Genomic DNA, 54,429 nt, shown 5'->3' with positions numbered 1-54,429 from the left:
GGGCCGCCGCTGGCCGCGACGCTGCAACGGCGTGCCGACCTCACCCAGTTCCGCGAGTTCGTCGTCCACCGCTCCGTCTACCACCTGCGCGAGGCGGACCCGCACAGCTGGGCGCTGCCTCGCCTCGGTGGCCCGGCCAAGGCCGCGCTCGTGGAGATCCAGACCGACGAGTACGGCAACGGGCGGCTGGATCGGATGCACTCCGAGCTGTTCCGGCGCACCCTCGACCGGCTGGGGCTGGACACCACGTACGGCGCTCATGTCGACCTGGCGCCGGCGGTGACGCTGGCGACCAACAACCTGATGTCGCTGTTCGGGCTGCACCGGCGGCTGCGCGGCGCGCTGCTCGGGCACCTGGCCGCGTTCGAGATGACCTCCTCGCTGCCCAACCGTCGCTACGGCAACGGGCTGCGCCGGCTCGGCTTCGACGAGGTGGCCACCCGCTTCTACGACGAGCACGTCGAGGCCGACGCGGTGCACGAGCAGATCGCCGCCCACGACATGTGCGGTGGTCTGGTCCGCGTCGAGCCGGTCCTCGGGCCCGACGTGCTCTTCGGCGCGGCGGCCGGGCTCGCGGTGGACCGGCTGTTCGCCGCGCATCTGCTGGACAGCTGGGCCGCCGGCCGCAGCTCGCTGCGGTCACCCGCCCCGCCGACCCTGCCGCCAACGGTCTCGCTTGTCGCGTCGCCCGCGGTGGCCCCGCCGGCCCCGCCCGCGCTCGTCTGACCCCAGGGCTGTTGCATCGGGGGAGCCGACTGGTCACGCCCAAGCGTGTGGGTCCGGCGGGGCAGACCGCCGGCTGTGGGGTGGGGCGTACCGCGCGCAATCCGCCCTTTGCTCTGCACCCGCCGGCGCGCCAGCCACGGTCTGTAACTGGCGCGTCGGCGGGTGCAGAGCAAAGGGGGCGTGCCCTGGGTGCGGCCCGTCCCGTCGGCGTGCTCGCGCTGCGCTGCGCCGCGATGTCGGCTCAGCTCTCGCGGGTGGTGCCCGCGCGGAAGTTGACCGCCTTGTGGGTGCCGTCGCAGAACGGCTTGAGCGCCGACTTGCCGCACCGGCACAGCGCCACCGTGCCCCGGCGCGCGTCGATGCGCTCGCCGTCTGGCGTGACCAGCATGAAGTCGCCGCGGACCAGCAGCGGGCCGTCCTCGTACGGGGTGATCGTGGCGGCTGCTGGCTCGCTGGTGTCGTCGGTGCGCATGGCCCCGGAAGTGCCCGACCTGGCCCTGCCGAAACCCGAACGACCGAACGCCGGTGATGACCGGGGCACCCCCCCTGACCAGCGGAATGTGCCGCCGAGTGGGTGATGCCCCGTTTGAACCCCATCGGGACGGGAAGCCGGGCCGCGTGGTGAGCGAACGAGGCAAGGTGGGGCCGGTGCACAAGGTGCACAAGGGGCTCACGGCCGATGGCGCCGGTCTTGCCGGCGACCGGGTCGTGGCCGTGGGCAGCGCCGCCCGGGTGCTGGTCGCCGCCACCGCCCGGGCGCTGCGCGGGGAGGACTGCGCCGACCTCGGGCACACCGGGCCGACGTCGCGGTTCCCCGGCGCCCCCGAGCCGGTACGCCGCGCCGCGGTCACCCGCGCCGCCGGTCGGGTCGCGCTCACCGTGGCCCAGGTCGACGAGGTGGACGCCGCCCGGGTGGCCCGTTGGTTCGCCGACCAGTACCCCCGCCGGCGCTACCCCGGGGTGCTCATCGGCTCTCCGCACGGCGCGGCGGCACACCTCGCGGTGGCCCTCGGTGTGCCGTGGTTGCCGGCGGGCTTCGAGATGACCGTGCACTGGTCCGACGGCGGGGTGGATCGGCCGGCGGACGCTCTGGAGCACGGTGCGGCGCTCGCCACCCGGCTGCTCGTCGGCAACCCCGACCTGCACGTGCGCCAGGTGCACTGCCCGGCCAGCCGAGGCCCACTGACCGGGGCGACGGTGTCGCTGACCGGCTCGTGGCGGGCCCTACCGGTCGCGTACGCGCAGTTTCTCGCCGACCGACTGGTGCCGGGCGCTCCCGTGCTGCTGGTCCGCGACGTGCGCACCTGGCCGGTGCTGGAGCGCGGGCCGGGGCACAGCTTCCAGGTCGGCTGCCCGGCCAGCGGGCTGGACCCGGTCGACTTCCACCCAGACAGTCACGCGCTGCGGCAGGTGCTGCGCTCCGTCGGCGGCGACGCGACCCGGTGGGAGCCGCCGGAGGTGTCCGTGTCGTCGGCCGACGCCGAGCACGGCGTCGACCCGGGTTTCGAGCAGGCCGCGCGGGACTGGTCCGCCCGGCGCCAGCACCCGCTGCACCGGGTGCTGGTGCCCCGGCCGGCGGCCCTGAGTGCGGGCGTGGCCGACCTGTACCGCCGGTGGCTGCGACGCGCCGGCAAGACCGGTGACCGGTTGGTGGTGGAGTGCGGCCGGCTACTCGACCCGTGGCAGGTGATGCGGGCGGGGCTGGTGCCGTACTGGTGTGAGAACGCCACCCGCCGCAGCGTCGACGAGGCTGAGTGGTGGCTGGCCGGCAGCGAGGCGTTCAGCTCGGTGGACGTGCTGCCCGAGCCGCCCGGGCTGCGCTCGCCAGCGCTGGCCGGGCTGCCGCAGTGGCTGGCCGTCGCCGGGTTCGGCCGGCGGCGTCGGGCGTTGGACCGCACCACCGCGCGGGGCTACCCGGTCACCTCGGTGCCCACCCGCCGGGCCACCGAGGTCCTGCGCGCCCAGCCGTACGACCTGCCTGCGCCGCCCCCGCTGGGGGTCGCCGAGGCGCTGGCCGTGCTCCGCGACAGCGGCGGCCACCAGGGGTTGTTGGTCTCCTGAGACGGAGCACGCCGAAACTTCCTCGCGAACCCGGGGTCCCGTGATTGAGTACCTACGGAGCGGGAACATCGCTGGCTGCGACGGCCTAATTGCGCTGCGTGCAGGCGGTGTCGCCCGCTGGCATCCCAGTCACTGACCCACTTTCCGGCCCGGTGCGTGGCTCGACCACGCGCACGACCGGTTTCCCGATCCGGGCGGGGGACCTTCCTGAGGGAGGCGCGGATGTTCGGACAGACCAGCACGACCACGACCACACCACCACCACCCAACGACCGAGGTCTGGAAGATCTCGACGCGGCGGCGCTGGCGTACGCGGCCCGGATCGCCGGGCTGCCGCCGGAGCGGCGGGGAGAGGCCCGCGACGACCTGGTGCGCTTCGCGCTGCCGTTCGCCGGGCGGCTCGCCCGTCGGTACCGGGGGCGTGGGGAGCCACTGGAGGACCTGGAGCAGGTGGCCCGGCTGGGGCTGGTCAACGCCGTCGACCGCTATGACCCGGAACGGGGCTCGTTCACCGCCTACGCGGCGATCACCATCGTGGGCGAGATCAAACGGCACTTCCGGGACCGCACCTGGGGCGTACACGTGCCCCGCCGACTGCGGGACCTGATCCTGGAGGTGGGGCAGGCCACCGCCGCACTCACCAGCGAGCTGTCCCGGGCCCCGTCGGTCGCCGAGCTGTCGGCCCGACTGGAGACCCCGCAGGAGGAGATCCTCGCCGCCCTGGAATCGGCGGCCGGCTACAGCCCGGCCTCGCTCAACGCCCCGGTCGGTGGGGAAAGCTCCGCCGAGTTCGGGGATCTGGTCGGCGAGTCGGACAACGCGCTGGAATCGGTCGACGACCGGGTGACGGTGAGCGGTCTGCTGCACCGCCTGCCGTGGCGCGAACGGCGGATCCTCGCGATGCGCTTCTACGGCAACCAGACCCAGGCGGAGATCGCCGCCCGGTTCGGCATCTCGCAGATGCACGTGTCCCGGCTGCTGTCGCGGGCGCTTACCTGGCTGCGTCAGGCGATGCTCGCCGACGCGCCGCCGCCCTGGCAGAACGGCGCCGCCGAACCCGACCCGGGCAAGACCCGGATCTCGGTCAAGCAGAACGGCGACACGGTGGTGGTCGAGGTCGGCGGTGAGATCGACCGCGACGGCGCGGACCAACTGCGCCGGGCCATGCTGGAGGCGGTCACCGGCCAGCCCAGCGAGGTGGTCGTCGACCTGGTCGGCGCGGGCGGTTTCGACGCCGGTGGGATCGCCGCGCTGATGGCCGGGCGGGACGCGGCAGAGCGGACCGGGGTGCCGCTGCGGCTGACCCGGGTCCAGCCCGCGGTACGCCGCTCGCTCACCGCCGCCGGCCTGGCACCGGCCCGGGACTGAACACCCGGACGACAGACAGAAGGGCCGACACCCGTCGCGGGTGTCGGCCCTTCGGTGCGCGTACCGCTGGTCAGTGCTCTTCGGGGTTGCCGTCGCTGTGCGGGTGGCGCCAGCGCTCGTGCGGCTTCGGCGCGTCCTCGGCGTCCTTCGGCGGGTCGCTCTGCTCGAAGCTCGGCCGGCGGACGCCCTCGGGCTCCGGCACGTCCACCGGCCGGGCGCCGGAGCGCGGCGCCGGCTGGAAGTCGGTGGCGTCGCGGGCGCCGTGCGCGCCCTCGGCGGACGGCGACTCCGGGGCGTGGTGCTCCAACCGCAACTCCTCGGCGAACTCCTGCGGCGGTTTGGTGGTGCGCTGCGGCAGGTCGCGGCCCAGGTCGGCGACGAGCGGGCCGTACTTCAGGTCGAAGGCGGGGCGCTCGGATCGGATCCGGGGCATCCGGTCGAAGTTGCGCAACGGCGGTGGGCAACTGGTCGCCCATTCGAGCGAGTTGCCGAAGCCCCACGGGTCGTCCACGGTCACCATCGCCCCGTACCGCCAGGACTTCCACGCGTTGTAGATGAAGAACAACGTGGACAGGCCGAGGATGAACGCGAAGATGCTGGAGATCGTGTTCAACGTGGTGAAGCCGTCGGTGGGCAGGTAGTCGGCGTACCGGCGCGGCATGCCCTCGTTGCCCAGCCAGTGGTGCACCAGGAAGGTGCCGTGGAAGCCGATGAACATGGTCCAGAAGTGCGCCTTGCCGAGCCGTTCGTCGAGCAGTCGCCCGGTCATCTTGGGCCACCAGAAGTAGTAGCCGCCGAAGAGGGCGAAGACCACGGTGCCGAACACCACGTAGTGGAAGTGCGCCACCACGAAGTAGCTGTCGTGGGTGTGCCAGTCGACCGGCGGGCTGGCCAGCAGGACCCCGGTGAGACCGCCGAACAGGAAGGTGACCAGGAAGCCGATGGCGAACAGCATCGGCGTCTCGAAGGTGAGCTGGCCCTTCCACATGGTGCCGATCCAGTTGAAGAACTTCACGCCGGTGGGCACCGCGATCAGGTAGCTCAGGATGCTGAAGAACGGCAGCAGCACCTGACCGGTGGCGAACATGTGGTGCGCCCATACCGTCATGGACAGCACGGTGATGGCGATGGTGGCCAGCACGATCCCGGTGTAGCCGAACAGCGGCTTGCGGGAGAAGACCGGAATGATCTCGGTGATGATGCCGAAGAACGGCAACGCGATGATGTAGACCTCGGGGTGGCCGAAGAACCAGAACAGGTGCTGCCAGAGCATCGGCCCGCCGGTCGCCGCGTCGTACACGTGCGCGTTGAGCAGCCGGTCGGCGGAGAGCGCCAGCAGCGCGGCGGCCAGCAGCGGGAAGACGAGGATCACCAGCACGCTGGTGAACAGCATGTTCCAGGTGAAGATCGGCATCCGGAACATGGTCATGCCGGGCGCGCGCAGGGTGAGGATCGTGGTGATCAGGTTGACCGCGCCGAGGATGGTGCCGAGCCCGGATACGACCAGGCCGACCACCCACATGTTGGCACCCACGCCGGGGCTGTTCTCGACGCTGCTGAGTGGGCTGTACGCGGTCCACCCGAAGTCGGCCGAGCCGCCCGGGGCGAGGAACCCGCCGACCACCATGAGGCCGCCGAACAGGTACAGCCAGTAGGCGAGCGCGTTGAGGCGGGGGAACGACACATCCGGCGCGCCGATCTGGATCGGCACGATGTAGTTGGCGAACCCGAACGCCGCAGGCGTGGCGAACAGCAGCAGCATCACCGCGCCGTGCGAGGTGAAGAGCTGGTTGTACTGCTCGGAGGAGAGGAACTGCATCCCCGGGCGGGCCAGCTCGCCCCGGATCAGCATCGCCTCCAGACCGGCCAGCAGGAAGAACCCGAAGGAGGTCAGCAGATAGAGCAGGCCGATCTGCTTGTGGTCGGTCGTGGCGAGGAACTTGATCAACGAGTTGCCGGGGACCGGCGCCCGTACCGCTCCCGGGAACCCGCCGAAGCGGGCCGGTGCCAGGATCGCCGGGCCCCGATCGCGGCCAGGTTCCGTGGTTACCCGCTTGGGCATGGCTGCTCACCCCGTCGTGACGGCAGAAAGGACGGGCGTGCCTACCCGACCCTCGCACCATGTAACCAGGCCAGAGCGGTAAATTCGGTCAGATCGTCGGTACCGGGCGTAAGCGCCTCGAATGCTCAGGTTGCCGGCAGCATCGCCCAGACGGCCTTACCCGAACCGGCCGGCACGCTTCCCCACCGCTGGGCCAGCTCCCGAACCAGCATCAGCCCTCGCCCACCCTCGGCGTGCAGGTCCACCCCGGCCGGCCGGGCCTGGTCGCTGCTGCCGTCCACCACCGCCAGGTGCAGATACGGCCGGCGCAGGGTCACCGTCACCTGCATCGGCGTGCCGGCGTGGCGCACCACGTTGCCGACCAGCTCGCTGAGCACCAACGCGGCCGGGCCGGACGCGTCGGGCAGGTTCCACCGCGAGCACGCGTCGGTGACCAGCTCTCGGGCCCGCCGGCAGGCCCCGGCCACTGGCTCCAGCCGGGCCCGCATCCGCAACGTGGACGTCGCGTTCGCCAACCGGGTCGCCTCGGCGCAGTCCGTTGACACCGGGACCACCCGGCAGGTGGTCGACTCGGCCAGCCAGCGCGCGGCGACCGGCGACGGGGCGCAGAGCACCACTGGTACGGCCGGCCACTCCTCGGCCCGACGGGCGGTCGCGGCGAAGACGGACAGCGCCAGTCGATCCTGGACATCCACCTCGGCCATGTCGACCACCAGCGCCTCCGGCTGGTCGACGAGAGTGCTGTTGAGCGCCTGGTGCACCGAGCGCATGGTGGCCAGGTCCAGTGCGCCGGTGAGCCGGACGACCGCCACCGGTGCCGTGCTGCGCACCTCGCAGAAGATCCGGCTGGACATCGGCACCCTCACTTCGCTGCTGAGTCGGGATCTGCCAACTACCCGAGGCCGTTCCCGAGCAAACCGGACCACCGGCGGAGCGAGGCAGGTCACGGCCCGTAACGGCAGCTCACGGTCGGGGCCGTCCGGTCAGGATGCCCAACGCGATCATGCCGACGCCGAGGCCCAGGTGCAGCCAGCCGTCGGCGTCGTTGACCGGCAGCACGTTCGCCCCGGTGTCGTGCTCCACCGCCAGCCCGTAGAGCCAGAGCACCAGGTAGACCGCGCCACCGCCGATCAGGAACGTCCGAGCGCCGGTGACCGTCCGCGCCAGCAGCAGACCCGCCACTCCGAACGCCAGATGCACCAGGTTGTGCAGCACCGACACCTGGAAGACGCCGAACAGGTACGCGCCCGAGCCGTGGCCGGCGAAGCGCAGCGCGTCCATGCCGCTGGTGATCCCCGGCACAAAGCCGAGCGCGCCGACCAGCAGGAACAGCACCCCCACCGTCGCCGCCGCCCGGCGGACCGGCGGCTTACCGTCAGCCGGGTTGGGTCGGGCGCGGGAGTGCGCCATCGGTCCGACCATCACCGGCTCCTCGTCGCGCGGCGGGCATGAGCGTTGCCGGCTACCCGCTGTCGCGGCCGACAAACCGGCCGAGCGCGCTGCTGGTCAGGCCGGCAGCAGCCGCGGGACACCGGCCAGCTGCCGGACCCGCTCGTACAACTCGACGTAGCGCCGGGCCATCACCTCGGGCGTGAAGCGCCGCGCGGCCACCCGCCGGCACTCGTCGGGGTCGAGCAGCTCGGCGGCGAGGACCAGGTCGCCCAGCTCCTCCTCGTCGATGGTGAGCAGCCCGGTGCGACCGTGCTCGATCAGCTCCGGCAGGCACCCCCGGGCGGTGGCCACCACCGGCGTACCCAGGGCGAGCGACTCGACGACCGCGGTGCCGCCCGGCTCCTCCCAGCGCAGCGGGAACAGCGACGCGCGGGCGCTGGCGAGCAGGTCGTCGCGCTCCTGGCCGGCCACGGTGCCGACCCAGCGGACCCGGTCACCGTCGACGTGCGGCGCCACCTCGTCGAGGAAGAACCGCACGTCCGGGTTCTGCCGGGCCTCGTCACCGGCCGCGGCCAGGTCGGCCGGCCGATGGTACGGCCCGACCGGGCCGGCCAGCACCAGCGGGAAACCGACGCGGTGTGCCAGCCGGGCGCCCACGTCCTGCCCCTTGCCCGGGTTGATCCGACCCAGGATGAGCAGGTGCTCGCCCTTCTCCGGTCGGGGCCGCCGGTCGGCATCCACGGCGAGCGGCGTGGACAGGTGCACGTGCCCCACCGAGTGCTCTCGCAACGCCAGCGGCGCGCGAGCCAGCTGCGACGCGGAGACGCCGTTGACCCGGACCCGGTCGCCGCCGTCCAGGCTGCCGTAGAGCGCCGGGTGCTTGGCCAGGTCCCAGTGCAGGGTGTGCAGGGTCGGCGGTCCGGCCGGCCCCATCGCGGCGAGCGTGGCCAGCCCGACCGCCTCGACATGGTCGTGCACCAGGTCGATGTCGTCGCGGGAGTGCAGCTCACGGACCACCCCGGCCAGGTGCGCCTGGGCGATCCCGCAGACCTGGTTGTACGGCCGCTGCAACGCGGCGAACTGCCCGTCGCTGAAGACCGACACCTGCTCGTCCACCGGCAGGGTGCTGCTGCCCACCGAGGCGAGCACCACCCGTACGCCGAGTCGCCGCAGCTCCGGCACCAGCGTGGCGATCACGTTCTCGATGCCGCCGTAGCCGGGCGGTGGCACGGACAGCCACGGGCCGGCGTTCATCAGCACGGTGAGGCTCACGCGGCGGCCACCCTTCGGCGGGGCACCCGGTGGCGCAGCTCGGCCAGCGGCGGGCGTTCCTCGATGGACACGTCACTGACCACGATCTCGCGGTCCAGGTTCGGCAGGGTGTCCGAACCACCGCGGCGGAACTGGGTCAGCAACGCCTCCGGTGCCAGCCCGGGGGTCGCCCAGCCACGTCGCTGCAACCGGGACCAGGCGGTCAACATGATCTGCGCGGACATCCGGCCCAGCGCCGCCGTGTCCTGGTGGCGGTGCTTGCGCTCACCGAGGTCGACCTGCGCCATCGCGTCCAGGCCGACCAGGTCGAGCAGGTCGATCATCATGGCCGTCTCGACCCCGTACCCGGAGACGAACGGCACCTGAGCCAGCACGTCCCGGCGGCCCGCGTACTCGCCGGCGAGCGGCTGCACGAAGCCGGCCAGCTCGGGCCAGAAGAGGTTGAGCAGCGGTCGGGCCATCAGCTCGGTCACCCGGCCACCACCGTCGGGCTCGACGCTGGCGGTGCCCACCAGCGGCCGATGGTAGAAACCCTTCACGAACTCGACCGACGGGTCGGTCAGCAGCGGGCCGAGCAGCCCGCTCACGAAGTGCGGCCGAAACTCCCGCAGGTCGGCGTCGATGAACGCCACCACGTCCCCCTCGGCGGCGGCCAGCCCGGCCCAGAGCGCGTCGCCCTTGCCGGTGAGCTGGGGCAGCCCCCGGGTCATCGCGTCCTGGCTGACCACCTCCGCCCCGGCGGCGCGGGCCACCTGCGCGGTGCGGTCGGTCGAGCGCGAATCCACCACGATCAGCTCGTCGACGAGGGCGACCCGGTCCATCAGGTGCTCCCGGATGGTCGACACGATCGCGCCGACGGTGGCCTCCTCGTTGCGCGCCGGCAGCACCACGCTGACCCGGGTCCCACCCTTAGCTCGCATCAGCCGACGGGCCGGCCAGTCCGCCGCCGACGTCGTCCGGTACGTGGCCCACGCCTCCACCACCGGTGACACGCTCGGTGTCGTATCCCGCACGGGCACCCCTCCGTTCGTGCGTGGAAAAACCGAAATTGGTTGTTCCCATTCCTCATCACGCGCTAACCGCTTTTCTGGCAACAGCTTGATCACAGAGGTGACGCCCATGCGTTCCCGGGGGATGAACGTTTGATTGCGCACAGCCCAGGGGACTGCTCCCATCGCAGATGAAAAGTCTTCGAAGGAGTATCGGGATGCGGAAATGCCGGGTGGGCCTGATCGGCGCCGGCGGCGTCGCACAACGTCACGCGCGGGTACTGGCCGGGTTCGACGACGTCGAGCTGGTCGCGGTCACCGACGTCGCGCCGGAGGCGGCGGCCGCGCTCGTCGCACAGCACGGCGGGCGGGCCTGCGCCGACGTCGCCGAGCTGTTGGCCACCGATCCGGACGCCGTGTACGTCTGCGTGCCTCCGTTCGCGCACGGCCCCGCCGAGCAGGCGGTGATCGAGGCCGGAGTGCCGATGTTCGTGGAGAAGCCCGTCGCGGTCGACCTGAGCACCGCCGAACGGATCGCCGACCTGGTCGCGCGGCGCGGGCTGCGCACCGCCGTCGGCCACCACTGGCGCTACCTGAGCGTGCTCGACGAGGCCCGCGCACTGCTCGCCGACCATCCGGTGCGGATGGTCAGCGGCGCCTGGCTGGACAAGGTGCCCCCGGTGGCGTGGTGGTCGCGGCGGGACCGCTCCGGCGGCCCGGTGGTCGAGCAGGCCGCCCACGTGCTCGACCTGATCCGCGTACTGGCCGGCGAGGTCACCGAGGTCACCGCGTACGGCAACGGCACACCGCCGCCGGTCGACGGTGCCGACATCGACTCGGTGACCACCGCCGTGCTGCGCTTCGCCGACGGTGCCGTCGGCACGCTCAGCGCCGCCTGCGTCCTGGGTTGGAAGCACCGCGCCGGCCTGGAGATCCTCGCCGACGGGCTGGCCCTCGCGATCACCGAGGACGGGCTGTCGATCCGCGACGCCGACGGCGAACGACACGTCCCCGCCGACCCGGAAGCCGCCCGGGTGGCGGTGGACCGCGCCTTCGTCGACGCCGTGCGCGGCATCGGCGACGACGTGCGCGTCCCGTACGCCGAGGCGCTGGCCACCCAGCGCCTCGCCCTCGCGGTGGCCGACTCGGCGCGTACCGGCACGACCGTGCGGCTCGCCACCGCGACCGCGCCGGCGGCGCTCGCCACGGCGGTGACCGTCGATGCGTGACAAGGTCGTGGTGGTCACCGGCCCAGGCCGGGTCGACCTGGTGGAGCAGGACGCGGCGCCGCTGCGCCCCGGCACGTTCCGGGTCGAGACGCTGTTCAGCGGTGTCTCGGCCGGCACCGAGCTGAGCTACGTCAAGGGCACGAACCCCTACCTGAACGTCACCTGGAACGCCGAGCTGGGGCTGTTCCAGCCGGGCACGGCGAGCACGCCCTACCCGGTGACCCGACTCGGCTACATGCAGGTCGCCCGGGTGGTAGAGAGCGAGACCCCGGCCATCGCGGTGGGCACGGTCGGCGCGATGACGTACGGGCACCGCACCGGTTGGCTGGCAGATCCGGTCGCCGAACGGTTCGTGGCGCTGCCCGACGACCTGGACCCGCTGCTCGGCGTCTACGTCGCGCACATGGGCCCGATCTGCGCCAACGGCCTGCTGCACGCCGCCGCCGACCTGCACGGCGCCGACGTCCGCGCCCTCGGCGACGGGGTCCGCGGCCGACGGGTCGCCGTCGTCGGCGCCGGTGTCGTGGGGCTGCTGACGGCGCTGTTCGCCCGACGCACCGGCGCCGCGTCGGTGGTGGTGCTCGACCCCACCCCGCACCGCCGCCAGGTCGCCGAGGCGCTCGGCCTGGAAACCCTCGACCCCGACGCGGACGACCCGGCGGTCGTGCTCAAGACCCGCTGGGCGCACACCGCCGGCGACCGGGGCGCCGACCTGGTGTTCCAGTGCCGGGGGCAGGCATGGGCGTTGCAGCTCGCCCTGCGGCTGCTGCGGCCCCAGGGCACCGTCATCGACCTCGCCTTCTACCAGGGCGGCGCGGACGCGGTCCGCCTCGGTGAGGAGTTCCACCACAACGGCCTGTCGCTGCGCTGCGCACAGATCGGCCGGGTGCCGCGCGGGCTGGCACCCACCTGGGACCGCGAACGGCTCTCCGCCGAGACCGTCGACCTGCTCCGGACGTACGGGGACGCCATCCGTAAGCACCTCGTCTCGGCGGTGGTGCCGTTCGACGAGGCGCCCACCCTGCTCACCGACCTGGCCGACCGTCGCCGCCAGGAGCAGCAGGTGGTGCTCGCCACCTGACCCGCCTTCGCGGCGTGCCAGGGCCGGATACCGTTCCCGGCATGAGCACCAGGAGAGACCGACCGGGCAGCACCCCGAAAGACCGGCCGGTCGACGGCACCTCCGAGGGCCGACCAGTCGGCCTGGCCGCGTTGCTGCCGTACCTGCGGGAGCACCGCGCCACCCTGGTCGTGGTCGGCGCGCTGTCGCTGATCGGCGCGGCGACGTCGCTGGCGCAGCCGCTGCTCACCCGGTCGGTGCTCGACCGGATCGGCGCCGAACAGGGCGTGTCTGCGCTGGTGGCGGTGCTGGTGGCCCTCGTGGTGCTCGCCGCGGCGATCGGCGGGCTGCGCGACTACCTCCTGCAACGCACCGCCGAGGGAGTGGTGCTGGGCACCCGCCGTCGGCTCGCCGGCCACCTGCTGCGGCTGCCCATCGCCGAGTACGACCGCCGACGCACCGGCGACCTGCTCTCCCGGGTCGGCTCGGACACCACACTGCTGCGCGCGGTCGTCACCTCCGGGCTGTTCGAGACGGTCACCGGGGCGGTGACGGTGGTCGGCGCCGGCACGGCCATGGTGCTGCTCGACCCGCTGCTGTTCGGCGTCACCTTGCTCGGGGTGGCGCTGGGGCTGGGCTTCGCCGCCACCTTCGCCCGCCGGGTCCGGGCGCTGGCCCGCACCGCCCAGGAGCGGATCGGCGAGATGACCTCGGCGGTCGAGCGAGCCATCTCGGCGGCCCGGACCATCCGGGCCAGCCGGGCCGAGACCCGGGAGACCGAGGCCGTCACCGGCAGCGCGCGGGAGGCGTACGCGGCGGGGCTGCGGGTCGCCCGGGTGCAGGCGGTGGTCGGCCCGATCGGCTCGGTCACCGTGCAGGGAGCGTTCCTGCTGGTGCTCGGCATCGGTGGGGCACGGGTCGCCGCCGGGGCGATCTCCGTCGGTGATCTGGTCGCGTTCGTGATGTACCTGTTCCTCCTGGCGTTGCCGCTGGGCCAGGTGCTGCGGGCGTACACCCAGTTGCAGTCCGGCCTCGGGGCCCTCCAACGGATCGAGGAGATCCTCGCCGTGCCCGCCGAGGGCGTGGACGACCGCCCGGCGCCCGCCGCCGCGACGGCCACCCCGCGCCGGCCCGCTCCGATGATCGAGTTCGACCGGGTGAGCTTCGGCTACCCGGGCGGTGAGCCGGTGCTGCACGAGGTCAGCTTCGCGGTGCCCGCCGGCACCCGGACCGCCCTGGTCGGCCCCTCCGGCGCCGGCAAGTCCACCCTGCTGGCGCTTGTCGAGCGCTTCTACGAGGTGAGCGCCGGCGCGCTGCGCCTGGACGGCAACGACGTCCGGGACCTGCCCCGCGACGCGCTGCGGGCCCGGCTCGGCTACGTCGAGCAGGAGGCTCCCGTGCTGGCCGGCACGCTGCGGGAGAACCTGCTGATCACCGCCCCGGACGCCACCGACGAGAGGTTGCGCGAGGTCCTCGACGAGGTCAACCTGGGCCACCTGGCGCACCGCACCCCGCAGGGCCTCGACGTGCAGGTGGGGGAGGGCGGCGTCCTGCTCTCCGGCGGCGAGCGGCAGCGACTGGCCATCGCCCGCGCGCTGCTCGCCGGCCCGCCGGTGCTGCTGCTCGACGAGCCGACCAGCAACCTGGACTCCCGCAACGAGGTCGCGTTGCGCCGCGCCATCGACGCGGTGGCCGTCCGCCGGACGCTGTTGATCGTGGCGCACCGGCTCGCCACCGTGGTCGACGCCGACCAGATCGTCGTCCTCGACGGCGGCCGGGTGGTGGCCGTGGGCACCCACGCCGAATTGACCGCCACTGACCCGCTCTATCGGGAACTCGCCAGCCATCAGCTGCTGGTCGGCTGACTCCGGCCCAGCAAGGCCGACTTGCCGGGCGGCCGGGCCGCGCACGCCGCCCCGAATCGCGTACCGTTGCCGCTCATGGGTGTGTCGCAACGGTTCAAGAGCAAGTTCCGGCGGTTCCTCCAGCGCCCCGGTTCGACCGTGGATCTTGCTCCGCTGGAGAAGCTGCTCCCGGCGATCGAGGCGCGCGAGGCTGACCTCGCGGCGCTCGACGACGCTGAGCTGACCGAGGCCGCGGGTGCCGCCGTGGGTTACGAGGAGATCTGCGCCGTCGGCCGCGAGGCCGCCCGCCGTGGCCTCGACCAGCGGCCGTACGACGTGCAGCTGCTCGGCGCGATGTCGCTGCTCTCCGGCAAGGTCGCCGAGATGGCCACCGGTGAGGGCAAGACACTGACCGCCACGATCGCCGCGTACGGGCACGTCCGCCTCGGCAACGGGCCGGTGCACGTGCTCACCATCAACGACTACCTGGCCCGCCGTGACGCCCAGTGGATGGAGCCGGTCTACACCCTGCTCGGCCTCACCGTCGGCTGGGTCAACGAGGCCTCCACCCCGCAGGAGCGACGCGACGCGTACGCCTGCGACGTCACCTACGTCTCGGTCAGCGAGGCGGGCTTCGACTACCTGCGTGACCAGCTGGTCACCGATGTCGAGGACCGGGTGCAGCCCCCGCTGACCACCGCGATCGTCGACGAGGCCGACTCGATCATGATCGACGAGGCTCGGGTGCCGATGGTCCTGGCCGGCGCGGTGCCGGGCGAGCAGGACCCGGTGCACGCCGCCGCCGGGCTGGTCCGTGGCCTGCGCAAGGGCAAGCACTACACGGTCGCGGAGGACGGGCGGAGCGTGGCGTTCACCTCCGCCGGCCTGGCCGCCATCGAGGCCAAGCTCGGCATCGACCTGTACGACGAGGAACACGTCGCGCAGCTCTCTGCGGTCAACGTGGCGCTGCACGCGCACGCTCTGCTGCACCGTGACGTGGATTACATCGTCCGGGACGGCTCGGTCGAGCTGGTCGACGAGATGCGCGGCCGGGTGGCCCAGCGTCGCCGCTGGCCGGACGGTCTCCAGGCTGCGGTCGAGGCCAAGGAGGGGCTGGACGCCACCGCCGAGGGCGAGGTGCTCGGCACCATCGCCATGCAGGCGTACATCGCGCTCTACCCGAAGGTCTGCGGGATGACCGCCACCGCGGTGCTGGTCGGCGACCAGCTGCGGGAGTTCTTCGGCCTCGAGGTCGCGGTGATCCCGCCGAACACCCCGTGCATCCGCGAGGACGAGCCGGACCGCATCTACGCCACCCGGGCGGAGAAGGACGAAGCGCTGATCGACGAGATCCAGCGCTGGCACGCCAAGGGGCGGCCGGTGCTGGTCGGCACCCTCGACGTCAAGGAGTCCGAGGGGTTGGCCGCCGGGCTGAACGCCGCCGGGGTGCCCTGCGTCGTGCTGAACGCCAAGAACGACGACGAGGAAGCGGCGATCATCGCCGAGGCCGGCGCGTACGGCGCGGTGACCGTCTCCACCCAGATGGCCGGCCGGGGTGTCGACATCCGCCTCGGCGGCAGCGACCAGAGCGACCAGGAGCGGGTCTCCGAGCTGGGCGGGCTCTACGTGATCGGCAGCGGCCGGCACGACAGCCGCCGCGTGGACGACCAGCTGCGCGGTCGGGCCGGTCGACAGGGCGACCCGGGTGGCTCGGTCTTCCTCGTCAGCCTGGAGGACGACCTGGTCGTCCGGCACGCCGCCGACTCGGTGCCGGCCTCGCCGCGGATGAACGCCGACGGCCTGGTGACCGACCCGCAGGTCGACTACGCGGTAGAGCACGCCCAGCGGGTCGCCGAGGGCGTCAACCACGAGATCCACCGCAACACCTGGCGCTACAGCGTGGTCATCGAGCAGCAGCGCAAGGCCCTCGCCGCGCGCCGGGAGCGGCTGCTGACCAGCGACGTGGCCGCGGTGATGCTGCTCGAGAAGGAGCCCGAGAAGGCCGGCGAGATGGACGAGGATCTGCTCGCCCGTGCCGCCAAGTCGATCGCGCTCTACCACCTGGACCGGCTCTGGGCCGAGCACCTGGCCGAGCTGTCGGAGGTCCGCGAGGGCGTACACCTGCGCGCCCTGGGCCGGCTCGACCCGCTGGACGAGTTCCACCGCGCCGCCGTGCCGGCGTTCACCGATCTGATCCCGGAGATCGAGACCCGCACCATCGCCACCTTCAACGAGACCGAATTCGATGAGGACTGGCAGCCCGACGACGGCACCCTGGTCCGGCCCACCGCCACCTGGACGTACCTGGTGCACGACAACCCGTTCGGCTCCGAGCTCGACCGTCTGATCGCGTCCATCGGGCGCCGGCTCAGCGGCACCTCGCGCTGACGTAGACCGTCGGGGCCCCGGTCGCGCGTCCGCGTGCGGCAGGGGCCCCGATTTACGCCGTTTCGACCTGGGTTTCCCCGGGTAGTAGGGCTGGTCGGTCGAGCCGGGAGAGAGCAGACGATGACACAGGTGACGATGTCCGCCGGACAGGTGCGAGTGGGCTCGGAGGCTACGACCCGGTGAACCTCGACACGCGAGAGCCGGTGGTGCAGACCCTCGGCGTCCTGGAAGCAGCCGCGCTGTTACGGGAGCTGACCGCCGGCCTGATCGCCCTGACCGATTTTGATGAGGCGTTGCTGGCGCTGGTCCGGGTCACCCGGGACGCGGTGGCCGGAGTGCGCTGGTGCGGGTTCACCGCCCTACGAGCCGGCGAGCCGGCCGGGGTGGCCGCCTCCGACGAGGGTCTGGCCGGGCTGGACGACCTGCGACACGGGCCCGACTCCCCGGCGATGAGCGCGATCCACCGCCGCGAGATGATCCTCGCCGCCGACCTGGCCGGTGAACCCCGGTGGCCGGCCTGGACGGCACGCGCCCGCGACCTCGGCGTACGCGGGGTGATCTCCGCCCCGGTGGACATCGACGACCAGGTGATCGGCGCGATCAACCTCTACGCCGCCGCGCCGGACCTGCTGACCCCGCAGCACCAGTTGACCGCGATGCTGCTCGCCGAACACGCCGGCCTGCTGCTCGCCGCCGTCCGCGACCGTGGCCGGCAGCTCGCGCTCGCAGGCGTTCGGGACGCCTCGCTCCTCAACGAGGGAGTGGTGGGCCAGGCCGTCGGCGTGATCATGACGCAGCGCGGGTGCCCGCCGGCCGAGGCGCTCGATGTGCTGCGTACCGCCGCGTCGTCGCTGGACATCCCGCTGCGCGAGGTGGCCGAGCGACTCGTCCGGACGGTCTCCCGCCAACGCGACACCTGACCGCGCGGGTGCCCGTTCTCCCTGCCACCGGAGAGTCGGGCGGCATCGTTTCGCCTCGACCGGGCTCGGGTAGCACTCTGATCAGGTGAGCTGCGCCGACCCGGGGGAGGCCCGATGCAGAGCCGGCTGCGGGTGCAGGGGCATCCGATCCAACCGATGCTTGTGACGTTCCCGCTCGGGCTCTTCGTCAGCGCCACCGTCTTCGACCTCACCGACGTCGCCGGCGGCCCCGCGTTCCTCGGCGAGGTCGGCTACTGGACGGGGGTCGCCGCTCTCGTCGCCGCCGCGCTGACCGCCGTGGCCGGCATGATCGACCTGTGGGACGTGCCCGGCGACCGCACCCGCCGCACCGCCGTCGCCTTCAACCTGGTGAACGCGGTGATGGCCGGCATGTTCCTGCTCACCTGCCTGGTCCGGTCACACTCCCCGCAGCGCGGCGCGTCGGTCGCGATCCTGGTCACCGAGCTGGTCGCGTTGGCCGTCGGCGGGGTCGGCGTGCACCTGGGTGCTCGGCTGATGCGCCAGTTCGACACCGGTCGTACCGAGGCCGGCGGCCTGGACGCCCTCGCCGGCACCACCGGCGAGATCGCCCGGCCCTGATCCGACCGCAGTCGGCCGACCTCGTGGCACCGGCGTCGGTGCGGCGGGTAGACCTATCATCCGTCGATGACCTCGTCTCTGGACTCGCTCCCCAAGATCGGTGCGCCCGCCACCCGGGCTCTGCACGGTGCCGGCTACACCGCACTGCGCCAACTCGCCGACGTCCCCCGGGCGGAGTTGGCCAAGCTGCACGGCATGGGCCCGAGGGCGCTCGGAATCCTCCAGGCCGCCCTCGAGGAGCACGGGCTCACCCTCGGCTGAACCCCCACCCTGTCGATCTTGCACTTCCTGCGCTCACAAAAGCTGCCTAGTCGGGCAATCCGTCGACAGAAACTGCAAGATCGACGCGCGAGGGCGAGGGCGGGGCGGGTGGGCTAGTGGGGGTGGGTTTCGTGGTGGGTTGCTAGGACGTCGGCGCCGAAGTCGCTGGCGGGGCGGCGCAGCACGGTGTGCGCGTGGTTGCCGTCCGCGCTGGTGTTGTCGTACTCGATCAGCAGGTCGTCGCCCTGCACCCGGTAGTAGTGCCGCTGCCCGGGGTTGGTCGGACCGGCCCAGGCGAAGTGCAGCGGGCCGGCGTCCAGTCGGGCCGCCTCCCGGCTGGCCAGCTCGGGCGGCAGCCGGTCGAGGTAGAGCGCGACCACCTGGTCGAGCAGCGCCCGGCCGGTCGGCCCCAGCCTGTCCGCCGGTACGCCGAGCGGCTGCAGCGGTGCGTCGACCCGCCCACGGGTGGCGCTGATGATGTCCGCCGGCGCCTCGTCGGCGATGATCGCGGCCGCCCGCTCGGCCGGGCCCAGCGCGTCGAGCAGGGCTCGGGCCAGGTCCTCCTCGACGCCGAGTGGGCGAGAGACCGGGCGGCCGGCGTAGCGGACCGCGGCCGGGTTGGCGCCGAAGAAGATCGGCGCGGGGGAGACCTGACCGTCCACCACTGTCATGTTCACCGACAGGTGGTGCCCTTCGAGTCGCCACGCCCAGCGGTCGTCGCGCGCTGGGTCGCCGAACACGGCCACCCAGTAGTCGGCGCTGTGCCGCCCGCGCTGCCAGCCCTCGGCCCGGTCCAGCACCTCCTCCAGCGCGATGATCGCCATCGCCTGCGCGTACGCCGAGGGGCTGAGCGCGGTGGCCAGCAGTCGGTGCGCGGCCTTGCGACCGGCGATGTCGAGCTCGGCGAGGCAGACGCCCGGTCGCGGTCGGGGCCGGTATTCGAGCCAGCGTCGGGCCGACTCGTCGGCGAACGGGTGCACGGCGCTCTCGCGGGCGGCGGGGTCGAGCGCGGTCAGCAGCGCGGTGCCTGCGGCCCGCATCTGCTCCGGCAGAGGATCTTCCACCGACCCTGTATACCGGCAGGCGGTGCCGGTGTCAGCCGACGCGCAGCAGCTCGGTCATCTCGGGCAGGTCGAAGAAGTGCGCGGTCTCGATGGCCGACGGGTTGCCGTGTGCCGGGTCCGCGCCGGCGGCGAGGAGCGCGCGGACCGCTTCGGTGCTGCTGCGGAAGACCGCTGCGGCCAACGCGGTCTGACCCCGGTCATTGGACCGGGAGTGGTCGGCGCCGCGACTGAGCAGTGCGGCCACCGTGTCCGGGTGGGCGTGGTACGCGGCCAGGATGAGCAGCGTGTCGCCCTTGTCGTTGGTGAGGTTGACCGGCAGGCCGGCGTCGAGCTGTGCCGCCAGGTCCTCGGTGGAGCCCGCTCGGGCCAGGTCGAACATCCGGTGCGCGAACGCCAGTGTCTCGGCGTCGAGGTCCTCGGTCACCGCCCCAGGCTAGCGGCACCGGCCCTGATAGGTTGCTCGGCCGGCGTGCTGGGGGAGGGTCCGATGGGTGAGACGGTCTATGTGGGCAACGCGGGTGTCGACGGTGCCACAAATGCCGGTTGGCTGCTCGGGCACTTCGCGCCGCCGGGGGAGATCCGGCACAGCACCGACGTCGAGGTGAAGTGGGGCGTGCATCCGCCCGGGCAGGCCCGGTCGCGGTGGGCCACCGGGGAGGTGCGCACCACTCTGCTCGTACTCGTCGAGGGGTGTTTCCGGGTGGAGTTGCCGGACCGGACGGTGCGGCTGGCCGCGCCGGGCGACTACGTGGTGTGGGCTCGTGGGGTGGACCATTCGTGGTTCGCCGAGCGCGCGTCGGTGGTGTTGACCGTGCGGTGGCCCTCGCTGCCGGGCTACCGGGCGGACCCGCCGGTGCTGCGCTGATTCACCCGTGGGGCTGACCTGCGTCCCAACAGGCGGAATTACCTACTAAACCTATAGGCTTTACCGTCTAGAGTACGAAGGCACCCCGCCGAACGATCCGCGAGGAACCGCCATGACGCACCACCATCCGGAGCCCGACCTGCTCACCGTTGCCGCCGGGTGGGCCGACCCGGTCGACTGGCCGGTCGCGCTGCGTTTCGACCCCGCCGAGCGCTGGTACGCCCGCCTCGCCGTCAACGACGAGCACGAGGTGTGGGCGCTGAGCTGGCTGCCCGGGCAGGGCACCGACCTGCACGATCACGGCGGCTCCTCCGGAGCGTTCCGGGTGGTCAGCGGCGCGCTCACCGAGGAGACGGTCAGCGCCGGCCGACTACGCCCTCGACTGCTGTCCGCTGGCGCAGGCCGCCGCTTCGGCCCCCGGCACGTGCACCAGGTGACCAACCGGGGCGTCGACCCGGCGGTCAGCGTGCACGTCTACCGGCCGGCGCTGCTGCGGATGACCCGCTACCACCTCCTGGACGGGCGGCTGCGGGTCGCCGAGGTCGCCGAGGCCGGCCGGTCCTGGTAGCCGCGCGCACCGAGATCCCCTGTCACCCGGAAGGAATCGAGAATGCAGATAACCGCCGAGCACTGTCCCGCCCCCGTGCCACCGCCGGGCTCCCGGGGCATCGACGAGATCCTGGCCGCCGCGCGGGCCCGGCTGCACCGACTGGACCCGGAGCGGGCCCACCTGGCGTACCGGACCGGAGCGCTGCTTGTCGACATCAGGCCGGCCGCGCAGCGGGCCGCGCACGGCGTGGTGCCGGGCTCGCTCATCGTCGAGCGCAACGTGCTGGAGTGGCGTTTCGACCCGCGCTGCCCGGCCCGGCTGCCGCAGGCCGTCGACTACGACGTGCCGGTGGTGATCCTCTGCCAGGAGGGCTACACCTCGTCGCTGGCCGCCGCCGCGTTGCAGGACGTCGGCCTACACCGGGCCACCGATGTGGTCGGTGGGTTCGCGGCCTGGCGGATCGCCGGCCTACCAGCCCTCGGCCCGACCCCCCTGCACCATTGCTCTCCCCTCGCGTCCCCGGTCAACGCCGGCTGGACGCGCCACTGACCGTCACGCCACACCCGGCCTGGCGGGCGTACCGCCACTCAGGAGGCACCATGTCCGTCGTCGCCATCCCCACGCGCCGCCACCCGGGAATGCGCCCGGCCCCCCGTCCGCGCACCGGCCCGACCCTGACCATCACCCTCGACCTCGCCCCGGGCCCGCTGAGCCCCCGGCTGGCCCGGCTGGTGCAGCTGCTCGGCGAGTTGGCCGAATCGGGTGAGGGTCAACTGCGCGCCGTGGAGGACGGCGCGTCGGGGCCGCGACCGGCCCCACGCCCCGCCGCCGAACCGTCCGCCGAGGCGGACCACGTTCGCATCCTGGCCGGCTCGCGGGTGGTCCGCCAGGGCGACCGGGTCATTGCGCTGACCCGCATCGAGTACGAGCTGCTGCTGTTCCTGGCCGAGCGGCCCCGCCGGGTCTTCACGCGTCTGCAACTGCTCTCCAGCGTCTGGGGCTACGAGCACGCGGTGGCCCGGACCGTGGACGTGCACGTTCGCCGGCTGCGCGCCAAGTTGGCGGGTTCGGAGGTGGTCACCACCGTCTACGGGGTCGGTTACCGGCTGGCCGACGAGGCCCCGATCAGCGTGGATCACAGCAGCTGAGCCCTGGTCCGGCGGTGCGGTGATCGGCCTGGTGAACCGGTCGGGGACCCCCGTATCGGGGCATCTCGACGACTCTGCTGTAATCATCAGGCCTCGTACGCAGAGCGAGCGTCTGGCTCCGATGCGTTCGTCAATTGTCACAGTCATGCAACGCAGCCGCCTCTTGACCCTCGCCCAGGCGCCGGGAAGCATCGATGAAGCGGCGTCCCGGGCCGTGGGGAGATACCCGGACCAGCCCAAGGAGGACCATGTCGGTCAGCCCCGCCTCGTCGCGCGCCGGATGGCATACGTCCCAACCCGCGGTGCCCGGCCGACCTCCCGGTGGCCAGCGTCGCCCGGCGAACACCGCCGCGCCTGTGCTCACCGTGACGCTGTCCATCCCGCTGGCCTGTGAGGAGTCGCTGACCCCGGCGGCACGTCGGCTGCTGGAGGCCGCCCGCGAGATGCTGGAGCGGGGCGAAGGCGTGATCATCGGTGCGCTTCCGGCCGAACGCCGCCCCGACCAGGCACCCGCCAGCCGGTCGCCGGCCCGCCCGATCAGCCCGACCATTCCCGCCCTGCACATTCTCGCCTCGTCGCGTTCGGTGCTGCGCGACGAGGAGCCATTGCCGCTGACCCGGCTGGAGTTCGACCTGCTGCTGCACCTGGTCGCCCACCCGCGCCGGGTGTTCACCCGGCTGCAACTGCTCAACGCCGTCTGGGGCTACGAGCACGCCGGCGTACGCACCGTCGACGTGCACGTGCGTCGGCTGCGCGGCAAGGTCGGCGTGGACGTCCCGCTGGTCACCACCGTCTACGGCGTGGGCTACCGGCTGGCCGACGACGCCCGGGTCACCATCGACCGCACCAGCTGACCGGCGTCGCCGACGCGCCCGACGCGGGGCAGGATGGTCCGGTGCGCATCCGTCCCATCTCGCCCGACCTGCTCGTCACCGAGCTGACCAGCCGGCTGGTCGACGCGGCGACCCGCGCCGCGACCACCACCGCTGGGCCCGCGCGGCTGCGGGTGGCCGTGGACGGCGCTCCCGCCGCCGGCGCCGACGAGCTGGCCGCGGCGCTCGTCGACCCGCTGCGCGCCCAGGGCCGTCCGGTGCTGCACGTACGCGCCACCGACTTCCTCCGCCCCGCGTCGCTGCGCTTCGAGCTCGGCCGTACCAACCCGGACTCCTTCTACGAGGCGTGGGTCGACGAGGTCGGGCTGCGCCGGGAGGTGCTCGACCCGGCCGGCCCCGGTGGCACCGGCCGGCTCCTCCCGTCGCTCTGGGACGCCGACGCCGACCGGGCCAGCCGTGCCCGCTACGTCGACCTGGCACCCGGCGGCGTCGTCCTGGTCAGCGGCTCGCTGCTGCTCGGCGGTGCTCTGCCCTTCGACGTCACCGTTCACCTGGAGCTGTCCCCGGCGGCGCTGCGTCGGCGTACCGGACCGGCCCAGGAATGGGCGCTGCCGGCCTTCGACAGGTACGCCGAGGAGGTCGTCCCGGCGAGCTTCGCCGACGTGGTCGTACGCGTCGACGACCCCCGCCGACCGGCGCTGGTGGAGCCCGGCGGGAACGGCTGACAAGAGCCGAAAACTTGTCGGTTTGCGTGGCTGATCCGGCGGGTACTCGCCCGGCTCACAGAGCACGGGTGATCGCCCGCGCACCGAACGCGACCGTGACCGGGGCTCCGCGCCGCCGGCACCCGGTACACCGTGAGCCACAGGCCCAGGAAAGGCAGGCAGCGATGCTCGTCCACGACACGGTCGGTACGACCCGGTCCCAGGCGGAGATCGATCAGATCCGGCAGTCCCTCCAGGCGCGCTACGACGAGCTGACCGGGGAGTACGACCAGGCCGTGCTCCAGAGCCAGGTGCTGCGCCTGGTGGAGGTCGGCGACACCGCCGGAGACGACCAGGCCGACAGCGGCACCAAGACCGCTGAGCGGGACACCGCCCAGTCGCTGCTGCGCACCATCCTCGACCGCCGTGCCCAGTACGAGCACGCCCTCGGCCGGCTCGAGGAGGGCACCTACGGCTGGTGCGAGGGTTGCTCGGCGGCGATCCCGGTGGAGCGGTTGGAGATCTTCCCGTCCGCCACCACGTGTGTGACGTGCAAGCAGACCCGCGAGCGGCGGGCGGCCTGAGCGACGCCAGCGGTTGCCGGTCGGTCCGCGACGCGATGGACTTCCACAATGGGTGACATCCTCGTGGGCACCGCGTCCTGGACCGACCGCACGCTACTGGACTCGGGGTGGTACCCGCAGACCGCGGACACCCCGGAGAAGCGGTTGGCCTACTACGCCCGGCAGTTCCCGCTTGTCGAAGTGGACGCCACCTACTACTCGCCGCCCGCCGAGGCGACCGCGCGGCTGTGGGCCGAACGCACGCCGGCCGGCTTCACCTTCAACATCAAGGCGTTCAGCCTGCTGACCGGGCACCCCACCCGGGTCAGTGCCCTCTACAAGGACCTGCGCCTGGAGACCGACAAGAAGAACGTCTACCCCAACGACCTGCCCGCGCAGTCGTACGAGGAGGTGTGGACGCGCTTCCTGTCCGCGCTGGACCCGCTGGTCGAGGCGGGCAAGCTTGGCGCGCTGCTGTTCCAGTTCCCGCCCTGGTTCACCATCAAGCGGGCCAACAAGCAGTACCTGCTGGAGGTGGCGAAGCGCTGCGCGCCACTGCGCCCGGTGTACGAGTTCCGGCACGCCTCCTGGTTCGACGGCGACAACGCCGACGAGACCCTTGCCTTCCTGCGCGAGCACAGCCTGCCGTACGTCTGCGTGGACATGCCGCAGGGCCACCGCTCGTCGCTGCCCCCGGTGCTGGCCGCCACGGCGGACCTCGCGGTCGTGCGCTTTCACGGGCACAGCGACAAGTGGACCAGCAAGGACATCCACGAGAAGTTCGGCTACCACTACTCCAAGCGGGAGTTGGCCGACTGGGCGCCGAAGCTGCGCGAGCTGGCCGACGAGGCCGGGCAGACCCACGTTTTGATGAACAACTGCTACCGCGACTACGCACAGACCAACGCCACGACCCTGGCCGGGCTCCTCGGAGCCGACTGATCGTCAGGCGGGGCACCGACCGTTACTCGATCTCCAGACGCTCCGCGTCGTCGGGGATCCAGGGGAAGGGGACGTCGGGCCAGCGGGCGGCTGCCCACGCGTCGAGGTCCACGGCCAGGACAGCGTCGACGAAGACCGCAGGTGGCTGATAGTGGTGCGCGGTGACGTAGTGGCTGATCAGAGACGGTGCGGCGTAGGCGACGCCCGGTGCCCCCGGGATGCGGATTTCCCGGTTCCCTTCGTGGATCTCGTCGGGCGGACACAGATCGCACTGGTGCATCCCCCGACAGACGTTCATCCACTGCACGGCCTGAACATCGCTCAGCTTCTTGACGAAGGCCGCCGCGACCGGCCCTGTCCGGTACGGCCTGCCGGCCTCCAGCCACCCGACATTCAGCCGCGCGTACCCGGGACGGAAGCTGATGCTGCGCAGGCCCGACTCCCGGTCCGTGAACTCGTCGTCGTCGCGGTACCCGTACACGGTGAGGTCCCGATAGAACATCCACGCATTATGGCCAGGGCCGTTGAGCGTCCGGCTCACCCGATCGGGGTGGTGCCGCCTCACCCGACCCGCGGGGAAGGTGGACGCGGTGGGTTCGGCCGCCCGTGGACGGCCGACGCCGGAGAAGACACGGAGGTGACGGGGATGACGGCTCGAGTGGTGACGGATCGACGGCGTGGTGCCGTCCTGCACGTGGTCGGCACCGCCGACAACGCCCGGCGTGCCCCGCAGGGCAGTCCGGTACGGGCCCGTCGTGGCCCGGCGGGACCTCCCCGCCGCGCCGAAGAGCGACGGTGGGACAACCCGGAACGGAGGTCGACCGATGGCTGACGCGATGATTTCAGCGTTCGAGTCCTCGCTGGACAAGACGAACCTCATTCTCAAGGACATCGAGAATGCCTACGGCTGGCCGCAGGACCGACGCAACCAGTCGTACGCGGCCCTGCGCACGGTGCTGCACCTGCTGCGCGACCGGCTGCCGGTGGACGAGAGTGTGGAGTTCGCCCAGCAGTTGCCGGTGCTGGTGCGGGGGATCTACTTCGACGGCTGGGTGCCGTCCGACGTGCCGATCAAGCTCAACCGCGACGACTTCCTCTACGAGGTCCGGCAGGGCTTTCCGTACGACGCGAAGGGCGGCCCGGAGCGGGTGACGCAGGTGGTGCTGGACACGCTGCGCCGACACGTCACCCAGGGTGAGTGGCAGGACGTGAAGGACACCATGCCCGAGGACCTCGCGGTGATGATGCCGTGACGGCCTGAGAGCCGTGAGCCCGCCCGACGACGCGTCGGGCGGGCTCCGCCGTCCGGGCTGCCCGAGAACCGCCCGTGTCGCCCCGGTTCGGCGTCTACGGTGAGGGTTAGAGAAGATCGCGCGTGGGGTACCACCCGCAGCACGACGGACCCCGGCGTACGGCGGGGCGGCACACCCGAGGGAGTACCGATGGCACTCAACGATGACGACATGCAGACCACCGGCGGCGGCGGCGCGGAGGGCCCGGCCGACGGTGGCGCGACCCCCGGTCAGCATGACGGTGGCGCCGATGGCGGCGCGGAGGGTCCCGCCGACGGTGGTGCCACCCCGGGTCAGCACGACGGTGGCGCTGACGGCAGCGCGGAAGGCCCCGCCGATGGCGGTGCCACCCCGGGTCAGCACGACGGTGGCGCTGACGGCAGCGCCGAAGGCCCCGCCGACGGTGGTGCCACCCCGGGACAGCAGGACGGTGGCGCTGACGGCAGCGCCCGGTAGCGGGCACGCCATGACGTACCTCGACCCGCCGGGCGGCCACCACCGCCCGGCGGTTCCGTCCGCAGCGGCCATCGCGGCGCTGGCTCGCTGCGTCTCGGTCGAACCGGCCAAGTTCGCCGCCGCGCACTGGGGCCACACGCCGCTGCTGTCCCGCGCCGCCGAACTGCCCGACCCGGCCGGCTTCACCGATTTGCTCAGCCCCGCCGACGCCGACGAGCTGCTGAGCCGGCGCGGTCTGCGTACCCCCTTTCTGCGCGTCGCCAAGGACGGCCAGTTGGTCGCGGCGGCGCGCTGGACCGGCGGCGGCGGCGCGGGCGCCGAGATCGGCGACCAGGTGCTCGACGAGCGGGTCCTGGAGCAGTACGCCGCCGGCGCCACGCTTGTGTTGCAGGGTCTGCACCGGATCTGGCCACCGCTTGTCGACTTCGCCCGCGACCTGGGCCTCGCGCTCAACCAGCCACTGCAGATCAACGCCTACCTCACCCCGGCCGGCAGCCAGGGCTTCGCCACCCACTACGACACCCACGACGTGTTCGTGCTCCAGGTCGACGGCCGCAAACACTGGCGGATCCACCCGCCGGTGCTGCCCGACCCGCTGGAGAAGCAACCGTGGGGCGGACGCGCCGACGAGGTCGGGGCCACCGCGCAGGGCCCGGCCGCGCTGGACGTGGTGCTCGCCCCCGGCGACGCCCTCTACCTGCCCCGAGGCTGGCTGCACAGCGCGCAGGCGCAGGACGCCAGCTCGCTGCACCTGACCGTGGGCATCCGCGCGCTCACCCGGTACGCCCTGGTCGAGGAGTTACTCACGCTGGCCGCCGAGGACCAGCGGCTGCGGGCCAGCCTGCCGTTCGGCACCGACGTCGCCGACCCGGACGCCATCGAACCGGAGCTGACCGAGACCGTGGAGGCGTTGCGGGACTGGCTGCTGCGCGCCGACCCGGGGGCGGTCGCCGCGCGGCTGCGGCAGCGCGCCTGGCCGGCCGCCCGCCCGGCGCCGATCCGACCACTGGCCCAGGCCGATGCGCTGGCCACCCTGAGCGCCGACTCCCGGGTCACCCTGCGACCCGGTCTGCGCTGGCAGTTGGTGGCGCAGGACGCGGACACGGTGGCGGTGCGGCTGTTCGACCGCACCATCACCCTGCCGGTGAGCTGCGAGCCGGCCGCCCGTGCCCTGCTCAGCGGCACGGTCACCCGCGTCGGTGACCTGCCCGGGCTTCCCGACGACGCCGACCGGGTCACCCTGACCCGCCGACTGATGCGCGAGGCGGTGCTCGTCCCGGCCTAAGACCGGCGGCTGATCGACTCGGTTTTCAGGAAGTCGCCGTGTCCGAGAGGCCGGGACCGCGCGGTTTCCAGGAAGCCGAGTCGATCACCCGCCGCCCGCGCCGGCGGGACCGCCGGCAGCGCCCGGCGGAGCCACCGCGCGCGTCGGGTCAGCGGCCGAGGACCAGCAGCAGCACGGTGGTCAGCAGACCGGCGCCGAGGACCACCGTGATCGGTCGGGGGCCGAGCACCGCGTGCCGGCGATCGGCCAGCACCCGCGCCGGCACCAGGCCGACCAGGGGCCCGAGCAGGGTCACCACAAGCGCCAGCACCGGCAGTCCGACCGCCAGGTCGCCGCCGTACCCGACGCCGAGCGCCCGGGCACCGGCACCCAGCGCGTACGCCAGCACCCCGCCAGCCACCCCGCAGAGCGCCAACAGCGGGTTGACCGAGCCCGGCAGCTCACCCGGCTGCCCGGCCCGGTCGAGCAGGTCCCGGGCCCGTCCGAGCAGCAGCACCGGGTCGGTGGTCCCGTCGCTGGCCGCAGGTGCGGGTGGGCCGCCGAGGCGGCGGGCACCGAGGCGCGAGCGGACCTGCTGCCACAGGTGGGCCACCTCGGCGTCGACCCGTTCCTGCTGCTCGCGGGCGGCGACCAGTTCCTCCTCGGCGCTCTGCAACTGCTCGGTGGCGTCGGCGACGGCCCGTTCGGCGGCGGCGCACTGCCGCTCGTGCCAGGTGTGCGCCTCGGCGCGCTGCTCGCGCACCCGCGCGGTGAGGTCGGCCAGCCGGCGCAGCTGCGCCGCGTACGTCTCGCTGGTCACCGGTTCGTTCATCGGCTCGGTCCGTACGGGATGATCACCTGTCCGGTGCGGTGGACCGCCCGGTCGAAGAAGAGCCCCCGCCAGGGGCGGGGATACCAGTCCGGGCCCCCGGTGCCCGGGTAGAGCGAGGAGCCCAGCTCACCGCCGTGCGCGTCCAGGGCCACCCAGGCGCCGATCTGGTCCGTGCGGGCGGCTGGCCCACCCAGGTCGGCGCGCATCCGGGCGACGCCCCGCCACCAGGCCAGCACGTGCGTCCGTCGCTCCGGCCCGTCGTGCAGGATCCGGCGCAGCTGCTCCAGGCCGGTCCGCCGACCCGCGCGGGCTGCCAGCGCGCCCGCAGCCGCGTCGACCGCGAACAGCAGCAGGTAGTGCGGGCTGCCCGGGCCGCTCAGCCCGTCGGCCGTCTCGGCCATCAGCTCACCGACGGTCTCCTCGTCGTACCAGGCGGCGTCGTCGGCCAGGTCGTCGTAGAGAGCGCGGGCGATCGGGTCGGCGTCCGGGTCGAGGCAGGCGATGGAGAACCGGGCGGTGCCCGGCGGGTGCTGCCGGGCCAGCGACCGGGCCGCCGCGTCCAGCACCGCGCACGCCTCGTCCACCCGGGTGCCCAGCACCGCGAGGTTGCGCCCCGGCGCGCGCGGCAGCCGCAGCGCCGCCGAGCGGGACTGCACGTCGATGATCTCGCCGAGCAGGGCCACCGGGTTGCGCGGCGCGGACCCGTCCGGGGGCACGGTGAGCGCCCGGAAGTCCGGGGCGTCCGCGAGCCGGGGGATCGCGTCGCCGTCGAAGAGCCGGGCGGGTGCCGCGTCGGGCGCGCGCATCCGCCACAACCGGTGCTGCAACCCGCTCCACGTCTCCCAGTCGCTTGCCGACGGGATGCGGGCGATCTCGTTGCCCTCCACCATGCCCGACTCGGCGTTGACCACCGCGTGCCAGCGCGGCAGCGACTGCGCCGCGTCGTTGCGCTCGGCGAGGATGCGCAACGCCTTGGGCAGCGCGATGCGCAGGGTGAACTGGGCGACCAGCGCGGGGCGGCCCCACAGCGCCTCGATGCCCCGCACGTCCTGCGAGGCGAGGACCAGGTGGATGCCCTGGGAGCGGCCGCGTCGGGCCAGGTCCTCCAGCAGGTCGGCTGCCTCCCGGGCGACGACGTCCCGGCCGGCCAGCAACATCTGGAACTCGTCGACCACCGCGACGATCCGGGGCCAGTGCCCGGTCGGGTCGACCGCCCGCAGCTCGGCCAGCTTGGTCACCTCGTGCTTCTTGGCCGCGTCGGCGCGTCGGCGCAACTCGTCGGCGAGGAAGCGCAGCAGCGCCAGCCCGAACTCCCGGTCGGTGTTGACGTTGATGCCGACCAGGCGCATGTGCGGCAGCCAGCTCGGGTCGCGTCGGCCCTGCGCGAACCGCGCGAAGGAGACCCCCTCCTTGAAGTCAAGCAGGTAGAACTCCAGCTCGGCAGGGGAGTAGCGGGCGGCGAGGGCACCGATCCACGCGAAGATCAGGTTGGTCTTGCCGGTGCCGGACGGCCCGCCGATCAGCGCGTGCGGCGGATAGTCGCCGAGCGTCAACCGCACCGGCCGGCCCTGCGGCCCCTCACCGATCGGGGCGGTCAGCCCGTCGGCGGAGTCCTCCCGCCACATCAGCTCGGGCGGGGGCAGCAGGTCGGTGAAGGGGGTCGGCGGTGGGCCCGCGTTCACCCGGGCGGCGACGTCCCGGCAGGTCTCGGTGACAAGCGTCGCCGGCGGCGGTGGGTCCAGCCGGACCGGCAGCCCGGCCGACCCGCCGATCCGCGCGCCGGAGACCCCGGCCACCACCCGGGTCACCGTCGGATCCTCCGGCAGTGGCACACCGTGCACCACCAGGTGTACGCCGCAGGCCGCGCCGGCCCGCACCACCCGGTCCAGTTGGCCGCGCTCGTGCCGGTTCAGCTCCTCGCCACCGAGCAGCACCGCCACCCGCCACGGCTCGGGTCGTCGACCGGTCGCCGCCGCCAGTTCGCGCAGCGACGCGTACTCGCCGGCGAGGACCGTCTCGTTGATCCGGCGGATCTGCTCCACCAGGTCGTCCAGCAGCGGGCCCAGCCCGCCGGGGCCGACGAAGGTGAGCAGCCCCGCCGTGCCCAACGGGCTGAACCCGGCCAGGCCACCACCGAGCTGATCCGGGTCGTACCCGATCAGTCGTACCGCCCCGGGGTCGGCGCGGCCGACGGCCCGCAGCAGCAACGCGGACACCACCGCGTCGCAGCCGGCGCGGTCGTCCCCGGAGAGGTGGACGTGCCCGGCGTCGAGCAGCGGCACCAGCGCGGGCACCGGGTCGACGCCGTCGATCCCGACCGTGCCGACCCGCAGCGCGCCGGGCGGCTCCGCCCGCCGCGCGGGCGTCGGCGCCCACCCCGCCCAGTCGGCCCCCGCGCAGCCGGGCGCCTCCTGGCGGGCCGCGTCGGCGGCACGCCGGGCCAGCTCCGCGATCCGGGTGGAGTAGCGGGCGTCGATCTCGGCGATACGGCGGTCGCGTTGGGCGCCCACCCGCTCCGGTACGGCGGCCGCCGCCCGCTGGACCCGGGCCAGTCGTTCCCGCCCGGCGGTCAGCTCGGCCTGGGCGGCGGACAGGCGGGTACGGGTGGCGCCCAACGCCTCGGCGAGGGTGTCCCGGACCCGGCTGGCCAGCTGACCGCGCCGGTCAGCCATCGGAGCTCCGACGCGTCGGCGCGTCCCGCCAGGGGCTGCCCGAGCGCGGTGGCAGCCCACCGGAGCGCTGCTGACCGACGCTCGGCCGCTGGACCGCACCGCCGGGGCGGGCAGCCCCGCCACCCGCCCGCCCTGTCGCCGACTGAACCGGCTCGACCGGCCGGCCCGCTTGTCGGTCGTCACCCGCGGGTCGCGAACCTGCTTGTCGATCCGTGCCCGCTGGTTGGCCCGGGCCGCCTGCGGGCAGGTCCCGGCCGAGGCGGGCGAGCAGCAGCCCGGTCGCCACACCGGCGGTCACCGCGGAGTCGGCGGCGTGCGTTGGCTCCCCGGAGGCGCGCGGCGGCGGCATCCGGCACACCCGGGTCAGCAGCGTCTCCAGCACCGGCGGCGGCAGCCCGGGCAGCAGGTCGCGGACTCGCCCGTCCAACTCGCCGCGCAGCCGCCCGAGGTCGGTGGCGCGGGGCGGGTGCCCCAGCAGGTCACCGGCGAGCTCGCGCAGCAGCGGTGGCGCCAGTGCCGCCATGCCGAGCCCCACGTCGGCCGGAGCCCGGCGCAGCTCCTTGCGGAGCCGGTCCCGGTCGCCGGAGCGGACACCACCGACCACTCGGCGGAGTAACTCCTGGGAGTCGTCCAGCCGTTCGTCGGGTTCGTCGTCGGCGCCCTCGCGTCCGCCGGTCAGCTCGGCCACCCGCACCGACCACCAGCGGCGCATTCGCACCTGCTCGGCCGGCTCCGGCGCGACCGCGGTGGGCCCGGCGGCCGGTGGCGTGTCGTGTCGGGGAGCGCGTTGCTCAGGGCGGGGTGCCGGACCGCCGTCCGCGCCGAGCCCGATCGCCGTCAGGTAGGCCGACAGTTGCTCCTGTGCCACCCGCAGCGCGTAGCCGGCGCTCTCGGCGTGCTCCGTGGCGGCGGACAGCTCCGGCACCCCCATCGGGTTGGCCGACTCCTGCCGAACCCAGCGCAGGCGCTCCGCGGCCAGGCCGAACTTCTCCAGTGCCTGCCCCAGCAGGGCCACCGGGAACTCCTCGGTGGCGGCACGGACCTGCCCGCCGACATCCTCGATGATGGACATGACGGCCTACAGGGTGGAGACGTAGAGCTGCGCCTGCTCCACCGCGACGAGTGTCGCGGCGAGACAGTCCTCCAGCTCCTGGCTGGCCTGAGTCAGCGACGCCTGGGCCGCCTCCACCGTCTCGTGTCCGCTGCCCTCCAGCGCCCCGGCGAGGGTCTGCTGCGCCTCGGACAACTTCTCGCCGGCCGCCTGCACGGCTGTCTGCCCGTCCCCGATCTGTTGGAGGGCGACATCGATGGCAGCCTTCAACTCGGCGACGCTCGCCACGGCGGAACCTCCTGGGGGCGGGGAGATCTCCATTAGAGCCTATTGGCGGTCCCGAAAGAACATCCGCCCTGTCGGTGTTCCTGCCCGCCTGTCCGGTAAGGCACTTGAAGTGCCGGGAGTCCGATCTGTGGGAGTCCCAGTGCGAGACTTTCTCAGTTGTTGGCGGGAGTCTCCCGGAGCCAGCGCGGGCCGTACACCTCGGCGCCCAGCGCGGTCACCCGCCCGCGCAACTCCCGGTCGGCGGTGACCACCAGCCGGCGTCGCCGTGGCGCGCCCTCCACCAGCTCGACCACCGTGTCGTCGCCGGAGCCGGCGGCGGAGACCACCCGCACGCCCTCGGTGCCCGGCACGTCCCGGGCGGCCCCCTCGACCACCAGGACCACCTCCACAGGGGCGGTCAGGCGGGCCGGCAAGCCGACGGTCGCCACCGGGGCGAGCGAGTCGCGCAACCGGGCGGCGGCACCGGCGCGGTCACGCCACCACCCGTTCGGGCGGGAGCCCACCACGTTGGCGCCGTCCACGATCAGCAGCGGGGTCTCATCCATCCCCTCAGCCTGCCACCATCGGCCGGCCCTGGCCCGACGCCACTCCCGAGATGCGGGTGCGCCGCCACCTGCGGCGTTTGTCGGGGCCCGCGCCGGGTAGCCCGTGCCGACCGTGCCGCGCCCTACTGCGGAGGAGAGACAGAATGGGACCCGGTGACATCGGCTCCGACCCGTGGGACGAATTCCTGGCCAGGTACTTCGGCCGGGGTGAGGGAGGGCGCCGACCACCACACCGGGTCGACATCACCCGACTGATGACGGCTGACGCCCGGGAGATGCTGGCCGACGCGGCCCGCCGGGCCGCGCAACGGCAGAGCAGCGACCTGGACACCGACCACCTGCTCTGGTCGGCGCTGCAACGCGAACCGCTACGTGACCTGGTACGCCGAGCCGGCGCAGACCCGGACACCCTGCTCAATGCCCTCGGCGGAAAGGGCGACGGGGCGCCGCGCGGGGAGGTGCCACCCAACCTGTCGTTGACCCCCGCCGCCAAGCGGGCGCTGCTCGACGCCCATCAGCTGTCCCGGGCGATGGGCGCCAACTACATCGGCCCCGAGCACATTCTGATGGCGCTGCCGCTCAACCCGGAGTCGCCGGCCGGGCGGATGCTGGCCGCCGGCCGGATCCAACCCGAGTCGTTGCAGGCCGCCAACGCCGAGCGCGGGCCGATGACCGGGCCGAAACCGGATCGCGGCACGCCCACCCTGGACCAGTACGGGCAGGACCTCACCGACCTGGCCCGCAACGACCAGATCGACCCGGTGGTCGGCCGGGCCGACGAGATCGAACAGGCCATCGAGATCCTGTCCCGGCGTACCAAGAACAATCCGGTGCTGATCGGCGAGGCCGGCGTCGGGAAGACCGCCATCGTCGAGGGGTTGGCCGAACGGATCTGTGACGGCGACGTCCCGCAGACGCTGCTCGGCAAGCGGGTCGTCCAGCTCGACCTGGCCGGCCTGGTCGCCGGCACCCGCTACCGGGGCGACTTCGAGGAGCGGTTGAAGAAGGTGATCGACGAGATCCGGGCGCACCGGGACGAGCTGATCATCTTCCTGGACGAGATCCACACCCTGGTCGGGGCCGGTGGCGCCGGCAGCGAGGGTGGAATGGACGCGTCCAACATGCTCAAACCCGCCCTCGCCCGAGGCGAGCTGCGGGTGATCGGCGCGACGACGCTTGACGAGTACCGCAAGAGCATCGAGAAGGACGCCGCCCTGGCTCGGCGTTTCCAGCCGGTGCTGGTGCCCGAGCCCAGCGTCGACGACACCATCGCCATCCTGCGCGGGCTGCGCGACAGGTACGAGGCGCACCACCAGGTGCGCTTCACCGACGAGGCGCTGGTCTCCGCCGCCGAGCTCTCCGACCGCTACGTCACCGACCGGTTCCTGCCGGACAAGGCGATCGACCTCATCGACCAGGCCGGGGCCCGGGTGCGGTTGCGCACCCGTACCCCCGCGTCCGACGTGCGGGAGCTGGAGCAGGAGCTCGACGAGGTACGCCGGGACAAGGAACAGGCCGTCACCGACGAGCAGTACGAGCGGGCCTCCGCCCTGCGAGACCGGATCTCCGAGCTGGAGGGGCAGATCAGTCGCGCCAACGGCGACGACGGCGCGTCCTCCTCGCAGGTGCCCGAGGTGGGCCCGCCGGAGATCGCTGAGGTGGTCTCCCGGGCCACCGGCATCCCGATCAGCCAGCTCACCGAGGAGGAACGCGACCGACTGCTGCGCCTGGAGGGTCACCTGCACCAGAAGGTGGTCGGTCAGGACGACGCGGTCACCGCGGTCGCCGAGGCTGTCCGTCGCTCCCGAGCCGGGTTGGCCGACCCGGAGCGGCCGATGGGCAGCTTCCTGTTCCTCGGCCCGACCGGTGTCGGCAAGACCGAGTTGGCGCGTGCCCTGGCCGAGGCGTTGTTCGGCGAGGCGGACCGGATGGTCCGGGTGGACATGAGCGAGTTCCAGGAGCGGCACACGGTCAGCCGGCTGGTCGGCGCCCCACCCGGATACGTCGGCTACGAGGAGGCCGGTCAGCTCACCGAGGCGGTGCGCCGCCGCCCGTACGCGGTGGTGCTGCTCGACGAGATCGAGAAGGCCCACCCGGACGTGTTCAACATCCTGCTCCAGGTGCTCGACGACGGGCGGCTCACCGACAGCCAGGGGCGGACGGTGAACTTCAAGAACACCGTGCTGATCATGACGAGCAATCTCGGCTCCGAGTTGATCACCGGCACCCAGCGCGCGGTCGGCTTCGGCACCGGCGGAGAGGGCAGCGAGCAGGAGAACAACGAGCTGCGCGAACGGTTGATGCGCCGCCTACAGGAGAACTTCCGACCGGAGTTCCTCAACCGCATCGACGAGGTCATCATCTTCCGCCGGCTGGAGGCCGAGCAGCTGCGCGACATCACCGCGCTGCTGCTGGAGGAGACCCGCCGCCGGATGCACGCCCAGGACCTCCAGGTGGAGTTCACCACCGCCGGCATCGACTGGCTCGCCGAGCACGGCTACCAGCCGGAGTTCGGCGCCCGCCCGCTGCGCCGGGTGATCCAGCGGGAGGTGGACAACCACCTGTCCCGGATGCTGCTGGAGTCGGCGATCTCGCCGGGGCAGAAGGTCACGGTGGACGTCCGCGACGGCGCGCTCACCTTCGACGTGACCGCGGGCGAGCGGGGGTACACCGCCGCCACGACCACACACCCGCGATGAGCGGGCCGGCGCGAAGGAACGAACACGAGGACCCGCACGAGCCCGCGGAGCCCGCGAAACCCCGGGACGACGAGGACGAACATCCCGACCCGATCCTGGCGCCGCCCACCGCGAACCCACGCCGGACGCGGGTGCCCGCGGAGGGCCTGCATCCCAAGACCGACCAGGACGACCCGGAGACGTCCGGGAAACCGCCCGGAGAGGAGACCTGATGGTACGCGAAGCGCGGCTCGACCCCGAGGTGGAAGTCCTCTGGGAGGACTTCCACGCCGAGGTCAACGTCCCGTCGGAGCAGTTGCGGACCTGGCTGCTGACCCGGGGCTCCGGCGAGGAGTCGTTCAGCCCGAGCCCGAACCTCGACCTGCCCCAACCGGGACGGGAGATCCTCAAGGTGCTCAACAAACGCAAGGTCGACCTCACCCCGGAGGACATCGAGGTGATGCGGGAGGCGGTCGAGCGGATCCGCGAGCTGATGGACGCCAAGCCGCCGCGCGGCAACGCCGACGACGGCTGGCGACACTCGCTGCTGGACCTGGGCCACGACCCGCTCGTCGAACGCTGAGCAAGGCCACGCGCGACGGTGCCGTCCCGATCCGGGACGGCACCGTCGCCGCACGTCACTGACCCTGATCGGGCTCCAGGCTGCCGATGGTCAGGCCCGCCGCGTCGGCGGCGGCGTCCCGGTCGCCGCGGGTCTGGTCCTCCCGGCTGAGCAGGTTGGCGTACTCGGTCACGTCGGCGGGGTCGGGCACCGTCGGCAGGCGGCGCAGGAACGCCTCCACCGCACGGGTGGCGGCGGTGTGCGCGGCAGCGGCCTGACGCAGCAGTTCGCGGTCGTCGGCGGGCGGGTAGAGGTCGGTCATGTCCGCCAGATACCCGGCCCACGGCGGTTCGCACCGCCAGCGGCCGGGAATACCGCCGCTCAGCCCGGTCGGACCCCGCTCGGCTGCCGGACACCGAACCCGGGGTTGCGCGGCAGCCAGGCCAGGTACGCCGGATGCGGCGCCAACGAGTCGACGTACGCCGCCTTGGCCGTCTCCAGCACCAACTCGGCCCCCTGGGCGGCGGGGGAGTCCGGATGCCAGCCGAGCAGCAGTCGCCAACGCAGGGGTGTCCCGGCGAGTTGCCGGGTGACCAGACCGCTCACCGGGCGGAACGTCGCCTGGCACAGCGCCACCGCGACGCCGGCTTCCACCAGGTCGACGCAGCCGCGAATGTCGGTCTCGTACAGCTTGCGGGGAGTGAAGCCGGCGCGGGCGCAGGCGGCGGCGAAGCAGTCGCCGAAGCACCCGTCGCCCGGCGCGGCCACCCACTGCTCGTGGCGCAGATCCGCCAGGCGCACCTCGTCGTGCGCCGCGAGCGGGTGGGTCTCCGGCAGCAGCACCAGCACCGGGTCGACGGCCACCTCCTGCCAGCTCAGCCCGAACCCGGCCGACGGGCTGGCGTCGCCGCACACACCGGCGAGCGCGAAGTCCAGTCGGCCGCCGGCCACCAACTGCGCCAACTCGTCCACCGACCAGGACGCGTACGTGGTGATCTGGGCGGGCGGCTGCTCGGCCGCCAACCGGTGCACCAGCCGACCCAGGATCGGGCTGTTCACCCCACCGAACCGGTAGCACGGCGGGGCGTCGCCCGCCCCGGCCAGCCGGGCGGCCTCGTCCTGCAACCCCTTCATCGCCGGCAGCAGCACCCGGGCACGGGCCAGCACCAGCTCACCGAGCGCGGTGGGCCGGGCCCCGCGCCGGTCGCGGTCGAACAGCGGGCCGCCCAGGGTCCGCTCGATGCGTTGGAGCTGGGCGGTGAGCGCCGGCTGGGCCAGGCCGAGGGCCGACGCCGCCTTCGTCACACTCCCTGTCTCCGCGATCGCGCAGACCACCCGCAGGTGACGCAGCTCCAGGTTCATAGGGTGACGGTAGGACTACGTGTCAGCCGGCGGAATAGCCCGAGTGGATCGGTGATAATGAATGCATTCTCGGTGTCGCCGCTGCTCCCTAGTCGCGCGGTGGCTCTGGCAGGTCCGCCAGGTACGTCGGCCGCCCGGTCACCGCGTCGAGGACCTTGTCCACCACCCCGACCGCCGGCTCCACGATTCGGTTCCACGGAGGGGTGGCCGGGGTGCCCGGGTGCGGTCGGGTCGGCGCGGCCTCCTCGGCGATCTCCAGCCGGTTGCCCAGCCGGATCAGCTCCTCCTCGGTCGCGACCGCGCGCAGCTCGGTGAGCAGCCCACCCACCCCGTCGACATGCCGGCGGACCCGCTCGGCGACCTCGGTCAGCGCCTCGTCGGTCAACCCCTTCAGGGTGCCCAACAGGGCGGCGTCGGCGTTGATCTCCGCGTCCACCCGCTCGGCGGTCGTCGGCAGCGCCGCGCGTACCGCCGGCAGCAGATACTGTTCCTCGGCGGACAGGTGCCGCGACAGCGCGGCGGTGAGCACCGGCAGCCCCGCCTGCGGCGAGGTGGCCGGGCCGGTCAGCTGGTCCAGCAGTGCCAGCAGTTGCTGGTGCTCCCGATCGACGATGTCGGCGATGCTGCGACCGGTGGGTCGGTAGCCCTCCTCGGGTGCGGGCGCGGGTGGCAGCGGCGGCAGGGGAACGGCGGACATAGTGCCCTCCTCGACTGGCGGGCGGAAGCTCCGGCAGGGGACGTACGGTCGTGGGCGGCGATACCCGAACGCGGTCACGACGAAACCGGCCCGTCGATGCGTCCACCCGCGCCGGCCGGTCGACCAGCCCGGGCTGGTATGAAGAGGCGATGACGAGCGATGCCGCCTCCGCCCGACCCGACCCCACCGCAGAGGTAGTGGATCTCTGCCGCGACCTGCTGCGCATCGACACCACCAACACCGGTGACAACGACACCAGCGTCGGCGAGCGCCGTGCCGCCGAGTACGTGGCGGAGAAGCTCGCCGAGGTGGGCCTGGAGTCCGTCCTGCACGAGTCCGCGCCGGGCCGGGCGAACGTGGTGGCCCGCATCCCGGGCACCGACCCGAGCCGGGGCGCCCTGCTCGTGCACGGCCACCTTGACGTGGTGCCCGCCGACGCCGACGAGTGGTCGGTGCACCCGTTCTCCGGCGAGCTGCGCGACGGCTACCTGTGGGGCCGCGGCGCGATCGACATGAAGGACTTCGACGCGATGGTGCTCGCCGTGGTCCGCCACTGGCAGCGCACCGGCGTACGCCCCCCGCGCGACATCGTGCTCGCGTACACCGCCGACGAGGAGGCGGGCAGCGACTACGGCGCGCGCTTCCTGGTGGACAACCACCGCGGCCTCTTCGACGGCTGCACCGAGGCGATCGGTGAGGTCGGCGGCTTCTCCTACTCGGTCAACGACAGCCAGCGGCTCTACCTCATCGAGACCGCCGAGAAGGGCATCGACTGGCTGCGGCTGCACGCCAAGGGCCGCCCCGGGCACGGCTCGATGATGCACGACGACAACGCGGTCACCGCGCTCGCCGAGGCGGTCGCCCGGATCGGCCGACACCGCTTCCCGGTGGTGGTCACCGACACCGTGCGGGCCTTCCTGACCGAGGTCTCCGACCTGCTCGGCATCGAGTTGGACCCGGACGACCCGGAGGCGGCCATCGCCAAGCTCGGCCCGATCGCCAACATCATCGGCGCGACCATCCGCAACACCGCCAACCCGACCCGGTTGAGCGCCGGCTACAAGGACAACGTCATCCCCGGCCGGGCCACCGCCACCATCGACTGCCGCAGCCTGCCCGGCCAGTCCGAGCTGCTGGAGCGGCAGCTGCGCGAGCTGGTCGGCCCGGACATCGCGATCGAGTACGTCCAGCGGCAGCCGGCGCTGGAGACCACCTTCGACGGTGACCTGGTCGAGGCCATGTCCGCGGCCCTGCGCGCGGAGGACCCAGGGGCGCGGCCCGTCCCGTACATGCTCTCCGGCGGCACCGACGCCAAGGCTTTCTCGCAGCTCGGCATCCGCTGCTTTGGATTCGCCCCGCTCCGGCTGCCCGCCGACCTGAACTTCTCGGCGTTGTTCCACGGCATCGACGAGCGCGTTCCGGTGGACGGACTACAGTTCGGCGTGCGGGTTCTGGACCGGTTCCTCCGCACCTGTTAGTCGTGTCCGGCGTCGCCGCCGGCACGCAACCTCCCCATCGTGAAGGGACTGCCCCACATGACCGACCAGCACGGTGAGCTGGACGCCGCTCTCGAGCGCGTGATCGAAGCGGCCCGCCACCACCTGGCCGCCGTCCGTGCCGCACAGGGTCGCGTCGACGACGACGACGTCTGGCAGGCGTACGTGGCGTTGAACAACGCCTCCTTCGCGTACGACGAGCGGCTGCTCGACGCCTTCGGCGAGGTGACGCCCTGGGACGTCGACTCGATCGACCCGGACGAGGCCGACGAGCGTTTCGGCAGCGGTGAGGGTGCCGAGGCCAGCGACCCGCACCCCCACGTGATCTCGGTGCGCCAGCGCCGTGACTACCGGGTGCCGAGCATCTCCGCGCTGCTGCGGGTGGCCGAGGCGGCCCGCCGCGAGGGCACCCCGGAGGGCGACGAGCCGGCACCCGTGGAGGGCGTCGGCGAGGCGGTGCTGGAGCTGCTGCAGAGCGGCGACGGCTCACTCGGCGCGTTGGACGTCCCCGAGTTGGAACCGCTCGACGGGGTGGTCATGGTCAGCGAGGTCGGCACCCCGGTCGACCTGGAGTCGTTCGACGACGACGACGCGGTCGGCCCGTTCCAGCCGGCGGCCGACGACCGGCTGGTCGGCCGGCTCGACGAGCACCCGTTCCTGGAGCTCGACGACGACCACGACCACGCCGGGCACCAGCACTAGGTGTGCCGGGTGCCGCCCGGGGCCGACTCCGGCCCCGGGCGGCACCGCTCGGTCGTCAGTACGACAGACCTGGCTGCGGTTGGTTGACCCGCCGACGACGCAGCACCACCTGCCGCGTGCCGTCCCGGTACAACCGCACCCGGGCCAACTCCCATCCGGAGAACTCCGCCTGGATCGCCAACTGCGCCGCGGCGGTCAACCGGTCGACGTTCGGCGGCAGCCGCAGCGGCGCGTACTCGTAGTCCATGCCACCCATGCTGCCCAGCCCAGCGCCCCTTCGCCACCCCCGTCAGAGTGACCAACAAGACCGCCGCAGGCTGTTCGCCCCGCCCCGCCCCGGGCCCCCGCCGCGCCGATCTTGCAGTTTCGGTCGCCGAATGCGTGAAATGCCCCCTATGCCGCGACAGTAAGTGCAAGATCGCGTGCTGGTCCCGCCGATCATGGAGTTACGGTGCCCGGATTGGCAGGTCAACGGGTGCTTTGTTGCCCACCACAACTCCCTGATCGGCGAGGCAGTGTGGTGCGTCGTCCCGGGTGGGGTGGAAGGGGTGGGAAGGGGTGGGGGTAGGGCCTGTCCTGCCGATCTTGAATCGACTGGTCGGGTGACGCACCGGCGGGATCATCAGGCGTGACCGGTGCTGACGCGCTGCTGAGAGTCGAGGAGTTGCGGCGAAGCATCTCGCCCCGGCCCGCTGACGACCCGGCGGCAACCTGCTCAGTCTGACCTCTTCGATCAGCGGCCCGTCCAGCAGCTGAGCTCCATGCCATCCTCGACCGGGAAGTCGATGCTGACGTAGCCGTTGCCCGGGTCTCGGACGTAGGTCACGTAGTCGCTCATCGACCCGAACGTGGAGTCGTCGCCGACGACCAGGGCGCCCGGGGCGAGCCGGTCCTCGATCAGGCGCAGGACGGGCAGGCACATCTCCTTCCAGCCGTCGAGCAGCGCCAGGCCGATCGGGCCGCCGACCGTGCCGAGGGTGGTCAGCGCGTCTCCCTCGAGCACTGTCACGAGGTCGCTGAACCCGGCCGCCTCGATATTGGCGCGGGCCGCCTTGACCTTGGTCGCGCTGAGCTCGGTCGTGGTGACGTGCCCGATCCCGTTGTCGCGCACGGCTGCGGCGAGGTAGAGCGTCGAGATTCCGTACGAGGTGCCGAACTCGACCACCGTCTGCGGTCGGGCCGCGCGGACCAGGGCGTAGAGCAGGTCGCCGCCGCGAGCCGAGATCGGCATGTAGACGTCTTCGAGCAGGTCGGAGCGTTCCTGGGGGGTGAGGGTGGGTGCGGGTCGGCCCGGCGAGCGCTCATCGTCGCGCTCGGCCTCGGTGAACAACCGGGCGATCAGGTCGCGGACGGCGGGGTCGTGCAGTGTCGTCGTCATGACGGATAGACTAGACGCAACGTTGCGTCTAGCAAAGTCCCGGATCTTGTAACGTCTCGGAAGACTTGGACTTCGCACGGGAAAGACGTCCCACGGGAAGGAGCGCCTGATGCATCGCGGCAACCGGCACGGCCGGAGCGAGGCGGCCCGCGAGGCCGTGCTCCAGGCGGCGGACGACCTCGTCGCCGAGATCGGCTACGCCAAGGTCACCATCGAGGGCATCGCATCCCGGGCCGGCGTCGCCAAGCAGACGATCTACCGGTGGTGGCGTTCCAAGACCGACATCCTGGTCGACGCGTTCACCGCCGACAGCGCCCAGGAGCTCACGCTGCCCGACACCGGCGCCTTCCGCACCGACCTGCGCGCCCACCTCGACGAGCTGGTCCGCTTCCTCGAGGTGTCCGACTCGGGCGCGGTGTTCCGGGCCCTGGTCGGTCAGGCCCAGCATGATCCGGAGCTGGCCGCCCGGCTGCGCGCGGAGGTTCTGCCGCAGCTGCGCGCCCGCGACCGAGTGCCGTTCGACCGGGCAGCGGCACGGGGCGAGCTGCCCGCCGAGGCCGACGTCGACCTCCTCGTCGACCAGGCGGTCGGGCCGATCCACTTCCGGGTGCTCGTGACGGGTGAACCTGTGACACCCGCACTGCTGGACGCGCTGGTCAGCAAGGCAGGCCAGGGGCAGCCGGGGGCACCACCCGGCCAGGAACAGCCGGGCGCGGCAAACGCGGAACTCGACCGTTGAGGTGGATGCCGGCATCGGCGAACGCGCGACGGTAGCGGCCCTCCGTCAGCGTGACCCGGCCGGCTTGGCGGGACGGCTCGGGAACCCAGTTCGCGCCGGCGCACTAGCCGCCCGGGGCGAGCGGGACGTGCGCCCTGCGCCAGGCGTCGAGGAAGTGCTCTGGGGTCTCGGCGAGGCCGAGCAGACCGAATTGGGTGACCAGGTCGGTGCTGCCGGGGGCCAAGGCCAGCGACGATCCGTCGAGGCAGTCCGCGACTAGGCGGTGGGGAGGTTTGCCGCTAGTAGGGCGGCGAGGGCCGGCGCGGCCAGGGCTACCGCCCGGGCGCTGCCCGGGTCGACCGCCAGCCCCCAGGACGGGTCCGGCCAGTCCTCGAACAGCTCGGCGCAGGGCAGCGCGAGGAACGGCACCCCCTCCCCGGTGAACGCGGTGAGCGCCCGGGGCGAGGTGAAGACCGGCAGCAGCGGCGCGCCGGTCGCGTCGCTGAGCACCGTCCACGGGAAGTCGGCACCCGGCGCCGGTTCCCCGGCCAGCGGGACGCACACCGTGGCGCCGGCCAGCACGCCGAGGTAGCCGGGCAGGTCACGCCGGTCGACGGCCGCGGCGAGCGTCGCCACCACCGCCGGCTCCGCCGCCTCGGCGGGTGTCGTGACGGCCGGAGCCGCCTCGACCTGGGTCACCTCGACCGGTGCCGACTCGTTCAGCGCCGGCTGGGCGGAGGCCGCACCCACCGCTGGGCCGGGGAGCGCAGCCGGCACTGCCGGGCCGGGGCGGGCGGCCGGCACCGCCGGGCCGGGGAGCGCGGCCGGCGGCAGTGCCCGGCAGGTGAGCGCGCCGGGCTCGTCGGTCAACACCTCGGCGGCGGTACGGGCCACGAACGCACTGAGCCGCTGCACCTGCTCCGGAGTGCGCAGTGCCTCGTACCACCAGTTGCCGTCGCCGGTCGGGCGGTGCCAGCCGAGCGCGGCCAGGCGTGCCTCGTCGTAGCCGGGGCAGAACGCCCGCACCACCTCGCGGCGCACCAGCAGCCGGATCCCGCGCGGGCCGACGGAGAGCTCCAGGTCGGTGTCCCGGTCACAGCGGGCGACGGCGTCCCGCAGCCGAGCGACGATCTCCGGCCAGGTCGGTGACGTCACGCCGGCGCGTCCGGCAGGCGGTCGTCGAGCCGCCCGAGCCGGGCGATGGTCTCCTCCAGGCGGCCCAGCGCCGAGAAGTCACCCGGCTTGCCGAACAGGTCGCCGAGCCCCGCGCCGAGCGTGACGTTCAACCCCTCGGTGTGCTCGGCGACGTGCGCGGCGGCGGCGGCGCGGGCCTGCCGGTACGCGTCGAGCACCAACTCGGCCAACCCTTCCGTGCCGGCGCGCAGGGCGGCGGGCGCGAGGGTGAGGCCGGTCAGCTCGCCGGTGGCGTCGACGGTCGCCGAGACCAGCCCGCTCTCGTCGGTCGCGGTGCCGGACAGCTCGTCCAGGTCGTCGTGGAGGCCCGCGAACTGGCGCTCGATGTCGGCGATCCGCCCGGCGAGCGCGTCGAAGGCGGACGTCGGGTCCGTCATGAGATTCCTCCCCCGTGGATCGTGCGACCGGGTGGTGCCCGGCGGCCGGGAGATCGTATCGTCGGTGCGTTCGACACATGGGGGAGGAACGGCATGCCGCCGGATATCGATGTCGACGTGCAGGCGCTCCGTCGACTTGAGACCGCCGCCAAGCACGTCGCCAGTTCGCTCGCCGCCCTGGAGGCTCAGATCGTCTCGGCCGGCGACGTGCCGTCGGGGGCCTTCGGCCACCTGCCGTTCGCCAGCGACCTGCTCCGCGCCAAGTACGCCGAGCAGGTCACCGGCGGCAAGGAGCTGTTCGGCGCCGCGAATGCCGCGTTCGGTCGGGTCGCCACGGCGCTTGCCGACACGGTCGAGGCGTACGAGCTCAACGAGCGGGACCTCGACTCCGGTTTCAAGGCCATCCAGTCGGGGCTGCCCGGATGAGCGGCCCGGCCGGTAGCGCCGTCCAGCTGTGGAACGGCCTCGACAGCGCGCTCTCCGGTGTGGAGGACGCCGTCAACAGTGTCTGCCGGACGCTGGCCTGGCCGCTGATCCAGCTCGTCGATCTGGTCGACGGAGAGCCCGCCGTGCTGCGCGCGAAGGCCGCCGAGTGGGACGCGCTGGCCACGCAGGTGCGCGACCTGGCGCAGGGGCACCGCGGGGCCCGGGAGTCCGCGCAGGCCGGGTGGCGCTCACCCTCCGGTGTGGCGTACGGGCAGCGGTTGGCCGAGGTGGAGCAGCAGCTCCTCGGCGTCGCCGAGCAGTTCGCCGCGACCGCGGAGTACCTGCGCAGTGTCGCCGACGGCCTGCAAACGGTGCACGACGTGCTCGTGGACCTCTGCGTGGAGTTCGTGAACTTCCTCCTGGTCACGCTGGTGACCGCGTTGCTGATGGCCCCGGTGACGATGGGGGCGTCCTGGGCGGTCGGCGTGGGCGTGACCGTGACCAGGGCCTTGGTCGTGGTCACCCGGGCGCTGAAGATCATCCGGCCGCTGGCGGCGCACCTGCAGAAGGTCATTCGCCTGCTCCAGCGGGTCATGCTGTACCTGCGCAAGCTGCAGGCACACCTCGACAAGCTGGTCACGTTGCAGAACAAGCTGCGCACCGGCAAGAAGTACGCCGACAAGCGGCACGCCGCCGGCAAGGCCGACAAGTGGTTCCACAAGATCTTCGACCCCACGAAGGGCACCTACAAGCTGGGCAAGTCCGGTTCCCCGTTCGACATGGGCAACCTCGACCGGGCCGCCGCGCTGCGGGCGCACGGGGTCACCGACGGCGCCCGGGTGATCGCCCGGGACTGGGCGACGAACCTGCCGTGGAACGTGCCGAACTCGGTCGTCCACGGCGTCACCTGGGGGACCGTCGCGTTGACCAGCGGGCTCTCCGTCCCCGGCAGCGATCAGGTCGGCGACCAGATCGACCAGGCGGTGCAGAGCGGCGCGGATTGGGTCGACCAGAATGTCTTCGGGCAACCGCCGGCCGGCCAGCCGGCGGGCCGCTAGGGGAGGAACGCGTGATGTCAGGGGAGCGAGGTCGACTCGGTCGGTTCACCGACGCGGTGCTCGGCGGCGCGCGGGCCGCCCGGGACAAGGCCCGCGAGCTGCGGGAAGAGTTCCGCACCAGCGACGAACCCGAACGTGCCCTCGTCGCGCCACTGCTGCCCGGACAGGAGCTGCGCTACGTGGGGCTCGGCCCGGTCCGCGTCCCGGCGGCCCACAAGGCCGGTCGGCAGCTCGCCACTGTGATGGCCGACGAGTTTGTCGACTCGCTCGACCCGAAGGTGTTGTTCGGGCTGCTCAACATCGTCAACCCGGTGGTCTGGGTGGACGCGGTGCTGACGCCCGTCCGGTTGGCGGCGGGCGTGCTGCTGCTGCCGGGCAAGGCTGCTGCCATGGCGGTGGGTCTGCCAGCGGCGGACGAGCCGGAGGCGGGCCCGCCACAGCAGCGGGCGCAGCGGGAGCCGATTCCGCTCAGCGAGGAGCAGGAGGCGTTCCGCGCTCTGTTCCGGCTCAGCCTGTACCGCCCGCTGGCCGACCAACTCGCCGAGATCGCCTACAAGCGCCGGTACGTCTTCAGCGGTGACCTCGCCACCCTCGCCGGCAGCCTGCTGCTCTTCCTGGAGCGTTACAACGGCACCCCGCTGGCCGTGACCGACACCCACCTGCACCTGCTGCGGATGGGCCCCCGCCCGGACGCCGACCGGCCCGACCGGCGGCAACCGCGGGTGCTGTGGAGTGTGCCCCGCGACCGGGTGGCCCGGGTCGACTCGGAGCGCGGCCCGACCGGGCTCGTGCAGCTGACTTACACGATCGTCTTCGACGACGGCTCGTGGATTCGGCTCACCCAGCCCGCGCTCCGCGACGACCAGTCGCGTTTGCTGACCGCGATCCAGGACCTCCCCGGGCAGCGCCCGACGCCGTGACCCGGCCGGTCGATCAGCCGTGACCCGGCCGGCGGGTCAGCCGTCGCGTTCGGGGTAGCCGATCGGCACCGCCGAGACGTCGTCCAGCGCGGTGGTGATTTCCTCGGGGAGTGTGATCCGTTCCACTTGGAGCGCGCCGAGCAGCTGCCCCACCGTCCGGGCGCCGAGGATCGGCGCGGTCACCCCGGGCCGGTCCCGGATCCAGGCCAGCGCCACCTCCAGCGGCGACACGCCCAGCCCACCGGCCGCGGTCGCCACCGCCTCCACGATGCTGGAGCAGCGCGGCTCCAGGTACGTGGCGACGAACCGCTCGAAGTGCGGCGACGCGGCCCGGGAGTCGCCCGGGCGACCGTGCCGGTACTTGCCGGTGAGCACTCCCCGGCCCAGCGGCGACCAGGGCAGCACGCCGAGGCCGAGCGCGTCGCAGGCGGGCAGCACCTCCCGCTCCACGCCCCGCTCCAGCAGCGAATACTCCACCTGGGCCGCGACCACCGGTGCCCGCCCCGGCCAGGCGGCCTGCCAGGCGGCGGCCCGCGCGGTCTGCCAGCCGGAGAAGTTCGACACCCCGACGTAGCGGACCTTGCCGCTGGCCACCGCGTGGTCCAGGGCGGCCAGGGTCTCCTCCAGCGGGGTGTCCGGGTCGTACCCGTGCACCTGGAACAGGTCGACGTGGTCGGTGCCGAGCCGGCGCAGCGACGCGTCCAACGTGCGCAGCAGGTGCCCTCGGGAGCCGTCGCGGCGTCGGCCACTGCCGGGGCGCAACCCGGCCTTGGTGGCGATCAGCAACTCCTCGCGGGGGACGAGGGAGCCCAGCAGCGAGCCGATCACCGACTCGGCGTCACCGTCGCCGTACACGTCGGCGGTGTCGATCAGGTTGCCGCCCGCGTCCAGGTAACTCTTCAGCTGGGCGGCCGCATCGTCGGCGTCGGTGTCTCGGCCCCAGGTCATGGTGCCGAGCGCGAGCCGGGAAACCGCCAGCCCGCTTCGGCCGAGCGGTCGCTGTTGCATGGGTGAACCTTATTTCGAACCTGCCGCTACGGATATCCTCGCTCCCGTATCTCTGCCGGTTCTGCCGGTTCCGCCGTCCTGGGCTGCCCCGATGGAGGGGGGATCATGGGTGTCGAGCCGGTGATCGAGTCCGTTATCGGCATTGCGTAACCTGGTGCGACCTGTGCCACAGATGGGGGAGGACCAGTGCGACTCGGGCTCAGTCTCGGATATCAGACGGCGTGGAGCACACCGGCCGACCACCTGGCCCTGGCCCAGGAGGCGGACCGCCTGGGCTATTCGGTGGTGTGGGCGGCGGAGGCGTACGGCTCCGACTCGCCCAGCATGCTCGCCTGGATGGCCGGGCAGACCGAACGGATCGACGTCGGCGCCGCGGTGATGCAGATCCCCGCCCGTACGCCGGCAGCCACCGCGATGACCGCGGCCACCATCGACGCGCTCTCCGGCGGCCGGTTCCGGCTCGGCCTGGGCGTCTCCGGCCCGCAGGTCTCCGAGGGCTGGCACGGTGTCCGTTTCGCCAAGCCCCTGGCCCGGACCCGCGAGTTCGTCGACATCGTCAAGCTGGCCATCGCCCGCAAGGAGGTGGCGTACGACGGCGAGCACTACACGCTGCCGCTGCCCGACGGCCCGGGTAAGGCGCTGCGACTGGGTTTCCACCCACCCCGTGAGCACATACCGATCTACCTGGCCGCGGTCGGCCCGAAGAACCTGGAGCTGGCCGGCGAGATCGCCGACGGCTGGCTGGCCGTGTTCTACGCCCCGGAGTTCGCCGAGGAGCAGCTCGCCTCGGTCCGCGCCGGGCGGGCCAAGGTCGGCAAGGAGTTGGCCGGGTTCGACGTGGTGCCGTCGGTGCCCGTGGTGATCGGCGACGACGTGGCGTCCTGCGCCGAACTCGTGCGCTGGTACGCCGCGCTCTACGTGGGCGGCATGGGCAGCCGCCAGCAGAACTTCTACAACCAGCTCGCCACCCGGATGGGCTACGGCGACGCCGCCCGCGAGGTGCAGGACCTGTACCTGGCCAAGCGGCAGCGCGACGCCGCCGCCGCCGTACCCATGGAGTTCATCGACCGCACCTCGCTGCTCGGCCCGAAGGAGCGCATCGCCGAGCGGATGCGGGAGTACGCCGCCGCCGGCGTCACCACGCTGTCGGTGACCCTGTTCGTGGCCGACCGGGACAGCGGTGTGCAGACCCTGCGTACCGTCGCCGAGGCCCTCGACCTCTCGGGAGTCGGCGAGTGACCTGGGTCGAGGCCATCGTCCTGGGCATCGTCCAGGGACTGACCGAGTTTCTTCCGGTCAGCTCGTCGGGGCATCTGCGGATCACCTCGGCGATCTTCTTCGACCGCGACGCCGGCGCGTCGTTCACCGCGGTCACCCAGCTCGGCACCGAAGCGGCCGTGCTGATCTACTTCGCCAAGGACATCTGGCGGATCACCCGGACCTGGCTGGTCGGCATCCGGGACAAGTCGGTGCGCTCCAGCCTCGACTACCGGATGGGCTGGTACGTGATCGTCGGCTCGATCCCGATCGGGCTCTTCGGCTTCCTGTTCAAGGACCAGATCAAGACCGCCGGGCGCAACCTGTGGGTCGTGGCGACCACGCTCATCGTGTTCGCGTTCGTGCTGGCGTTCGCCGAGTACTGGGGTCGGCAGACCCGCACCCTGGAGAACTTCCGGATGAAGGACGGCATCGTGATGGGCTTCGCCCAGGCCATGGCGCTGGTCCCCGGGGTGTCCCGCTCCGGCGGCACGCTCACCGCCGGCCTGCTGCTCAACCTGACCCGCGAGGCGGCGGCACGGTACTCGTTCCTGCTGGCCATCCCGGCGGTGGTGATGTCCGGCGTGTTCAGCCTCGGGGACGTCTTCGAACCGTCCGCCCCGGGCACGTCCGTGCCCACCGTGGCCCAGACGATCGTGGCCACCCTCATCGCGTTCGGCATCGGCTACGCGGCCATCGCCTGGCTGCTGCGCTACGTCGCGCACCACACCCTGTACGTCTTCGTGCTGTACCGGGTTGCGCTGGGCACCCTGGTCCTGGCGCTGCTGCTGACCGGCACGATCAGCGCCACCTGACCCGAGGCGATCCGTCGACGGCCCCGGCCCTGCCGGGGCCGTCGACGTTTCCGGGTAGGCCATTAGGGTGGTCAGCGTGGCGACCCTTCTGCTTCTGCGACACGGCCGGACCACGGCGAACGCCGATGGCGGCCTGGCCGGTCGGCAACCGGTCGAGTTGGACGACACCGGGCGCGCCCAGGCCAGCGCGGTGGGCGAGCGGCTGCGGGCGGTGCCGCTGGCCGCCGTGGTGACCAGCCCGCTGATCCGCTGCCGGCAGACCCTGGAGTTGGCGCTCCCGCAGGCCACCCCGGTGGTCGAGGACGGGCTGATCGAGTGCGACTACGGCAGCTGGGAGGGGCAGCCGCTGAAGAAGCTCGCCAAGGAGCCGCTCTGGCCGGTCGTCCAGCAGCACCCCAGCGCGGCGGTCTTCCCGGGTGGGGAGGCGATGGCGGCGATGGCGGCGCGTGCCGTGGCGGCGGTGCGAGCCTGGGACGCCCGGGTGAACGCCGAGCACGGGCCCGAGGCGGTCTGGCTGGCGTGTAGCCACGGCGACGTGATCAAGGCCATCGTCGCGGACGCGCTCGGCGTACACCTGGATGCCTTTCAACGCATCGTGGCCGACCCGGCGTCGGTGACGGCGATCCGGTTCACGCCGCTGCGACCGTTCCTGGTTCGGCTCAACGACACCGGCGGTGACCTGGCGGCGCTGGTGCCGCCGCCAGCCAAGCGGCGTCGGCGGGCCTCCCGCGCGACCGATTCGGACGCCGCGGTAGGCGGCGGGGCGGGTGCGTCGCGGTGAGGCGCCGCACGACACCGCCCCCGATCGGGGCGTCAACGCCCACCGCAGCGGCCGCCACGCCCGGGAATAGCCGCTGGTCCGCCGGGCGCGGCGGCGCTGCGGCGATTCGGGTCGGTGGGGTACGCGATGCCCGGACGGGCCGGATAGGGTCGTGGGTATGACCCACCAGGTGCACGCCTTCGAACCGCCGGAGCGGTTCGTCGCCGGGACTGTCGGGCCGCCGGGGGAGCGCACGTTCTTCCTGCAGGCCCGCGGCGGCGGCAGGCTGGTCAGCGTCGCGCTGGAGAAGGTCCAGGTGTCTCTGCTCGCCGAGAAGCTGGAGGAGCTGCTCACCGAGGCCCAGCGTCGCTTCGGGGTGGACCTGCCCGAGCTGGCGCCGGTGGTCGGTGACAACGAGCCGCTGGACACTCCGGTCGACGAGGAGTTCCGGGTCGGGACCCTCGGGCTGGCCTTCGACGTGGACACCGCGACCGTGGTGATCGAAGCGATCGCCGCGGGCGAGATGGAGCCCGAGGTCGAGCTCGGCGACGAGGACGACGACGAAGACGACGAGGAAGACGACGACGAGCCGGACGAGGACCTGGATCGGCTCCGGGTCCGGCTCACCCCGCAGGCGACCCGCCAGTTCATCGAGCGGGCCCGGCGAGTGGTCAACGCGGGCCGGCCGCCGTGCCCGCTCTGCGGCCAACCGTTGGACCCCGCCGGGCACCTCTGCCCGCGGCACAACGGTTATCACCGGTGACCTCGTCCGGCCTCCAGCCTCGCCAGGACGGCGACGCCGCGCTGCGGCTGCTGCGTGACGGCGTCCTCGACCTGGAGGGTCGGCTGGTCGACGCGTCGAACACCACGCTGCGCGGCATCCTGACCCTCGGCGAGGTGACCGCCCGCTGCGTCTACAAGCCGGTCCGTGGCGAGCGCCCACTCTGGGACTTCCCCGACGGCACCCTGGCCGGTCGAGAGGTCTCGGCGTACCTGGTCTCCCGGGCCACCGGGTGGGATCTGGTGCCGCCCACCGTGCTGCGCGACGGCCCGTTCGGCCCCGGCTCCTGCCAGCTGTGGATCGACGAGCCGGAGGACGCCGAGCCGCTTGTCGGTTTCCTGCCCGCCGGGGAGATCCCGCCGCGCTGGTTCCCGATCGCCGCGGCCCGGGACGACGACGGCACCGCGTACGCCCTCGCCCACGCCGACGACCCCCGACTGGCCCGGCTCGCGGTGCTCGACGCGGTGCTCAACAACGCCGACCGCAAGGGCGGTCACGTGCTCGTCGGCGCCGACGACCGGATCTACGGCGTGGACCACGGGGTGAGCTTCCACGTCGAGGACAAGCTACGTACGGTGCTCTGGGGCTGGGCCGGTAAGCAGTTGCCCCCGGACGCCATGGAGATGCTCGACGCGCTGGCCGGGCAGGTCGCCGGGGCGCTCGGCGCGGAGCTGGCCGACCACCTGACGATCAGCGAGGTGGCCGAGGTGGCCGCCCGCGTCGACCGGCTACGCGAGACCGGCTGCTTCCCCCAGCCGCCGGAGGACTGGCCGGCGATGCCCTGGCCGCCCATGTGAGCCGCTGTCATTTTGATCACCCGTGGGGTGCTCCGGCCGCGTCGTCGGGCTGGCTAGGCTGATCCCATGGAGTCTTGGGCGGGACACGAGGTGCCACGGCTGCCGGGCAGGGGCGAGCCGCTGGCGTTGTACGACTCGGCGCGACAGGGTGTCCACCCGAGTGAGCCGGCCGACGCGGCGAGCATGTACGTCTGCGGCATCACCCCGTACGACGCCACCCACCTCGGCCACGCCGCCACCATGATCACGTTCGACCTGGTGCAGCGGATGTGGCGCGACTCCGGCCGCCCGGTGCGCTACGTGCAGAACGTCACCGACATCGACGACCCGCTGCTGGAGCGGGCCGCCCGTGACGGCGAGGACTGGGTGGTCCTGGCGATGCGCGAGACGGCGCTGTTCCGGGAGGACATGGAGGCGCTGCGGATCATCCCGCCGGCGCACTACGTGGGCGCGGTCGAGTCGATCCCGGACATCGCCGACAAGGTCGAGGTGCTGCTCAAGGACGGCGCCGCGTACCGGCTCGACGACGGCACCGGCGACGTCTACTTCGACATCTCCGCCACGCCCCGCTTCGGCTACGAGTCGAACCTGACCCGCGAGCAGATGCTGGAGATCTTCCCCGAGCGCGGCGGCGACCCCGATCGGGCCGGCAAGCGTGACCCACTGGACCCGCTGCTGTGGCGCGGCGCCCGCGAGGGGGAGCCGTCCTGGCCGGGCGGCGACCTGGGCCCGGGCCGCCCCGGCTGGCACATCGAGTGCGCGGTGATCGCGCTCAACCTGCTCGGCGACCGGATCGACGTGCAGGGCGGCGGCAACGACCTGCTGTTCCCGCACCACGAGGCGTCCGCCGCGCACGCCGAGCGGCTCACCGGCCAGGCACCGTTCGCCGAGCACTACGTGCACGCCGGGATGATCGGCCTGGACGGCGAGAAGATGTCCAAGTCCCGCGGCAACCTGGTCTTCGTGTCCCGGCTGCGCGCTGACAAGGTCGACCCGATGGCGATCCGGCTCGCGCTGATCTCCGGGCACTACCGCAGCGACCGCACCTGGACCGACGAGCTGCTCACCGCCGCGCACGAGCGCCTGGACCGTTGGCGGCGGGCCGCCGCCGCACCCGCCGGGCCGTCCGGGGCCGAGCTGCTGGCCGAGGTACGCGCACGCCTCGCCGACGACCTGGACACTCCCGGAGCCCTGGCCGCAGCCGATCGCTGGGCCGAGGCGACTCTGTCCGGTGCCACGGACGACCCCGAAGCCCCCGCCCTCTTCGCGAACACGATGGACGCCCTCCTGGGAGTCCGCCTCTAGGGCCTGTTGCGGCTGACGGGGCAGCGGGGTACGACATGCTCGCCGTTCGCTACGAAGCGACTGCGATAGACGAGTGGCGGTGACCAGCGGGCTTAGGGCAGCTCCGAGGACGCGCGCTCGGTCAGCGACTTGAACATGTGCACGTCCGCATGCCCGCCAGGGATTCCCAGGGTCCGGCCAGTCTCGACGTAACCGTGGCGCTGATAGAAGCCAGGCGCTTGGAAGGTGAAGGACGAGACGACCACGCGGTCACAGCCGCGCTGTCTGGCCTCCTCCTCGGCAGCGCGCAGGATCTTGCTGCCCCAGCTGTCCTTGCGGCGATCCCCGTGCACCCACAGCAACTCGATGCCGCACAGGCCGCCCCAGGTCCATGCAGCCAATCCTCCGACCAGTTCGTCTGCTTCATCGGTGACCTTGACCGAGAACGTGCCGCGATCAGCTGCCCCTGTCGCGGTGGTATTGAAAGCGACAAGCTCCTCGGTCAGCCGCTTGTTGAGCTCAGCGTCGCGTTCGCCAGTGGTCAGAGTCGGCCCGGTGCCGTGGTCGGTCGTCACGGCGCGGAGTATGCCAGTCCGGCTTCCCCCACAGCACTAGATCAACGCCACCTTGATCCCCCTCCCCCTCCCCCCTCCCCCCCCTTGGGGGCCCGCCCCCGCCCAACGCGTCGATCATGGAGTTGTGGTGGCCGGTATGAGGCAATACGCGCCTTATGTGAGGCACCACAACTCCATGATCGACGCGAGCGCTCGGGGCACGGCGTGACGCCGTTGGGCCGCCCCTTGCCTCGCCGCCGATCTTGCAGTTCTGTTGCTACTAAAGGTGCTAATCGGGGCGAAGCAGCGACAGGAAGTGCAAGATCGCCGGGGCGGGGCGGGGCGGGGCGGGGCGGGGCGGGGC

60 protein-coding genes (1 of these 60 only partly in view) are annotated in these 54,429 nt (G+C 72.7%); 37 read left to right on the top strand and 23 right to left on the bottom strand.

Annotation, left to right across the window (positions count from 1 at the left end):
• Positions 1-726, top strand: the 3' portion of a protein-coding gene (locus IF46_RS0125795) for an iron-containing redox enzyme family protein (protein WP_030490967.1). The gene continues 372 nt to the left of window position 1, outside the view; only the last 726 of its 1,098 coding nucleotides appear in the window; the start codon falls outside the window, past its left edge; its stop codon occupies positions 724-726.
• 241 nt (positions 727-967) lie between these two features.
• Here the strand turns inward: IF46_RS0125795 and IF46_RS0125790 are convergent, their stop codons facing one another.
• Positions 968-1,198 (bottom strand): CDGSH iron-sulfur domain-containing protein, encoded by a 231-nt coding sequence (locus IF46_RS0125790; RefSeq protein WP_030490966.1) that lies wholly within the window; start codon positions 1,196-1,198, stop codon positions 968-970.
• A 146-nt stretch (positions 1,199-1,344) separates the two neighbouring features.
• Between IF46_RS0125790 and IF46_RS0125785 the strand changes: the two genes are divergently transcribed.
• Both IF46_RS0125785 and IF46_RS0125780 read left to right on the top strand, forming a co-directional pair.
• Positions 1,345-2,787, top strand: a complete 1,443-nt coding sequence (locus IF46_RS0125785; RefSeq protein WP_232234163.1) for a hypothetical protein — start codon at positions 1,345-1,347, stop codon at positions 2,785-2,787.
• 222 nt (positions 2,788-3,009) lie between these two features.
• A complete protein-coding gene (locus IF46_RS0125780; protein ID WP_030490964.1) occupies positions 3,010-4,155 on the top strand; it encodes a SigB/SigF/SigG family RNA polymerase sigma factor in 1,146 nt (381 codons plus the stop codon).
• A gap of 70 nt (positions 4,156-4,225) precedes the next feature.
• On the opposite strand, the gene ctaD is transcribed toward IF46_RS0125780, so the two are convergent.
• The 5 genes from ctaD to IF46_RS0125755 all read right to left on the bottom strand — a co-directional run bounded on the left by ctaD (position 4,226) and on the right by IF46_RS0125755 (position 9,861).
• Complete coding sequence (gene ctaD, locus IF46_RS0125775; protein WP_030490963.1) at positions 4,226-6,217, bottom strand: cytochrome c oxidase subunit I; 1,992 nt, start codon at positions 6,215-6,217, stop codon at positions 4,226-4,228.
• A gap of 125 nt (positions 6,218-6,342) precedes the next feature.
• Positions 6,343-7,071, bottom strand: coding sequence for an ATP-binding protein (locus IF46_RS0125770; protein WP_030490962.1), 729 nt, complete (start codon positions 7,069-7,071; stop codon positions 6,343-6,345).
• A 109-nt stretch (positions 7,072-7,180) separates the two neighbouring features.
• Positions 7,181-7,639, bottom strand: a complete 459-nt coding sequence (locus IF46_RS0125765) for a DUF4383 domain-containing protein (protein WP_030490961.1) — start codon at positions 7,637-7,639, stop codon at positions 7,181-7,183.
• An 84-nt stretch (positions 7,640-7,723) separates the two neighbouring features.
• Positions 7,724-8,881 (bottom strand): glycosyltransferase, encoded by a 1,158-nt coding sequence (locus tag IF46_RS0125760; protein WP_030490960.1) that lies wholly within the window; start codon positions 8,879-8,881, stop codon positions 7,724-7,726.
• Positions 8,878-9,861: a glucosyl-3-phosphoglycerate synthase gene (locus IF46_RS0125755; protein ID WP_232234167.1), complete on the bottom strand. Its 984-nt coding sequence runs from the start codon at positions 9,859-9,861 to the stop codon at positions 8,878-8,880. The genes IF46_RS0125760 and IF46_RS0125755 overlap by 4 nt, the downstream gene beginning before the upstream one ends.
• A 227-nt stretch (positions 9,862-10,088) precedes the next feature.
• Between IF46_RS0125755 and IF46_RS0125750 the strand changes: the two genes are divergently transcribed.
• From IF46_RS0125750 to IF46_RS0125720, 7 genes are all read left to right on the top strand, one after another.
• Positions 10,089-11,099, top strand: coding sequence for a Gfo/Idh/MocA family protein (locus tag IF46_RS0125750; protein ID WP_030490958.1), 1,011 nt, complete (start codon positions 10,089-10,091; stop codon positions 11,097-11,099).
• Entirely contained in the window at positions 11,092-12,180 is a 1,089-nt protein-coding gene (locus IF46_RS0125745; RefSeq protein ID WP_030490957.1) for a zinc-dependent alcohol dehydrogenase, read from the top strand. The genes IF46_RS0125750 and IF46_RS0125745 overlap by 8 nt, the downstream gene beginning before the upstream one ends.
• Before the next feature lie 41 nt (positions 12,181-12,221).
• A complete protein-coding gene (locus tag IF46_RS0125740) occupies positions 12,222-14,024 on the top strand; it encodes an ABC transporter ATP-binding protein (RefSeq protein WP_030490956.1) in 1,803 nt (600 codons plus the stop codon).
• 75 nt (positions 14,025-14,099) lie between these two features.
• On the top strand, positions 14,100-16,391 hold the full coding sequence (gene secA2, locus IF46_RS0125735) for an accessory Sec system translocase SecA2 (protein WP_030490955.1): 2,292 nt from the start codon (positions 14,100-14,102) through the stop codon (positions 16,389-16,391).
• 179 nt (positions 16,392-16,570) lie between these two features.
• The gene (locus IF46_RS0125730) at positions 16,571-17,311 is read left to right on the top strand and encodes a GAF and ANTAR domain-containing protein (protein WP_030490954.1); all 741 of its coding nucleotides are present in this window, start codon (positions 16,571-16,573) and stop codon (positions 17,309-17,311) included.
• Between the two features lie 114 nt (positions 17,312-17,425).
• The gene (locus IF46_RS0125725) at positions 17,426-17,911 is read left to right on the top strand and encodes a DUF2231 domain-containing protein (RefSeq protein WP_030490953.1); all 486 of its coding nucleotides are present in this window, start codon (positions 17,426-17,428) and stop codon (positions 17,909-17,911) included.
• Positions 17,912-17,977: 66 nt separating this feature from the next.
• Positions 17,978-18,172: a helix-hairpin-helix domain-containing protein gene (locus tag IF46_RS0125720; protein ID WP_030490952.1), complete on the top strand. Its 195-nt coding sequence runs from the start codon at positions 17,978-17,980 to the stop codon at positions 18,170-18,172.
• Positions 18,173-18,285: 113 nt separating this feature from the next.
• Here the strand turns inward: IF46_RS0125720 and IF46_RS0125715 are convergent, their stop codons facing one another.
• Positions 18,286-19,236, bottom strand: a complete 951-nt coding sequence (locus IF46_RS0125715; protein WP_030490951.1) for a DUF3500 domain-containing protein — start codon at positions 19,234-19,236, stop codon at positions 18,286-18,288.
• Between the two features lie 31 nt (positions 19,237-19,267).
• Positions 19,268-19,615 (bottom strand): ankyrin repeat domain-containing protein, encoded by a 348-nt coding sequence (locus tag IF46_RS0125710; protein ID WP_420063592.1) that lies wholly within the window; start codon positions 19,613-19,615, stop codon positions 19,268-19,270.
• Positions 19,616-19,723: 108 nt separating this feature from the next.
• On the opposite strand from IF46_RS0125710, the gene IF46_RS0125705 reads away from it, so the two are divergent.
• The 8 genes from IF46_RS0125705 (at position 19,724) to IF46_RS0125670 (ending at position 24,841) form a co-directional block, all read left to right on the top strand.
• Positions 19,724-20,101, top strand: coding sequence for a signal peptidase I (locus IF46_RS0125705; RefSeq protein ID WP_030490949.1), 378 nt, complete (start codon positions 19,724-19,726; stop codon positions 20,099-20,101).
• Between the two features lie 112 nt (positions 20,102-20,213).
• On the top strand, positions 20,214-20,669 hold the full coding sequence (locus IF46_RS0125700; protein ID WP_030490948.1) for a cysteine dioxygenase: 456 nt from the start codon (positions 20,214-20,216) through the stop codon (positions 20,667-20,669).
• Positions 20,670-20,711: 42 nt separating this feature from the next.
• Complete coding sequence (locus IF46_RS0125695) at positions 20,712-21,200, top strand: rhodanese-like domain-containing protein (RefSeq protein WP_030490947.1); 489 nt, start codon at positions 20,712-20,714, stop codon at positions 21,198-21,200.
• A gap of 50 nt (positions 21,201-21,250) precedes the next feature.
• Positions 21,251-21,799 (top strand): winged helix-turn-helix domain-containing protein, encoded by a 549-nt coding sequence (locus tag IF46_RS0125690; RefSeq protein WP_051724175.1) that lies wholly within the window; start codon positions 21,251-21,253, stop codon positions 21,797-21,799.
• A gap of 248 nt (positions 21,800-22,047) precedes the next feature.
• Positions 22,048-22,653 carry a winged helix-turn-helix domain-containing protein gene (locus tag IF46_RS0125685; RefSeq protein WP_030490945.1) on the top strand — a complete coding sequence of 202 codons (606 nt, stop codon included), beginning with the start codon at positions 22,048-22,050 and terminating at the stop codon, positions 22,651-22,653.
• Positions 22,654-22,694: 41 nt separating this feature from the next.
• The gene (locus tag IF46_RS0125680; RefSeq protein ID WP_030490944.1) at positions 22,695-23,357 is read left to right on the top strand and encodes a uridine kinase; all 663 of its coding nucleotides are present in this window, start codon (positions 22,695-22,697) and stop codon (positions 23,355-23,357) included.
• Between the two features lie 164 nt (positions 23,358-23,521).
• Positions 23,522-23,920: a TraR/DksA family transcriptional regulator gene (locus IF46_RS0125675; protein WP_030490943.1), complete on the top strand. Its 399-nt coding sequence runs from the start codon at positions 23,522-23,524 to the stop codon at positions 23,918-23,920.
• 48 nt (positions 23,921-23,968) lie between these two features.
• Entirely contained in the window at positions 23,969-24,841 is an 873-nt protein-coding gene (locus IF46_RS0125670) for a DUF72 domain-containing protein (RefSeq protein WP_030490942.1), read from the top strand.
• Between the two features lie 22 nt (positions 24,842-24,863).
• Here the strand turns inward: IF46_RS0125670 and IF46_RS0125665 are convergent, their stop codons facing one another.
• Positions 24,864-25,343 (bottom strand): hypothetical protein, encoded by a 480-nt coding sequence (locus IF46_RS0125665; protein WP_030490941.1) that lies wholly within the window; start codon positions 25,341-25,343, stop codon positions 24,864-24,866.
• 144 nt (positions 25,344-25,487) lie between these two features.
• Here IF46_RS0125665 and IF46_RS33995 point away from each other — a divergent pair, with 144 nt between their 5' ends.
• The 4 genes from IF46_RS33995 (at position 25,488) to IF46_RS0125650 (ending at position 27,874) form a co-directional block, all read left to right on the top strand.
• A complete protein-coding gene (locus tag IF46_RS33995) occupies positions 25,488-25,673 on the top strand; it encodes a hypothetical protein (protein ID WP_084598046.1) in 186 nt (61 codons plus the stop codon).
• The gene (locus tag IF46_RS0125660) at positions 25,666-26,094 is read left to right on the top strand and encodes a DUF2267 domain-containing protein (RefSeq protein WP_030490940.1); all 429 of its coding nucleotides are present in this window, start codon (positions 25,666-25,668) and stop codon (positions 26,092-26,094) included. Before IF46_RS33995 ends, IF46_RS0125660 begins: the two co-directional genes overlap by 8 nt.
• 189 nt (positions 26,095-26,283) lie before the next feature.
• Positions 26,284-26,589 (top strand): hypothetical protein, encoded by a 306-nt coding sequence (locus IF46_RS0125655; protein ID WP_030490939.1) that lies wholly within the window; start codon positions 26,284-26,286, stop codon positions 26,587-26,589.
• A gap of 10 nt (positions 26,590-26,599) precedes the next feature.
• Complete coding sequence (locus IF46_RS0125650) at positions 26,600-27,874, top strand: cupin domain-containing protein (RefSeq protein WP_030490938.1); 1,275 nt, start codon at positions 26,600-26,602, stop codon at positions 27,872-27,874.
• A 148-nt stretch (positions 27,875-28,022) separates the two neighbouring features.
• On the opposite strand, the gene IF46_RS0125645 is transcribed toward IF46_RS0125650, so the two are convergent.
• The 5 genes from IF46_RS0125645 to IF46_RS0125625 all read right to left on the bottom strand — a co-directional run bounded on the left by IF46_RS0125645 (position 28,023) and on the right by IF46_RS0125625 (position 33,241).
• Entirely contained in the window at positions 28,023-28,685 is a 663-nt protein-coding gene (locus IF46_RS0125645; RefSeq protein ID WP_030490937.1) for a hypothetical protein, read from the bottom strand.
• A complete protein-coding gene (locus tag IF46_RS0125640) occupies positions 28,682-31,357 on the bottom strand; it encodes an FtsK/SpoIIIE domain-containing protein (protein WP_030490936.1) in 2,676 nt (891 codons plus the stop codon). The genes IF46_RS0125645 and IF46_RS0125640 overlap by 4 nt, the downstream gene beginning before the upstream one ends.
• Complete coding sequence (locus IF46_RS0125635) at positions 31,350-32,429, bottom strand: hypothetical protein (protein WP_030490935.1); 1,080 nt, start codon at positions 32,427-32,429, stop codon at positions 31,350-31,352. The genes IF46_RS0125640 and IF46_RS0125635 overlap by 8 nt, the downstream gene beginning before the upstream one ends.
• A gap of 6 nt (positions 32,430-32,435) precedes the next feature.
• Entirely contained in the window at positions 32,436-32,696 is a 261-nt protein-coding gene (locus IF46_RS0125630; protein WP_030490934.1) for a hypothetical protein, read from the bottom strand.
• Positions 32,697-32,848: 152 nt separating this feature from the next.
• Entirely contained in the window at positions 32,849-33,241 is a 393-nt protein-coding gene (locus IF46_RS0125625) for a hypothetical protein (RefSeq protein ID WP_030490933.1), read from the bottom strand.
• A 143-nt stretch (positions 33,242-33,384) separates the two neighbouring features.
• On the opposite strand from IF46_RS0125625, the gene IF46_RS0125620 reads away from it, so the two are divergent.
• The 3 genes from IF46_RS0125620 to IF46_RS0125610 are packed head-to-tail and all read left to right on the top strand — an operon-like array spanning position 33,385 to position 36,502.
• Complete coding sequence (locus IF46_RS0125620) at positions 33,385-35,940, top strand: ATP-dependent Clp protease ATP-binding subunit (RefSeq protein ID WP_030490932.1); 2,556 nt, start codon at positions 33,385-33,387, stop codon at positions 35,938-35,940.
• Entirely contained in the window at positions 35,937-36,152 is a 216-nt protein-coding gene (locus IF46_RS32830) for a hypothetical protein (protein WP_036393256.1), read from the top strand. Before IF46_RS0125620 ends, IF46_RS32830 begins: the two co-directional genes overlap by 4 nt.
• The gene (locus IF46_RS0125610) at positions 36,152-36,502 is read left to right on the top strand and encodes a DUF3140 domain-containing protein (RefSeq protein ID WP_030490931.1); all 351 of its coding nucleotides are present in this window, start codon (positions 36,152-36,154) and stop codon (positions 36,500-36,502) included. Before IF46_RS32830 ends, IF46_RS0125610 begins: the two co-directional genes overlap by 1 nt.
• Positions 36,503-36,557: 55 nt before the next feature.
• Here the strand turns inward: IF46_RS0125610 and IF46_RS0125605 are convergent, their stop codons facing one another.
• The 3 genes from IF46_RS0125605 to IF46_RS0125595 all read right to left on the bottom strand — a co-directional run bounded on the left by IF46_RS0125605 (position 36,558) and on the right by IF46_RS0125595 (position 38,540).
• Entirely contained in the window at positions 36,558-36,803 is a 246-nt protein-coding gene (locus IF46_RS0125605; RefSeq protein ID WP_030490930.1) for a hypothetical protein, read from the bottom strand.
• 59 nt (positions 36,804-36,862) lie between these two features.
• Positions 36,863-37,843 carry a LysR family transcriptional regulator gene (locus IF46_RS0125600; protein WP_030490929.1) on the bottom strand — a complete coding sequence of 327 codons (981 nt, stop codon included), beginning with the start codon at positions 37,841-37,843 and terminating at the stop codon, positions 36,863-36,865.
• Between the two features lie 88 nt (positions 37,844-37,931).
• Positions 37,932-38,540: a hemerythrin domain-containing protein gene (locus IF46_RS0125595; RefSeq protein WP_030490928.1), complete on the bottom strand. Its 609-nt coding sequence runs from the start codon at positions 38,538-38,540 to the stop codon at positions 37,932-37,934.
• A gap of 149 nt (positions 38,541-38,689) precedes the next feature.
• Between IF46_RS0125595 and IF46_RS0125590 the strand changes: the two genes are divergently transcribed.
• Together IF46_RS0125590 and IF46_RS0125585 are read left to right on the top strand one after the other, a co-directional pair.
• Positions 38,690-40,018: a M20/M25/M40 family metallo-hydrolase gene (locus IF46_RS0125590; RefSeq protein ID WP_030490927.1), complete on the top strand. Its 1,329-nt coding sequence runs from the start codon at positions 38,690-38,692 to the stop codon at positions 40,016-40,018.
• 57 nt (positions 40,019-40,075) lie between these two features.
• A complete protein-coding gene (locus IF46_RS0125585) occupies positions 40,076-40,738 on the top strand; it encodes a hypothetical protein (protein ID WP_030490926.1) in 663 nt (220 codons plus the stop codon).
• Between the two features lie 55 nt (positions 40,739-40,793).
• Here IF46_RS0125585 and IF46_RS0125580 read toward each other — a convergent pair whose 3' ends face one another.
• Both IF46_RS0125580 and IF46_RS0125575 read right to left on the bottom strand, forming a co-directional pair.
• Complete coding sequence (locus tag IF46_RS0125580; RefSeq protein WP_013734349.1) at positions 40,794-40,985, bottom strand: DUF5703 family protein; 192 nt, start codon at positions 40,983-40,985, stop codon at positions 40,794-40,796.
• 486 nt (positions 40,986-41,471) lie between these two features.
• Positions 41,472-42,116 carry an O-methyltransferase gene (locus IF46_RS0125575; protein ID WP_030490925.1) on the bottom strand — a complete coding sequence of 215 codons (645 nt, stop codon included), beginning with the start codon at positions 42,114-42,116 and terminating at the stop codon, positions 41,472-41,474.
• 109 nt (positions 42,117-42,225) lie between these two features.
• Here IF46_RS0125575 and IF46_RS0125570 point away from each other — a divergent pair, with 109 nt between their 5' ends.
• Positions 42,226-42,855: a TetR/AcrR family transcriptional regulator gene (locus IF46_RS0125570; RefSeq protein ID WP_051724174.1), complete on the top strand. Its 630-nt coding sequence runs from the start codon at positions 42,226-42,228 to the stop codon at positions 42,853-42,855.
• Positions 42,856-43,110: 255 nt separating this feature from the next.
• Here the strand turns inward: IF46_RS0125570 and IF46_RS0125560 are convergent, their stop codons facing one another.
• Positions 43,111-43,989: an SseB family protein gene (locus IF46_RS0125560; RefSeq protein WP_030490923.1), complete on the bottom strand. Its 879-nt coding sequence runs from the start codon at positions 43,987-43,989 to the stop codon at positions 43,111-43,113.
• Positions 43,986-44,405, bottom strand: coding sequence for a YbaB/EbfC family nucleoid-associated protein (locus IF46_RS32820; RefSeq protein WP_036393252.1), 420 nt, complete (start codon positions 44,403-44,405; stop codon positions 43,986-43,988). Before IF46_RS32820 ends, IF46_RS0125560 begins: the two co-directional genes overlap by 4 nt.
• A gap of 93 nt (positions 44,406-44,498) precedes the next feature.
• Here IF46_RS32820 and IF46_RS0125550 point away from each other — a divergent pair, with 93 nt between their 5' ends.
• The 3 genes from IF46_RS0125550 to IF46_RS0125540 are packed head-to-tail and all read left to right on the top strand — an operon-like array spanning position 44,499 to position 46,809.
• Positions 44,499-44,831 carry a hypothetical protein gene (locus IF46_RS0125550; protein WP_030490922.1) on the top strand — a complete coding sequence of 111 codons (333 nt, stop codon included), beginning with the start codon at positions 44,499-44,501 and terminating at the stop codon, positions 44,829-44,831.
• A complete protein-coding gene (locus IF46_RS0125545; RefSeq protein ID WP_030490921.1) occupies positions 44,828-45,889 on the top strand; it encodes a WXG100 family type VII secretion target in 1,062 nt (353 codons plus the stop codon). Before IF46_RS0125550 ends, IF46_RS0125545 begins: the two co-directional genes overlap by 4 nt.
• Before the next feature lie 14 nt (positions 45,890-45,903).
• Entirely contained in the window at positions 45,904-46,809 is a 906-nt protein-coding gene (locus IF46_RS0125540; protein WP_030490920.1) for a hypothetical protein, read from the top strand.
• A gap of 36 nt (positions 46,810-46,845) precedes the next feature.
• On the opposite strand, the gene IF46_RS0125535 is transcribed toward IF46_RS0125540, so the two are convergent.
• Positions 46,846-47,817 carry an aldo/keto reductase gene (locus tag IF46_RS0125535; protein ID WP_030490919.1) on the bottom strand — a complete coding sequence of 324 codons (972 nt, stop codon included), beginning with the start codon at positions 47,815-47,817 and terminating at the stop codon, positions 46,846-46,848.
• Between the two features lie 186 nt (positions 47,818-48,003).
• Between IF46_RS0125535 and IF46_RS0125530 the strand changes: the two genes are divergently transcribed.
• From IF46_RS0125530 to mshC, 6 genes are all read left to right on the top strand, one after another.
• A complete protein-coding gene (locus tag IF46_RS0125530; RefSeq protein WP_030332780.1) occupies positions 48,004-49,056 on the top strand; it encodes an LLM class F420-dependent oxidoreductase in 1,053 nt (350 codons plus the stop codon).
• Positions 49,053-49,889, top strand: a complete 837-nt coding sequence (locus IF46_RS0125525) for an undecaprenyl-diphosphate phosphatase (RefSeq protein WP_030490918.1) — start codon at positions 49,053-49,055, stop codon at positions 49,887-49,889. Before IF46_RS0125530 ends, IF46_RS0125525 begins: the two co-directional genes overlap by 4 nt.
• Positions 49,890-49,956: 67 nt before the next feature.
• Entirely contained in the window at positions 49,957-50,670 is a 714-nt protein-coding gene (locus IF46_RS0125520) for a histidine phosphatase family protein (protein ID WP_030490917.1), read from the top strand.
• A gap of 157 nt (positions 50,671-50,827) precedes the next feature.
• Positions 50,828-51,412, top strand: a complete 585-nt coding sequence (locus IF46_RS0125515; protein ID WP_030490916.1) for a DUF3090 domain-containing protein — start codon at positions 50,828-50,830, stop codon at positions 51,410-51,412.
• Positions 51,409-52,227, top strand: coding sequence for an SCO1664 family protein (locus IF46_RS0125510; RefSeq protein WP_030490915.1), 819 nt, complete (start codon positions 51,409-51,411; stop codon positions 52,225-52,227). The genes IF46_RS0125515 and IF46_RS0125510 overlap by 4 nt, the downstream gene beginning before the upstream one ends.
• Positions 52,228-52,293: 66 nt before the next feature.
• On the top strand, positions 52,294-53,532 hold the full coding sequence (gene mshC / locus IF46_RS0125505; protein WP_030490914.1) for a cysteine--1-D-myo-inosityl 2-amino-2-deoxy-alpha-D-glucopyranoside ligase: 1,239 nt from the start codon (positions 52,294-52,296) through the stop codon (positions 53,530-53,532).
• 92 nt (positions 53,533-53,624) lie between these two features.
• Here mshC and IF46_RS0125500 read toward each other — a convergent pair whose 3' ends face one another.
• A complete protein-coding gene (locus IF46_RS0125500) occupies positions 53,625-54,086 on the bottom strand; it encodes a GNAT family N-acetyltransferase (protein WP_036393248.1) in 462 nt (153 codons plus the stop codon).
• Positions 54,087-54,429 lie beyond the last annotated feature (343 nt).

It is taken from the genome of Micromonospora chokoriensis (assembly GCF_000718555.1).
Classification (GTDB): domain Bacteria; phylum Actinomycetota; class Actinomycetes; order Mycobacteriales; family Micromonosporaceae; genus Micromonospora; species Micromonospora chokoriensis_B.
This window is presented reverse-complemented; position numbering and strand designations above follow the sequence as displayed.

Bases quoted from the DNA above. Each gene is read 5' to 3' on its own strand.
- IF46_RS0125790 (WP_030490966.1), bottom strand. From the start codon at position 1,198: ATGCGCACCGACGACACCAGCGAGCCAGCAGCCGCCACGATCACCCCG.
- IF46_RS0125780 (WP_030490964.1), top strand. From the start codon at position 3,010: ATGTTCGGACAGACCAGCACGACCACGACCACACCACCACCACCCAAC.
- ctaD (WP_030490963.1), bottom strand. From the start codon at position 6,217: ATGCCCAAGCGGGTAACCACGGAACCTGGCCGCGATCGGGGCCCGGCG.
- IF46_RS0125770 (WP_030490962.1), bottom strand. From the start codon at position 7,071: ATGTCCAGCCGGATCTTCTGCGAGGTGCGCAGCACGGCACCGGTGGCG.
- IF46_RS0125765 (WP_030490961.1), bottom strand. From the start codon at position 7,639: ATGGTCGGACCGATGGCGCACTCCCGCGCCCGACCCAACCCGGCTGAC.
- IF46_RS0125750 (WP_030490958.1), top strand. From the start codon at position 10,089: ATGCGGAAATGCCGGGTGGGCCTGATCGGCGCCGGCGGCGTCGCACAA.
- IF46_RS0125745 (WP_030490957.1), top strand. From the start codon at position 11,092: ATGCGTGACAAGGTCGTGGTGGTCACCGGCCCAGGCCGGGTCGACCTG.
- IF46_RS0125740 (WP_030490956.1), top strand. From the start codon at position 12,222: ATGAGCACCAGGAGAGACCGACCGGGCAGCACCCCGAAAGACCGGCCG.
- secA2 (WP_030490955.1), top strand. From the start codon at position 14,100: ATGGGTGTGTCGCAACGGTTCAAGAGCAAGTTCCGGCGGTTCCTCCAG.
- IF46_RS0125725 (WP_030490953.1), top strand. From the start codon at position 17,426: ATGCAGAGCCGGCTGCGGGTGCAGGGGCATCCGATCCAACCGATGCTT.
- IF46_RS0125720 (WP_030490952.1), top strand. From the start codon at position 17,978: ATGACCTCGTCTCTGGACTCGCTCCCCAAGATCGGTGCGCCCGCCACC.
- IF46_RS0125710 (WP_420063592.1), bottom strand. From the start codon at position 19,615: ATGTTCGACCTGGCCCGAGCGGGCTCCACCGAGGACCTGGCGGCACAG.
- IF46_RS0125705 (WP_030490949.1), top strand. From the start codon at position 19,724: ATGGGTGAGACGGTCTATGTGGGCAACGCGGGTGTCGACGGTGCCACA.
- IF46_RS0125700 (WP_030490948.1), top strand. From the start codon at position 20,214: ATGACGCACCACCATCCGGAGCCCGACCTGCTCACCGTTGCCGCCGGG.
- IF46_RS0125695 (WP_030490947.1), top strand. From the start codon at position 20,712: ATGCAGATAACCGCCGAGCACTGTCCCGCCCCCGTGCCACCGCCGGGC.
- IF46_RS0125690 (WP_051724175.1), top strand. From the start codon at position 21,251: ATGTCCGTCGTCGCCATCCCCACGCGCCGCCACCCGGGAATGCGCCCG.
- IF46_RS0125685 (WP_030490945.1), top strand. From the start codon at position 22,048: ATGTCGGTCAGCCCCGCCTCGTCGCGCGCCGGATGGCATACGTCCCAA.
- IF46_RS0125675 (WP_030490943.1), top strand. From the start codon at position 23,522: ATGCTCGTCCACGACACGGTCGGTACGACCCGGTCCCAGGCGGAGATC.
- IF46_RS0125670 (WP_030490942.1), top strand. From the start codon at position 23,969: ATGGGTGACATCCTCGTGGGCACCGCGTCCTGGACCGACCGCACGCTA.
- IF46_RS0125665 (WP_030490941.1), bottom strand. From the start codon at position 25,343: ATGTTCTATCGGGACCTCACCGTGTACGGGTACCGCGACGACGACGAG.
- IF46_RS33995 (WP_084598046.1), top strand. From the start codon at position 25,488: ATGACGGCTCGAGTGGTGACGGATCGACGGCGTGGTGCCGTCCTGCAC.
- IF46_RS0125660 (WP_030490940.1), top strand. From the start codon at position 25,666: ATGGCTGACGCGATGATTTCAGCGTTCGAGTCCTCGCTGGACAAGACG.
- IF46_RS0125655 (WP_030490939.1), top strand. From the start codon at position 26,284: ATGGCACTCAACGATGACGACATGCAGACCACCGGCGGCGGCGGCGCG.
- IF46_RS0125650 (WP_030490938.1), top strand. From the start codon at position 26,600: ATGACGTACCTCGACCCGCCGGGCGGCCACCACCGCCCGGCGGTTCCG.
- IF46_RS0125645 (WP_030490937.1), bottom strand. From the start codon at position 28,685: ATGAACGAACCGGTGACCAGCGAGACGTACGCGGCGCAGCTGCGCCGG.
- IF46_RS0125640 (WP_030490936.1), bottom strand. From the start codon at position 31,357: ATGGCTGACCGGCGCGGTCAGCTGGCCAGCCGGGTCCGGGACACCCTC.
- IF46_RS0125635 (WP_030490935.1), bottom strand. From the start codon at position 32,429: ATGTCCATCATCGAGGATGTCGGCGGGCAGGTCCGTGCCGCCACCGAG.
- IF46_RS0125625 (WP_030490933.1), bottom strand. From the start codon at position 33,241: ATGGATGAGACCCCGCTGCTGATCGTGGACGGCGCCAACGTGGTGGGC.
- IF46_RS0125620 (WP_030490932.1), top strand. From the start codon at position 33,385: ATGGGACCCGGTGACATCGGCTCCGACCCGTGGGACGAATTCCTGGCC.
- IF46_RS32830 (WP_036393256.1), top strand. From the start codon at position 35,937: ATGAGCGGGCCGGCGCGAAGGAACGAACACGAGGACCCGCACGAGCCC.
- IF46_RS0125610 (WP_030490931.1), top strand. From the start codon at position 36,152: ATGGTACGCGAAGCGCGGCTCGACCCCGAGGTGGAAGTCCTCTGGGAG.
- IF46_RS0125605 (WP_030490930.1), bottom strand. From the start codon at position 36,803: ATGACCGACCTCTACCCGCCCGCCGACGACCGCGAACTGCTGCGTCAG.
- IF46_RS0125600 (WP_030490929.1), bottom strand. From the start codon at position 37,843: ATGAACCTGGAGCTGCGTCACCTGCGGGTGGTCTGCGCGATCGCGGAG.
- IF46_RS0125595 (WP_030490928.1), bottom strand. From the start codon at position 38,540: ATGTCCGCCGTTCCCCTGCCGCCGCTGCCACCCGCGCCCGCACCCGAG.
- IF46_RS0125590 (WP_030490927.1), top strand. From the start codon at position 38,690: ATGACGAGCGATGCCGCCTCCGCCCGACCCGACCCCACCGCAGAGGTA.
- IF46_RS0125585 (WP_030490926.1), top strand. From the start codon at position 40,076: ATGACCGACCAGCACGGTGAGCTGGACGCCGCTCTCGAGCGCGTGATC.
- IF46_RS0125580 (WP_013734349.1), bottom strand. From the start codon at position 40,985: ATGGACTACGAGTACGCGCCGCTGCGGCTGCCGCCGAACGTCGACCGG.
- IF46_RS0125575 (WP_030490925.1), bottom strand. From the start codon at position 42,116: ATGACGACGACACTGCACGACCCCGCCGTCCGCGACCTGATCGCCCGG.
- IF46_RS0125570 (WP_051724174.1), top strand. From the start codon at position 42,226: ATGCATCGCGGCAACCGGCACGGCCGGAGCGAGGCGGCCCGCGAGGCC.
- IF46_RS32820 (WP_036393252.1), bottom strand. From the start codon at position 44,405: ATGACGGACCCGACGTCCGCCTTCGACGCGCTCGCCGGGCGGATCGCC.
- IF46_RS0125550 (WP_030490922.1), top strand. From the start codon at position 44,499: ATGCCGCCGGATATCGATGTCGACGTGCAGGCGCTCCGTCGACTTGAG.
- IF46_RS0125545 (WP_030490921.1), top strand. From the start codon at position 44,828: ATGAGCGGCCCGGCCGGTAGCGCCGTCCAGCTGTGGAACGGCCTCGAC.
- IF46_RS0125540 (WP_030490920.1), top strand. From the start codon at position 45,904: ATGTCAGGGGAGCGAGGTCGACTCGGTCGGTTCACCGACGCGGTGCTC.
- IF46_RS0125535 (WP_030490919.1), bottom strand. From the start codon at position 47,817: ATGCAACAGCGACCGCTCGGCCGAAGCGGGCTGGCGGTTTCCCGGCTC.
- IF46_RS0125515 (WP_030490916.1), top strand. From the start codon at position 50,828: ATGACCCACCAGGTGCACGCCTTCGAACCGCCGGAGCGGTTCGTCGCC.
- mshC (WP_030490914.1), top strand. From the start codon at position 52,294: ATGGAGTCTTGGGCGGGACACGAGGTGCCACGGCTGCCGGGCAGGGGC.